The following is a 57,671-nucleotide window of genomic DNA, read 5'->3' on the forward strand; positions in this document are numbered from 1 at the left end:
CTATTTGATCCATGTGTGTCGGGTTTCCCAGCGCAATGACCCGAAACGTATTATCGTGGTTTGGCATACTAGACGGTCTTAAAATTACGTCGATATAGGTTTTTTAAAAAAGTATCCAGTATCTTCGAACGATTCAGTTTAACATTTGTTCGATAATGAGATTACGCACCTCTATCTTGGGTTTTTTAACTTTTTTTATACTTCATATTTGTTATCCTCAGGAAACAAAGGAAAAGATTCGCTATATCGAAGTAGAAAGTTATACGGAATATTATAAAGGGGGCGTAGTCAAAAAGAAAGGCACTAAAAATGCTTCTGGGCAGCTTATTGGTGATTTTAAATCGTATTATCCTTCGGGGAAAATTTCAGCAGAAGTTCGTTATGTTAAAGGGGTGCCCCATGGGCAGTGTACGCACTATGCCGAGAATGGGGCAATAAGTGCCGAAGGAAGTTATGTTAAGGGTAATAAAGACGGACTATGGACTTATAAGAACTATATGCAATTGAATGGGGTGCAATACCATTTCGCTGTGAATTATAAGAACGGACATCTTCATGGAGAGACAATTCTGTATAGGGGAAAACAGAAGAATCGTGTAGTCAACGCTTCTTATGGTAAACTGGCCGTTAATTCAAAATGGGAGATGTATTATGATAATGGTAATTTAGGGGCTTTTGGGGGTGTTGATGGTAAGCATCAATTTACCCTAGATACGGTTTATGATGCTGATGGTCAGGTAAGTGCTACACTTAAAAACGATGGTCAAACAGTTAATTCCCTATTGAAAGTAATGGGTGATTTTTTCAGCTCCATTCCTATTCAAGAGAATAGAATCAAAACCAAACTTGCATACAATAGAGTCGTTTTTAAACAGGAGCCCCATATGGAATATTACCCCAGCGGCAAGGTTCATAAAAAAGGATTTGTCAATGCGAATAACCAATTTGTGGACACTTTAGAGGTTTTCAGCACTGCCGGAACCTTGATTATGAAGGCGGTATATGATGATGGGGTACCTGACGGACAATGCGTTCATTATAAGGAAGATGGCTCGGTGAGTATGGAAGGGCAATACTTGAAAGGTAAAAAGGATGGACTATGGAAGTATCACAACTACGCCATGGACAAGGATAATAATGTTCCCTTTCATTTTTCGGTCATGTATCAAAACGGAGTGTTACACGGTCAAACCATTATATATCGTGGAGAACACAAAAGCCAAGTATTTGAAGCTTATATGGGGAACCCTGGTATTCGTAAAAAATGGGAAACCTATTATTCGAACGGTGAGTTAGCTGCTTATGGCTATATCAATGAAGACCATCAATTTACGTTGCACGGTGTATATGACGAAAAAGGAAAATTTAGTCGGGCGTCTGGTAGCGAGACAGAATCGAATTTCGCGCTTTTAAAAACCATGCGACAGGTTTTTAACTCGATTCCGAAATGATAGCGGCAGGGGTAAAGTAACGAAAACTGGTTTTAGGTTTGGGTACAGAATAATTATGTCCTAAAATTAATCCGGATAACAGTTGTTTTTCAACTCAGTTCTTTGTTAGGTACTGTGCTTTATGAAGATATAATATAATGCAATCGGAATTAAAATGAATACAAAATATCGGCCTAGAGTGTCGAATTGATAACGTAGGAATACCCAAGATTGGAACAAATAGGAGTATTTTATCCCAGGGTAATCTTTAATATGATTTTTTTGAAAAACCTCATAATCAAGAGAGGAATGGTTTATATTATATTTTCTTAATACTGAATTGTACTCAGTTGAAATTTCCTCTAAATCTTCTAAACTAACATTTTCTGATTTAATTTTTAATAGACATAACTTGTCATATATGATAGCTATTTCTCTTCCACAATCATGAAACCTATTAGAAAGATGTTTGTATCCCATATTATTTAAAATAATAGAGATTACAATAACAATAATTGAAAGACCAATAGTTGATAAGGTTATATTTATGTCTGAAAGTATTTTAGGCCTATTAGGAACGAATACTAAAAGGTTAATGCAAATTATATATACTGAAACTAAACTGATAGTTATTGTCGACCATTTTTCATGTCTTTCATATCTTTTTGCAGCTATAAATCTACTTCCTTTAGTTTCCCACAACTTTTTATACCATCTATTTAACTCGTTTTCCATAATTGAATAATAAGGGGTTACTTAAAAGAACAGTAGGACAATTTTTCCTTTCGGAAATCTAAACACATTTCTGTGATAATTGTACAAATACTTGAATAAATCAAGTTCCACAATGTGGAAGTAACCCCAATATTTAATATTTATAACCTAAATCTTTTTCTAGTTTCTTTATAGTCTTATTCGTGAATTTTTCAAAGTAATTTTCAATTTCCTCATTTGTATAGGGTATTTCTGACCCAATTTGACCTCTGAAAATCAAGAACTCTCTTTTTTCTCTAATTGTGCTTATCTCATCATAATTTGCAATATAATTTTTATTACTATCAAATCTTATTACATGATAACTTCGTACTAACCTTTTTAATGTTTTTGGCGGTTTGTTGTCAAAGGTTATTAAATCTTCGAAAAAACTTGCAATAATTTTATCTAATTTGAATAATAAAGATTTGTCATTAATCTCAGCAAAGTAAAATAACCATCCATACTTTTTGTTTTTAGAAATAATGCCAGTAATCATCTCATTAAGTTCTTCTAAAAAAACTTCTTTAAATCGATCTTTATCATCTTTAAGCCATTTAGGTCTATCATGTTTATTTGATAAACCATTTTTGAGCCATGTAAATTTTCCCGCAATCCTTCGTATAAAAAGCTGAACATTCTTTTCTGCAATCGAAACTTTCTTGTCTGATATGGAATAGCTAAGAAAGATAAATCCATCTGAAACATCACCGAATTCAGTTTTTGATTTATTTAGATCTAAATTTATATGTTTGATCTGTTTTTCTATATTTTTAAATCTGTACTTAGATATGGGATCATCATTTAATATAAGAATATCATCTACGTATCTTGAATAGAAATATTTCCTTTTACTTAATATTTTATCCACTTCCTCCATATAGATTTGAGCTAGTACATTTGAAATAGAAAGACCTTGTGGAACCCCCTTTTTCGTTTCATATAAATGATAATTTGATTTACTTGTATTTTGAGGTATTGTAGGTGTTTCAATTGCATTTTCGATTAATCCCAAAACAAAATCATCCACGCCTTTATCTTTCAATTTTTGAAGAAGTAATTTTCTATTTATTGTATCATAATACTTCGTTATATCAATTTTCAGGAAGTATTTTTTCTTCTTATTTATAGAAAGGTATTTTTTTATATCACGTATAAAGGAATTTGGTAATTTCTTATTTATACTATCAGGAAATAAGTCATGCAAATGTTCTTTGATAGCAAATAATATAATCCGATCTCTTACCGTTGGGATTGAAATAATCCTTGGATGTTTATTTCTACCTTTTAATTTTAGTACTTCGACGTAAGGACTGAAAGTATAAGATTCTTCATAAATCTTTCTTTCAGTAGCATTCAATAATTCTTTTTTACGATTCATAAATCCAATCGCATTTAATTTATCTATACCTTTTGTCTTTGTGTCATCAAAATTCTCTTTGAATATATCTTCAAGTTTTTCTTTTTTAAAAATATCTGTCTTACCCATATTTTGATTTAAAACCATGTGCCTAACTTTTTTATATAGCTGTATTTTACAGCGATATACGCCCAAATTAATTAATGCCAATAAACCGTATGTTTTTTGTAGGGTGCAATCAACGATTTGTAATTAATTTCCTGCCTTATTCCACAGCCTTTTTAAACGCTGCCGTACCGCCTACAACGGGCAAGTCGATTGTTGTGGCCTCCAAATCAACCGTAAGTTTGGTACCCGGTTCGGGCCATAGTGTAAATTCACGATCGCTAGAGAAGATCATGAGTCCGATCTGCTGTCCCTTGGGTATGATCTGGTCATCAGGCATCAGGTCAAACGAGAATTCATAAAATTTGCCGGGCTGTAGGGGCTCGCTTTCGGTCATAGACTTATAGTTCTGCGGGTCGGCCCACCCCCGCGTTATGATATTGTCGGTAATTTTTGAATTCTTTCCGTCGTTCCACGGTAAAGACACCAACCATACCGAAAGATTGGCCGCCGGTTTGCTACTTGATAGTTTGATGGTAACTTTAGCGGTTCCTGAAATATGAAGATCTTCGGTCAGGGTAGGGGTCGTATAGAGTAGGCGATGGTCGGTGTTTTCTGCTTGCGCTAAGATAGCTCCTGAAAAGGAGTAGTTGTCTTCCAGGGTTTCAGTTCCGGGGTACGTTGCTTTCTCGACTTGCAATCCGCCGTGTGCAACACCACCGGGGTGCAGGTGTAATCGAACCATTGTTGCATCAGGATTTGGATATTCCGCATAAGCTGTGGGTTGGTCTTGGGCATCAGCTTCACGAACGATCCAGGCTTTGGCATCGTTTTCTACGCCATTTTCTACGCCGTGTAAAAAATGGGTAAACCAGCGGTTCATCAATTTCATCGGTGGTGGCCCGCCGTGCCCGTTTTGGTGGTAGTAGATTTGTGCAGGTAGACCTTTTTCTCTGGCCGCTTTATAAATACGGTAGCTGTGTTCGGGCATTACGTTCCAGTCATTAAAACCGTGGGCCATCAGCAGGGCGGCCTTCATGGGTTCCATATCGTTGAGATAATCACGGCCGGCCCAGAAATCGTTGTAATCCCCCGTAATACGGTCCATGCCATTTTTCATTTCGGTATCACGAACGGCTGCATTGTTGAAAGCGCGTTTCGATTCATCACCACTATGTATAAAATCGTAAAGCACATCAATATCTTCTCCCAAATATCCACCGGGAGATCTGACCAATCCGTTAGATCGGTAATAATGATAATAAGAGGTATTGGGGGCGATGGGAATAATAGCTTCCAACCCTTTTACGCCCGTTGTGGCGGCCGCCAAGGGAATGGTTCCGTTATACGAAGTACCGGTCATGCCTACTTTTCCTGTAGACCAATCGGCCTTGACCCTTTCATTGCCATATGGCGAGGTATATCCTTTAGCGCGTCCGCATAGCCAGTCGATTACGGCTTTTGGCGCCAATGATTCATTGTCGCCGCCAACGGTGGGCGATCCTTGGGAGAGTCCGGTTCCCGGGGAGGAAGAATGCACCACAATATAACCTCTTGGAACCCATTGTTTGATGTGTGAATTTGAAATGATCGGTCGTTTTCCCGTTCGGGTTACTTCGGGGTGCAAACGTTCTTTGGCAACTGCGCCCAATTCGTGCTTTACATCCCAAAAAAGGCCGTCGACATTGGGGGCCACTCCTGCAAAATACGGACTCGAAACATACACTATGGGCAGTTTGAGCTTTTCACTATCGGTTTGAAACGGTCGCGTTACCGACACATGCATTCTGTCGGGTTTTTTATCGCCATCGGTATCAAAAGTGGTTTCTACCCAAAGGTCATGCCTGATCCATTTCGACGGATCATTGAATGCTTCAACAATTTGAGCTTCCCCGTTCTCAAAAACCGGAACGGCCTTGGTATCGGTTTGAGAATATGCTAAAAATACGCTGGTAAAAGAAAGAACAAATAAAAGGGTAAGGGTACGATATTTTTTCATTGAATAAAGATTTGCTTATAGGAATCGATACAAGCCGTAAAGTTAAGTATTTAAAGTAAAATCAATTCTCGTGAATAGTGGCGCGAATTGAGGTTGAATTTAAATTTAGGTATTGAAAAGACAAGGAAATAAAGGCAATGTGATTTTCAAAAGAGACCAACATCGATTGAGTTTGTTAATTTCCCTATCTTCGCACTATGCTTTCCAAAAAGACAAAATACGGATTAAAGGCACTTACGTATTTGGCGTCGAGGTCAGAGAACTGCCCTGTGCAAATATCGGAGATTGCGAAACACGAAAACATTTCCCAAAAGTTCTTGGAGAGTATTTTGCTATCCTTGAGAAAGACAGGGATCTTGGGTTCAAAAAAAGGAAAAGGCGGCGGATACTACTTAATTAAAAAACCGGCCGATATTCTCATGACCGATGTGATGCGTATTTTAGAAGGGCCAATTGCGATGGTGCCTTGTGTTAGTCTTAACTTCTACGAAAAATGTGACGATTGCCCCGATGAGGCCACCTGTTCGGTCAATAAGCTTATGCTGATGGTGCGCGACGCCAATCTAGGGGTGTATCGAAGCCATACCTTGGCAGATATATTGGTGCAATCGAAGGAGGCTTAAAAAAGGTTGTAGACTATTCTTAAAATATTTCCAAATCGTTAGAAGATTCTTAAAAATGGATGATATTTTCAATTAATCTACTAAAACTATAGGGTAGATTTAAGTTTTAAGGTTTTTTAACGTCTAACTTTCAGTGAATAGTACTATTTTTGAATATCCTATTAAGTCTATAGGGTATTAGAAATACACATTTAAATGATAGCCGATCAATTGATTTTAGATAGTAAAACCAGCAAAAGTAGCTATAAGGACGATAAGGAATCAGAAAGCCCCAAACGGAGTATTGTAAAATCCATCAGCTGGCGAATTATAGGAACGTTGGATACCATACTTATTTCTTGGATAGTCACTGGAACCTTATCAGTGGCTTTTTCTATAGGGGTTGTGGAGCTTTTTACAAAGATGATATTGTATTTTTTCCATGAGCGTATTTGGAACAAAATCAAATGGGGGAAATAATAGATATAAAGAAAGAGTATGGCATTTACACAGCAACAAATAGATGAATTGAACGCGAAGTTTGCAGAAGCAACGCCCAAAGAAATTATTTCATGGGCAATTGCCAATGCAAAAAAAGCAGTGGTCACTACGAATTTTAGACCTTATGAGGTGGCTATTCTTAGCGCGGTGGTCGAAGTAGAAAAAGAGATTCCGGTGATATGGTGCGATACGGGCTACAATACACCGAATACCTACAAGCATGCAGAGCAGCTTATTGCCGATTTAGGGCTGAACGTGAAGCTTTATGTGCCGCAACAGACTTCTTCGCACAGGGATGTCGTTATGGGTATTCCCGGTATTGATGATCCCAAACATGCCGAATTTACCGAACAGGTCAAATTGGAGCCTTTTAGAAGGGCGATGAAAGAACATGCGCCTGATGTCTGGTTCACCAACCTGAGAAAAGGGCAGACAGCGTTACGCGATTCGTTAGATGTTTTAAGTCTTAGTAAAGATGGCGTTTTAAAAGTGAGTCCGTTCTATCATTATAGTGATGTGCAGTTAGATGCTTATTTAGAAAAGCGAAATTTACCCAACGAGCACAAGTATTTTGATCCTACAAAAGTTTTGGAGAATAGGGAATGTGGGTTACATACCTAATTCAGAAAAGGAGATTAAAGAAATAGCATCTTAAATTTAGAAAAAAAATACGATTTGGAAACAACAATTATAGATACCCCAACTAAAACAGAAGGTTTGCCTAAACTTAAAATCAACGCACTGGAGAGCGAGGCCATATACATCTTTAGAGAGGTGGCCGCGCAATTTGAGAAACCTGTTCTATTATTTTCAGGAGGAAAAGATTCAATAACCTTGGTTCGATTGGCCCAAAAGGCTTTTTATCCGGCCAAGATTCCTTTTCCTTTAATGCATATCGACACCGGGCATAACTTTCCTGAGACGATTGAGTTCCGGGATCGTTTGGTAAAAGAATTGGGCCTTGAGCTTATTGTTAGAAATGTACAAGACTCTATTGATGAGGGAAAGGTAGTGGAAGAATCGGGGAAATATGCGAGCCGGAATATGCTGCAGACCACCACACTTTTAGATGCTATCGAAGAGTTCAAGTTCGATGCCTGTATTGGCGGTGCCCGAAGGGATGAAGAGAAAGCAAGGGCCAAAGAGCGTATCTTTTCGGTTCGTGATGATTTCGGACAATGGGATGAAAAAAATCAACGTCCGGAACTTTTCGATATGTTGAACGGCGAAATCGAAATGGGGCAGAATGTTCGGGTTTTCCCTATTAGTAACTGGACGGAATTAGACGTTTGGAGCTATATCGAGAAAGAGGATATCGAAATACCTTCCATCTATTTTGCGCATAAGCGTAATGTCTTTTTACGTGATGGAATGATTTGGTCCGCTGAAGATGAGGTTGTTTTTAGAGCGGAAGACGAATTGGTAGAAGAACATACGGTACGTTTTCGAACCGTAGGCGATATGTCATGTACCGCTGCCGTTTTTTCGCACGCCGATACGATCGATAAAGTGGTAGCTGAGATTCGTGAATCAAAAATTTCGGAGCGTGGGGCTCGAATCGATGACAAACGATCCGAAGCCGCGATGGAAAAAAGAAAACAACAAGGCTATTTTTAACGGTCGATGGTTGGTGTTGTTCAGTGATGGTAACATCGTTGACAACAAAGGTGTAGTTAACGAATGAAAATATAGGCAGAAAGTTTTAGCGAAATCGAATAACGATCGGCCGACAACAAAATATAAAATGGAAGTACTTAAAATAGCAACAGCGGGAAGTGTAGATGATGGAAAGAGCACTCTGATAGGAAGGCTTTTATACGATACCAAATCATTGACCGATGATAAATTGGAAGCTATCGAAAAGACGAGCAAGAAAAAGGGGTATGATTATCTTGATTTTTCTTTGGCGACAGATGGTTTAGTGGCAGAGCGGGAGCAAGGAATTACTATCGACGTCGCTCATATTTATTTTTCAACGGCATCAAAGAGTTATATCATAGCAGATACGCCTGGGCATGTCGAGTATACGCGTAACATGGTTACCGGTGCTTCGACTTCGCAAGCAGCAATTATATTGATCGATGCTAGAAAAGGAGTGATAGAGCAGACCAATAGGCATTTTTTCATCAACAACCTTTTACGTATCAAAGATGTCATCGTCGCTATCAATAAAATGGATCTCATCGATTTTTCTGAGGAAAAATACAATGCCATCAAAGCCGATTTTGAGAAATTGATGAGCAAGCGCGATTATCAAGACCAGAAAATTACTTTTATTCCTGTTAGTGCGTTAAAAGGTGATAACGTTGTGAACAGTTCTGAAAACATGACATGGTACCAAGGGCAAACGCTTTTAGAGCATTTGGAGGAGTTGGATAGAAAAGATATTTTCAATGTAGGTACACCAAGATTCCCTGTGCAATATGTGATTCGACCAAAAACCGAAGAATTCCATGATTTCCGAGGGTTTGCCGGTAAAGTGTACGGCGGTGAATTGAGTGTAGGCGACGAAGTTGTCGTATTGCCCTCGATGACCCGATCTAAAATAAAGGATATTTATTTTTACGACAAGAAATATAAAAAGGCGACCCGACGTTCTTCGGTGACCATTACTTTAGAAGATGAAGTCAATGTCAGTCGAGGCGATATGTTGGTAAAAGTAGACGATTTACCTACCATCGATAAGCAATTTACGGCCACTATTTCTTGGATGGACTCCCAGAAGTTGACTGCAGGCAGTAAATATGTGCTACAGCACGGTGTGAATAAGGTTTTGGCCAAAGTGGATCGTATTCATCATAAAATACAACCTGACTACTCTGGAATCGATGCAGAGACAGATGCTTTGGGAATGAACGACATCGCTCAAGTTTCCTTTAAGTTGAACAAGCCGATTTTTTTCGATGCTTTCAAAAACCACCGTACGAACGGTTCTTTTATTTTAATTGACTCCCAAACCAATGCAACGTCAGGGGTAGGGTTTATCAACTAAATAGAACACATCGTAAAAAAGTGGCCTAAGAAATATAAATTAAATATTACCTATTAAGTCTATAGGTGTAATAGTGAAATAGAATAATTCATCAGACGTTTTGTGCCAAGGCGTTTAGAATCTTAAACATATGCAAAGTTTTAGAACTGAAATAGAAAACCCAATTGTAGCAAAAGACATCTTGGCTTTAGAAGCTAAAATTCATGAGTTCAAGGAAGGGAAGTTAGACGAAGAAAAATTCCGTAGCCTGCGTTTGGCAAGGGGGATTTATGGGCAAAGACAACCCGGTGTTCAAATGATTCGTATTAAATTGCCTTACGGCAAAGTGACCTCCAATCAATTGAGAAGAATTTGTGGGGTGTCAGACGAATATTCTACAGGTCGCTTGCATATCACCACAAGACAAGATATTCAGATTCACTATGTTGATGTAAACCGTACACCAGAGCTATGGTCACAGTTGGAAAAAGACGATGTCACCATTCGTGAGGCTTGCGGTAATACGGTTAGAAATGTTACGGCGAGTGAAACCGCAGGTATCGACATCAACGAACCATTTGATGTTTCACCCTATGCCCACGCACTGTTCCAGTATTTTTTGAGAAACCCGATCAGTCAAGAAATGGGCAGAAAGTTTAAAGTGTCTTTTTCTGCGAGTGACGAAGATACGGGACTCTCCTATATGCACGACCTAGGTTTTATTGCAAAAATCGAAAATGGTGTTCGTGGTTTTAAAGTACTGCTGGGAGGCGGGTTGGGTTCACAGCCCCGACATGCCGATACATTGTTTTCTTTCCTGCCATCCGATAAGATTATTCCTTTGATGGATGGTGTTGTTCGTGTTTTTGACAGGTTTGGGGAACGAAAAAGTAGGGCAAAGGCCCGTATGAAGTTTTTAATGAAAGACATTGGTCTTGACGGGTTTAAAGCGTTGTTGGAGGAAGAGCAAAAGGCGGTGCCTTATACAACTTACCCGATTGATGCAGAGGCTTATCCAAAAATAGAAATAGGGGATGCAGTAGCACCGGAAGTTGAAATCAAAGATCAGCAAACTTTCGAAAAGTGGAAGTCTACGAATTTGGTGCCCCAAAAGCAAGCAGGGTTTGTAGCCATCGGAATTAAAGTTTTATTAGGTGATTTTTATACCGATAAAGCGCGGTTGTTGGCCGATTTAGTTGAAAAATATGCGGCAGGTGAGGTGCGAATGACTCTGCGACAAAATATACTGGTACCCTATGTAAAAGAAGAATTGATACCATTTTTCTATACCGAATTGGAAAAAATGGGCTTTGTCGAGATTGGATACAATACGGCATTGGATATTACGGCATGCCCTGGAACCGACACTTGTAACCTTGGAATCGCGAGTAGTACGGGTATCGCGGAAGAATTGGAACGGATTATAAAAAAGGAGTATCCACATTATATTGCCAATCCTGATGTAGCTATAAAAATTAGTGGATGTATGAACGCCTGTGGGCAACATAACATGGCCAACATTGGTTTTCAAGGGATGAGTATTCGTACCAAAGATAAATTGGTTGCCCCGGCACTTCAAGTGCTTTTGGGCGGAGGTAATATCGGGGATGGTAATGGACGATTTGCCGATAAAGTGGTCAAAGTGCCTAGCAAACGTGGCCCGGAAGCGTTACGATTGATATTGGATGATTTTGACAAGAACGGAAATGGGCAATCTTATGCCGATTACTATGCCGATAAGGGTCAAATGTATTTTTATGACTTTCTTACCCATTTGTCCGATGCCGATAACCTGTCCCCTGAAGATTTTATCGATTGGGGTACGACCGAGCGTTATAAAAAGGCAATCGGGGTTGGTGAATGTGCGGGTGTCGTTATTGATTTGATCGCTACCCTATTGTTCGAAAGTGAAGAGAAAATTGAAAATGCCCGGGAAACTTTTGAAGAAGGTAAGTGGGCCGCGAGTATCTATCATTCCTATTCTTCAATGGTCAATTCGGCAAAAGCAATATTGACCGCTGAAAAAGTGAAGACCAATACGCATATAGGTATCATCAAAGATTTTGATGAAAAATTTGTTGCGGCGGGCAAAATAGACTTAGGCTCTTCATTCGAAGAATTGGCACTGCAACTGAACAAAAATGAACCTACAGAGGCATTTGCAAAACGCTATATGGGGAATGCACAAACCGTATTGGAAAAAATCGAGGCGTATAGAAAACAAGAGTTGATAGAGGCGTAATATGGCATATCGAGACATACATACCGAGAAATTTGAACCAAAGGTGGCCACGGGTAATAGCGCTCGGTTGACCGTTATTGGTGCTGGTCCGGGTGATGTAGAGTTGATTACCCTAAAAGCGATCAAGACCTTGCGAACGGCGAATGTGGTTTTGTACGATGCTTTGGTCGATGACCAATTGTTAGAATATGCACCTCAGGCAGAACATATTTTTGTAGGCAAACGAAAGGGATGCTATTCCCACCGCCAAGAGCAAATTAATGAATTGATCGTTAACAGGGCCAAAAGTCATGGGCATGTTGTTCGTTTAAAAGGAGGTGATCCTTTCGTATTTGGTCGCGGTTCCGAAGAAATGCAATATGCAGCGGGTCATGGGTTGGAAGTTGCCATGATACCTGGTATTTCCTCCTGTATTTCTGTTCCTGCCTCGCAGCACATCCCGGTGACGAAAAGGGGGGCGGCAGAAAGTTTTTGGGTCATTACAGGTACCACTAAAGACCATAAACTATCGCAAGATGTGGGGTTGGCGGCAAAATCCAATGCCACCGTTGTGATTCTCATGGGAATGTCAAAATTACCACAGATAGTCGAGCTTTTCAAAAAGGTGGGAAAGGGAGAAATCCCCATAGCCATTATTCAGAACGGTACCCTCGAGAATGAAAAAGTAGGTGTAGGAACCATAGCATCGATAACCGAGCAAGTTGAAGAACTACAATTGTCCAATCCGGCTATAATTGTTATCGGTGAAGTCGTGCGTCATCGTGCTTATATGCAAGATTTAAAAAAATTGCACATGTTCGAAAACATTTCAGAAAACGAATAGTGCCATTTTGCTTGAAGACAGCCAATATGTTATGACAGAAAGAAACAACTTATACCCTATATTTCTTAAAACCGCACAATTGAATGTATTGATTGTTGGTGGAGGGAACGTGGCGGAAGAGAAACTTACTTTCTTGACAAAATCCAGTCCTGATGCAAAAGTGACCATAGTATCACCCATGTTTCGTGAGGGCACTTCGGCACTGGCCCAACAGTATAATGTTACGTTGATAAGTGATACGTACGATAAAAAACACTTAAATGGCCATCACTTGGTCATAGCGACTACTGATAACCCCAAAGTGAACGTACAGGTGTACGAAGATTGCAGGGCGTTGGATAAATTGGTCAATGTAGCGGATAATCCGCCTTATTGCGATTTTTATATGGGCGGTATTGTAACTAAGGGAAATGTAAAAGTAGCGATTTCCACCAACGGAAAATCGCCCACAACGGCAAAGAGGTTACGGCAGTTTTTTGAGGAAGTCATTCCCGAAGATATCGATGAGATGGTGCAGAATTTAAATGAGTACAGAAAAACAATAAAAGGTGATTTCGAACAAAAAGTGGATAAAATGAACGAAATAACCCAAGAATTGGTCGAAAAAAATAAAAAAGGTAAAAATGATTAAAACAGACATACTTGTAATAGGAGCTGGCCCAACAGGATTATTTACGGTCTTTGAGGCAGGATTATTAAAGCTAAAAACACATCTAATCGATGCGTTACCGCAACCCGGTGGACAATGTTCCGAGATTTATCCGAAAAAGCCCATTTATGACATTCCTGCTTTTCCTGAAATTTTGGCGGGTGACCTGGTTACCAACCTGATGGAACAAATCAAACCTTTTGAACCAGGTTTCACTTTAGGGGAACGGGCTGAAACACTTGATAAATTGGAAGACGGATCTTTCATCGTTACAACAAATAAGGGAACGAAACATCATGCACCCGTAGTAGTAATTGCAGGTGGGCTGGGTTCTTTTGAACCTAGAAAACCTCCTATTGAGAATATTACCGACTTTGAAGATAAAGGAGTAGCCTACATGATCAAAGATCCAGAGGTCTACCGTAATAAAAAAGTAGTCATTGCTGGTGGAGGTGACTCTGCCCTGGATTGGGCGATTTTTTTAGCCGATGTAGCTTCCGAAGTTTCTTTGGTTCACCGGCGCAACGAATTTCGAGGTGCTTTAGATTCTGTTGAAAAAGCATCAGAACTGGCCAAAGCAGGTAAAATCAAATTGTTTACCGAAGCCGAAGTTAAAAAATTATATGGTGACGAACATCTAGAGGCTGTTGTCGTAAAACACAACGATGCCAGTAAAGGGGAAACCTATGTAGAGGTCGATAATTTTATACCGCTTTTCGGACTCTCTCCAAAACTCGGCCCTATTGGAAATTGGGGATTGGAAATCGAACGAAATGCAATAAAGGTCAATAACGCTAAAGATTATCAGACTAATATTCCTGGAGTATTTGCCATTGGAGATGTCAATACCTATGAGGGGAAGTTGAAACTGATATTATCAGGTTTTCACGAAGCTGCCGTTATGTGCCAATTTGCGTATCAACTGATCAATCCAGGTAAAAGATATGTCATGAAGTATACCACCGTAGGCGGGGTAGAAGGATTTGACGGAAGCAAAAAAGAGGCTAAAAAAGAAGTGGTACAAAGTATATCTTAAACGAAATGCCAACTTATCGGGTTCTAAACCCGATAGGTTGGTATCGTTACAAAAACCCCACACTTTCCTTGCTTTTGAGCAGGCTGTACTGTTACTTTGCATTTGAACTCAAATTTGGAAGGGTTCGTTAGTTCATTAAAAAACTGTAAGTTATCAAGAAAGGCGGAGGGATTAGACCCTATGAAGCCTTAGCAACCCTTTGCCAAAAGAAGGTGCTACATTCTACCCCGTGCCGAAAGCATTCGGTATCCTGGCAGATAACAAAAAGAGACAGATTTGTCTGTCCTTATTCCTTACTTGATATTTTACCGAAAAAAAAAGCCCGTTTTGGATCTTATGTATTTATGAGGACTAAAATTGAATATAGGGACGGATAACATGAAAGATATTAAAGAGATATTACAAGAACGCATTTTGGTACTTGATGGCGCTATGGGTACGATGCTGCAGCGCTATAAGTTTACAGAAGCCGATTTTCGCGGTGAGCGGTTCAAAGATTGGAAATCTCCTTTGCAGGGAAATAACGATTTATTGTCTTTGACCCAACCGGGAGCTATTGCCGATGTACACCGCAAATACTTTGAAGCGGGTGCCGATATTGTAGAGACAAATACTTTTTCGGGCACTACGATCGCCATGGCAGATTACCATATGGAAGCGTTGGTCTATGAGCTAAACTTTGAGTCGGCCAGAATTGCTAAAATGGTGGCTGAAGAATTTACCGCCAAAGAATCCCACAAACCCAGATTTGTTGCGGGCAGTATAGGACCGACAAATAAAACAGCTAGCATGTCTCCCGATGTTAACGACCCGGGTTTTAGAGCTATTTCATTTGATGAGTTACGTATCGCGTATAAACAGCAGGTTGAGGCTTTGTTAGATGGGGGTGCCGATATTTTATTGGTGGAAACCATATTTGATACGTTGAATGCCAAAGCGGCATTGTTTGCGATTGAAGAGGTTAAAGAAGAGCGCAACATTGATGTGCCAATAATGGTCAGTGGTACGATTACCGATGCTTCGGGCAGAACTTTGTCAGGGCAAACGGCCGAAGCCTTTCTAATTTCCATTTCACATATTCCGATTTTATCAGTAGGGTTCAACTGTGCCTTGGGTGCCGATCAATTGGTTCCGCATTTAGAGGTCTTGTCTGGCAAGAGCGATTATGCTGTTTCAGCCCATCCCAATGCCGGATTGCCGAATGCTTTTGGGGAATACGATGAAACTCCAGAGCAAATGGCAGAGCAAATCAAAGAATATGTCGAAAAGGGTTTGGTAAATATTGTTGGCGGTTGTTGTGGTACCACGCCAGAGCATATAACGGCCATTGCCAAATTGGTCGAAAAGTATGACCCTAGGTCATTAATGGTTGCTGGTTAGTGGTTTTTAGTTGATAGTATGAAATATGTTGAATTAGAAGTTGGGAAAGAGTTTCGTTCGCTAGTCTACAGTGTTTGCAAAGCGACCATGCAATTACCAATAGACTCGGTCTATAAGCTAACAAGTTGGTTGAGACGATGTGCGCTTGCTGTTCCATCGCATATTTCAAGAGTTGGTTCTATTTATGAATCGGGAGCACTATTGTATTTAGCATTGGACCAAAAATATGTAATGCAAACTAATTTCGATTGGTTACGGAGTCAAATTAAAAATTATAAAAAGTTAATAAACGGATTTATCAACTATTGTAAAAGTAGTAACAAATGATAGAGGGTAATTCAAAAATACCATCAACGAACAACGATCAGCAATCAGCTAGATATTTAAAACTGTCAGGTCTAGAACCTTTGATTGTAACGCCCGAAAGTAACTTTGTCAACGTTGGGGAACGCACCAATGTGGCAGGTTCAAAGAAGTTTTTGCGCCTAATCAAAGAAGAGAAGTTTGAGGAGGCCCTTGACGTGGCCCGCGACCAAGTAGAAAATGGAGCCCAGATTATCGACATCAATATGGATGACGGACTTATCGATGGCAAAGAGGCCATGGTCAAGTTTCTTAATCTGGTGATTGCCGAACCTGATATTGCACGTGTGCCTATTATGATCGATAGTTCGAAGTGGGAAATCATTGAGGCCGGATTGCAAGTAGTGCAGGGTAAATGTGTGGTGAATTCGATCAGTTTAAAAGAGGGTGAGGCAGCGTTTGTACATCATGCAAAGTTGATTAAGCGGTACGGGGCAGCGGTTATTGTCATGGCGTTCGATGAGGTGGGTCAAGCCGATAATTATGACCGACGTATAGAGATTTCGAAACGGTCATATGATGTTTTGGTCAACAAAGTAGGTTTTCCTCCAGAGGATATCATTTTTGACTTGAATATTTTTCCTGTGGCAACAGGTATGGACGAGCACAAACTCAATGCCTTGGATTTCATTCGTGCCACCAAATGGGTAAGGGAGAACCTGCCTTATTGCAGCGTAAGTGGAGGGGTGAGTAACGTTTCGTTTAGTTTTCGTGGCAATAACCCGGTGCGAGAGGCGATGCACTCGGTTTTTTTATACCATGCCATTAAAGCGGGCATGAATATAGGTATTGTGAACCCAACGATGTTGGAGGTCTATGATGATATTCCAAAAGATTTATTGGAAATGGTCGAAGACGTTATTTTAAATCGAAGAGACGATGCCACAGAGCGATTACTTGATTTTGCCGAGAGTGTTATCGGCAAGACCAAAGAGAGCAAAATAGATCTTTCATGGCGCGAAGAACCTTTGCAAAATAGAATTACCCGTGCCTTGGTCAAGGGTATTGACCAGTATATCGTTGAAGATGTTGAAGAGGCACGGCTCAGCGTTGATAAGCCCATTGAGGTGATAGAAGGGAATTTGATGACCGGTATGAACGTGGTTGGCGACCTTTTTGGAAGCGGTAAAATGTTTTTGCCCCAAGTTGTGAAGTCGGCAAGGGTAATGAAAAAAGCCGTTGCTTATTTGTTGCCTTTTATAGAGGAAGAGAAATTAAAGAATCCTCAAATTGGCGATGATCAAGGAAATGGCAAGATATTGATGGCTACCGTTAAAGGAGATGTTCATGATATCGGAAAAAATATTGTGAGTGTCGTATTGGCGTGCAACAATTATGAGATTGTAGATTTAGGTGTTATGGTGCCACCGGAAAAAATTATCGCAGAGGCCCTAGAGCACAATGTCGATGCGATCGGACTCAGTGGATTGATCACGCCGTCACTTGATGAAATGGTGCACTTGGCAAAAGAAATGGAACGACAAAACTTTAAGGTTCCGTTGTTGATCGGTGGGGCAACGACAAGTAAGGCGCACACCGCTGTGAAAATCGACCCGCAATATAAAAATGCCGTGGTGCATGTAAATGATGCTTCAAGAGCAGTTACAGTTGTTGGCGATTTGTTGCAGAAAGAAACTTCTTCGGCGTATAAAGCTTCTATTAAGACGGATTATGAGGAATTTAGAAAACAGTTTGCAAAACGCGGAAAGCATAAAGAATATCGAAAACTGTCGGAGGCGAGGGAGAATAAATTCAAAATAGATTGGGATATCGCCCAAATAATAAAACCGAACGAATTAGGTATTCAGGTTTTAGAAGATTTTGAATTGCGTAAACTAGAAGATTTTATTGATTGGACGCCCTTTTTTAGAAGTTGGGAGTTGCACGGTAAATATCCACAAATTTTGACAGATGAAGTGGTGGGCGAACAGGCGACGGAACTTTTTAAGGATGCCCAGAAAATGTTGCAACAAGTTTTCGATGAAAAATGGTTAAAGGCAAAAGCGGTTTTCGGTCTTTTTCAGGCAAATACCATCAATGATGATGATATTGAGGTGGTATCTGGTGAAAACACCATTGTTTTTCGAACATTGCGTCAGCAGTTGAAAAAACGCGAGGGTGTGCCCAATACGGCCCTCTCCGATTTTATAGCGCCCAAAGAAACGGGGCTAGTCGATTATATGGGAAGTTTCTGTGTCAGTACAGGCTTTGGAACCGATGCGATTTCAGAAAAATATAGAAAAGACCTCGATGATTACAATTCGATTATGATAAAGGCATTGGCCGACCGATTGGCCGAAGCCTTTGCCGAGTATTTACATAAACAAGTGCGGACAGAACATTGGGGCTATGCCAAAAAAGAAGAATTGACAAATGAAGATTTGATCAAGGAAGCCTATAAAGGTATTCGGCCCGCACCGGGCTATCCGGCTTGTCCCGATCATTTGGAAAAACTGACCATTTGGGAACTCTTGGGAGTTAAGGAAAAAATTGGCGTTGAATTGACCGACAGTCTGGCCATGTGGCCCGCAGCCTCGGTTTCGGGTTATTATTTCGGAAATCCTGAGGCACGGTATTTTGGTCTGGGCAAAATAAAGGAAGACCAGGTAAAGGATTTTGCCGAAAGAAAAGATATTCCCTTTGAGGAAGCTGCCAAATGGTTGGCACCGAATATTGCCGATGATTAAAGGGCAGATGAATAAAATCCAGACGAGATTACGTTAGGGATAGAAGCGGCATCTTTTTACTGTAGTTTTGCACGAAAAATGTAGCGTACGAAATAAATGACAGTAAAAAATAGAGCGGATAGCCCGTCAAAACGTCAAAAAAAAGAAAAATAAACAGATACTGATAGAAGTTCAGCATAGATGAAGGTAACCGACCATATTACGAAAGCCAACGGAAAAACATTGTTTTCCTTTGAAATTATTCCACCGGTAAAAGGCAGGAACATTCAAGAATTATACGATAACATCGACCCGTTGATGGAATTCAACCCTCCTTTTATTGATGTGACTACCTCACGGGAAGAGTATGTCTATATCGACCGCGACGGATTGTTGGATAAAAGAGTTACGCGCATGCGCCCAGGTACCGTAGGTATATGTGCATCGATCAAGCATAAATACGATGTCGATACCGTGCCCCATGTCTTGTGTGGTGGTTTTACTCGGGAAGAAACGGAATATGTGTTGGTCGATTGTCATTATTTAGGCATCGAAAATGTTATGGCACTCCGGGGAGATGCAATGAAAGAAGAAAAATATTTTCAACCCACCAAAGGGGGGCATTCTTATGCCTGCGATCTGGTAAAGCAAATTCAAGACCTGAACTGCGGTCATTATTTACATGAAACGGTTGAGCGGGAGAACTGTGGCGACTTCTGCATCGGGGTGGCGGGCTACCCCGAAAAGCATTTAGAGGCACCGTCTTTACAATCAGACTTAAAGCGCTTAAAGGAAAAGGTAGATGCCGGAGCCGACTATGTCGTGACCCAAATGTTCTTTGACAACCAAAAATATTTTGAATTCGTAGAAGCGGCAAAAAATATGGGTATTGATGTGCCTATCATTCCCGGGATCAAACCGATTGCCGTAAAACGGCATTTGCAATTGCTGCCCCAAGTTTTTCGTATCGATTTGCCCCAAGATCTGATTGATGCTGTTGATGATTGTGCTACCAATAAAGAAGTGCGACAAGTGGGTATCGAATGGAGTATACAGCAATCGAAGGAGTTGAAGGCGGCGGGAGTTCCCGTTCTCCATTATTATTCGATGGGCAAATCGGACAATATTCATGCAATCGCTAAAGAATTGTTTTAATTGTCATAGGTCAAGTGAATGGGGGCAAGTTTTTTGGTCGACCCCGAGTGATCAATTCATAACTAAATTAGCTACTTTTGCCCCCCATGAACCCAAGGTTGTTTCCTTTTTTTCTGTTTTTGGCATCTTTCTGTTTTTCCCAGGAGATAAGTTACCCTAAAAAGCATACGCTTGATGTGAGCCAGTTCTATGGTTCGATACTTTTACACAATTCTGATATTTCGCATTTGATCAATGCCCATCCTGCGGGTGTCATTTTAGGCTATAACCGTAAAACCTATGGTTCTAAGCCGTGGCATCGGTTGTACAATTATCCCGATATGGGTTATTCCTTTATTTACCAGAATATGAATAATGGTACCTTAGGGGATAATTATGGCCTCTTCGCCCATTTTAATTTCTATTTTCTTCAGAGGAATCTTCAATTTCGAATCGGTCAAGGTGTTAGCTACAACACCGATCCGTATGATAAAAACACCAATTTTAGAAATAATGCTTACGGGTCCCATCTTTTGAGTTCCACCTTTCTAATGCTTAATTATCACAAAGAGAACATTTTTAAGGGACTTGGTTTTAAGGCTGGTATTTCGATAATTCATTATTCGAATGCCAATTTTAAGGCGCCCAATACTTCAACCAATACCTTTGCCCTTAACGCTGGGCTGGTCTATGACCTCGATGGAGGTGAGACTACTGACTTTATGAACAATCCCAAACCCGAAAAGTTGATAGAGCCGATTCGGTATAATCTGGTATTTCGGGCTGGTCTTAATGAGAGCGATGTCGTTAATTCAGGGCAATACGGTTTTATAGTGCTTTCTGCATATGCCGATAAAAGGGTGGGGCGAAGAAGTGCATTACAGTTGGGCGCCGATGCGTTTTTTTCCAATTTTTTAAAGGAATTGATCCGCTACCAATCGATTTCCTTTCCCGAAAATGGAGTTTCGGCAGATGACGATTATAAACGTGTCGGTTTGTTCGTCGGTCATGAATTATTTATCAATAAATTGAGCATTGGTACCCAATTGGGTTACTATATTTATTATCCTTTCGATTTTGAAGGAAAGATGTATAACCGAGTGAGCTTAAAGCGGTATTTCGGAAAAAAAGTATTTGCGGCCGTGAGTTTGAAGTCTCATGGGGCTGCCGCAGAAGCCGTCGAATTTGGTGTTGGCGTACGTTTGTAAGACCGAAATTAAATGTTGAAAGTAAAAAAAATAACGATGCCGGAATTTGGAACATGGAGTTTGAAGCTTGTAGTGATCGAAAATCGCTACAAACTCGTTACCTCCAAAATAATACTCGGGTGTTTAAGTCTTTTGCTATGGAGCTGCAATTCTGAGAATGCCCCAGATTGTTTTCAAAATGCCGGAGATACTGTTCGTAAGGAAATAGCGGTGCCAGAGTTTACCCAAATTACGGTTTTTGAAAAGGTAGCCCTTGTCTTAAAAGAAGGAACCGAGCAAAAGGTTGAGATTGAAAGTGGTGAGTTTCTTATCGCGGCAGTAAGTGCCGAAGTGCAAGAAGGTCGATTGGTACTGCGCAATGATAATGGATGCAATCTATTTCGTGAGTATAACCTGACGAAAATATATGTGACTTCACCTAATATTACCGAAATACGTAGTAGTAGTGGGTTGCCTGTCACTAGTGAAGGAGTACTTGGTTACTCCTCTTTGATGCTGATTTCAGAAAGCTATATTAACGCCGAATCGGAAACTACCGATGGTGAATTTGATTTACAACTTGCTGTTGAAAACCTCAATATTGTAGTAAATGGAATTACTTATTTTAAGTTATCGGGAACCACTGATAATTTAAACATTACGATTGCCGCCGGTGATTCTCGAATAGCGGCTGAACGTTTAGTAGCTCAAAACATCAGTTTAAACCATCGAGGCACCAATGACGTGCTCATCAATCCGCAAGTATCTTTGAGCGGTGTGATAAGGGGTACCGGTGATGTGATCAGCATTAATCGCCCACCTGAAATTAATGTAGAGGAGCTTTTCAATGGGCGGTTGATTTTCAAGTGACGTCTTCATGAAGAGCCTATGGAAAGTTAAGCCTGCCTAATGATGGCGACGATGAAGTGATCTGTTATATTGTGTGGATGGGGCAGAGGCTTAAAGTTGGTCAAAATGTGCTGGAGAATAAATTTAACCGATTGCGGTGCTATTTTGGTGATATCGTATTCGCGAGGTGCCAATTAAAAATTTAATTACTCCGAATATTATTAGCGACGAAGCGATCTGTATTTTTAAAGCGGAATGACTGTATATAAGTCAATATCCATGGAGCACAAATTAGGCAGATGGCCCTGTCAGGCATTGCCTTTGACAGTTTGACCCACAAGATGACATAAATGAACCCTATCCAAAAATACCTTAAAAACTTGTTTGCTGCCGAGCGTTTGTTAGGTAATGACGCCAAATTGATAGGGTTGACGAAGGCAGATGCCGTTTTGACTACGCTGGTCAATGAAAAAAAGGTGCCGGGAATTTCTATTTCGGTGTTGCAAGAAGGTGATGTGGTACTTCAAAAAGGCTATGGATATGCCGATTTTGAAGAGAAGATTCCGGTGCATCCTGAAAAAACCCTTTTTCGAATAGCGAGTGTCTCTAAGCCAATTGCAGCCACTGCATTGGCGCAAATGGTAGCCGATGGGCAGATTGATTTAGATGCCTCATTTTATAATTATGTACCGTATTATCCGAAGAAAGCGCACGATTTTACACTCCGCCAGCTGGCATGTCATACGGCAGGTATTCGGGGCTATCGGGGCATAGAATATGGTTTGAACAAACCCTACTCCATAAAGGAAAGTATTTCGGTTTTTAAAGACGACGACCTGCTTTTTAAACCAGGGACTAGTTACTTTTATACGAGCTACGGTTGGGTTTTGATTTCTTTGGCAATGCAGGAGGTTAGCGGAATTCCTTTCGAAGACTACGTACACAAAAAAGTATTGGCTACTCTGGGAATGAAAAGTACATTTGATCCGAAGGCCGTACTGAATGCTGACGTTCTACATAGGGTGACAAAATTCTACTCTAAAAACCGTAAAGGTTTTCGAACTGCTATTCCCGTCAACAACTTTTTTAAATTGGCCGGTGGTGGCTATCTTTCGACAGCGGCAGATATTGCCAAATTAGGTCAGGCCTATTTGGAGGGTAAGATTTTAACCCACGATGTACTGTCTCAATTTTTGACCTCGAAGACGATTAAGGGCGTTCCGACCTATTACGGACTTGGTTGGCAAGTAAGCCAAGATAAAAAGGGTAGACGTTTTTACGGTCATGTTGGTAATGGGGTAGGAGGATATTCGAACTTCTTTGTATATCCAGAACAGCAAATGGTGCTTGTCATTTTGGTAAATTGTACTTCTCCCAATATTCAAGTGGAATTGGATGAGGTGATCGATGCTCTGATAGTTTCCCGTACTGAAGAGTCTTAAAAGAGTTTACGTTGGGAGAATGTGATGATCTTTCAAAGACTAGCTCGTGATTTACCCTTTTATTTCAAAGCCGATATGGGCCAAAGAATGCTTTGATGGAGTTAATATTTCATCGCGTGATTCGTAATTTTAAAATAAATAAAAAATTGCAGTGCTATGGAAAAAATAAAAACTACACTTTTTTTCTTTTGTATGGTCTTATCGCTGACTAGTTTATCTGCACAGGAAATTACATCGTTCCATAGTATGTGGGGCGCACATTTCTATCAAGATAAAGAGAAATTGAGTTGGAAAGAAATCAATACTATTATGACGGAGAGCCAAGCTTCTGAAATGTACTGGCAAAAATCAAAGAAGCAAATGTTTGGTGGACTTATTGCCGGTACGGCCAATCTAGGATCGGCGATTTGGTATCTCGTCAACGAGCATGATGACAAAGACACTACGGCCCCAATTGTAAGTTTTGCGGGTACGGCTGTTATTGGTTCTATATTTTATCACTTGGCCATGAAGAATAAAAAGCAAGCCATTCTTGAGTACAATGATAGTCTTGACAAGTCGACATCGTTAAGGTTGGAGCCTACCAGCAACGAAAACGGAATAGGTTTGGCCTTGAAATTTTAGAGCTGAAAAACTTAGGCATCAATACGAACCTGAAATTTATTTTTCAGGCTTGTTTTTATAAGTGTATTAAGCTCAGCTGCTCAAGCTGGACAAATTAGTAGTACCTGCCGATCATAGGGTGTTCTACGATGGTCTGTTTGAGTTCAAAAGGGTCTATAGGTCCCATTTTTCGGAATACGATTTTTCCGCCAGGTTCGACTAGGGCCGTATACGGTAAGGCTCCGTTCCATTCGGGATCTACCGCTTCAATCAGCGCATATTTATCTTCTTCCGAAAAAATATAGTTGTCAAGTGCCGACGATTTTTTCTGCAAGAAGGCCAATGCTTTTTCCTTGGCGTCTAAACGATCGGCACTGACCGAAACAAATTCAAAATCGCGTAACGAGAACATTCGGTGGATATCCACAAATTCAGGATATTCCAACACACAGGGTCCGCACCAAGTGGCCCAAATATTAATTAGGCGTAGTTTGTCAGAATCATTTTTCAGCAATTCTTTCAGCCCATTTACATCAATTTCGTTGAGCGTCACTGTTTTTTCCTGCCATTCTTTATTGATTTTCTTTGCATATTGATTCTTCCATGCCCATTTAACCGAACATCCGAAGGTTTTTGTAGTATTCAAAACCACAGGTTCTTTCTTTAAGGTAGCTTCGATAGCCGCTCGAAGGTCTTCCGCATTGCCTGTACCCGGTTTTTCCGAATCGTCAAGACGGCCGACATAGGTGAGTGTTCTTTCGTTATTGAACACAAAGGCGTGTGGTGTCGCTACCGGACCATATTGCAAAGACGCTGTATGCGTATCACCGTCGTAGAGGTATGGAAAATTATAACCTTTATCTTTTGCGCGAACGATCATGTCTTCGAATGAGTCGCCTAAATCGCTATAACCGAGTTCGTTCAATAAAATGCCATTAATAGAATTGGGTGAAATGGCCACCACCTGAACGCTTTTGCCCTTATAATCTTCTGTCAAGGTAATCATACGTTCTTCGTAAGCTTGGGCCGTTGGGCAATGATTGCATGTGAAGATGATAACCAAAACTTTTGAGCTATTGAAATCACTTAATTTATGGAATTTTCCATCAGTACCCGGAAGGTTAAAGTCTGGTGCCTTTTCTCCGATTTTCAAGGTCGTAACCTTTTGTTCGGGCACCTCTTGTGGATTGGCCTTAAAAAATGCGGTAGCTTCTTTTGGCGAAGTTTCTATAGCTTTGTTCTGTTCCTTTTGCGGCTTACAAGAAAAACTAAGAATACATAAGGTGGTTACGAAGAAATAGCAGCGTATGGTATTCATTTTTAGGAGCTTAAAACTTCTAAAAAATAACGAAAAAATCTAAAGAGAACAACTATTTTGTCAATTCAGTGAATAGGCTTTCAAGGTTTTTATTTTTTCGGCTTAGCTGCAACGTCTTCAATTTGTTGTCATGTGCAAAATCGAATACAGCAGCGCGCATGTCATTGGCGGTGTTGAACGTAATCTCATAGACAAATCCTCCTGTGTTTTTTACGCTGATAACATGGGGCAGTTGTTTCAAAAAAGCCTCTTCGACCCTATAATCGAATTCTACTTCTATTAACTGCTCTTCTGTATCCCGAAGTGCTTCCAGTTTTTTATCGGCAACGATAACACCTTTGTTAATAATGATTACCCGATCGCAAACAGCTTCTACTTCCTTCATGATATGGGTTGAAAGCATAATGGTCTTTTGCTTTCCTATTTCTTTGATAAGCTTTCGGATGTCTAACAATTGGTTAGGGTCAAGTCCGGTAGTAGGTTCGTCTAAAATCAAAACTTCGGGGTCGTGCAATAGGGCCGCCGCAAGCCCGACTCGTTGGCGATAACCTTTAGAGAGTTGTCCTATTTTTTTATGTGCTTCAGGGGTTAGTCCGGTTTGCTCGATTACGGATTGAACATTTCCTTTTTCACACTGGTATACTTCCGCATTAAAAAGAAGGTATTCTTTGACATACATGTCTAAATATAACGGATTGTGTTCTGGTAAGTAACCCACACATTGCTGTACCTTTTTTTTGTTTGACCGAACATCAAACGAATTAACGGTGGCATCTCCTTCATCGGCAAGACTTGAAGTCGTTAGTATTTTCATCATGGTACTCTTACCTGCCCCGTTGGGGCCCAAGAAACCAACGATTTCTCCTTTTTTGATTTCAAAGCAGACATCATTAAGCGCCTTTTGTGTGCCAAATGATTTGGAAATATGTTGCACCGATATGGACATGAATACATTTTTTTTCAAAAATAAACAAAAACGGAAGACGGCTCTAATTCATTATTCGCAACAAATCAGAATATTATAAAAAAATCGACAGTGATTTCTTTGATAGCCTAAAAAATCAAAAAAAGATTCCCTTAAAACTTGATTTTTAAATTTAATTAGTACATTAGCCGAATATTTACGGAACAATGACAAAAAGATATTTCTGGAACGGTTTTTATTTTTACTTCTTTTTTAAGGGAGGTATGGGACTGTTGTAGTATATTCTAAAAATATAAACAAGTTGAAGTCCCATGAAGAATGGGGCTTTTTTTTTGTTCAATTTTGTGTTTTTTGCGTTCGATAGAAGAATCGGTAATTAGAAGTTGGTCAACAACAAACCTCCCGGCCATTGGTTCGGGGTCAGTTAAAGTATATGAGTTTAAAAGTAGCTATCCAAGGCGTTAAGGGGTCGAACCACCATCAGGTGGCAAATGAGTATTTTTCGGAAGATGTCGATCTTGTAGAATGTATGTCTTTTGATGAATTGGTCGATAGTCTGCTCACTAAGGATGCTGATGTAGGCGTAATGGCTATTGAGAACTCGATTGCGGGTTCGATAATTCCCAATTATGCGCTGGTGAACCACAATAACCTTCATATCGTAGGGGAGCATTACTTGAATATACATCATAATTTAATGGTTCTCAAAGGCCAAAAGATGGAGGATATAAAGGAAATACATTCACATCCAATGGCTTTGTTGCAATGTAAAGACTTTCTGAAGGTTTATCCGCATATTAAGCTGGTAGAAGCGGTCGATACGGCTGAAACGGCGGCGCGAATTCAAGAACGCGGCTTGAAGGATATTGCTGCAATAGCCCCGAAAGTGGCGGCTAAATTGTACGATCTTGAAATTATCGCCTCTGAAATACAGACCATTTCGAACAATGCAACACGGTTTATTATCGTGAGAACAAAGAATAAAGTTTTGCCACTCTCTCAGATTAATAAGGCATCACTTCGATTTTTGACCGATCATAAAAGGGGTAGTTTGGCAACAGTGCTAAATGTAATGAGTGATTGTAATTTGAATTTGACAAAAATACAATCATTACCGGTCATAGAAGAACCTTGGAAGTATTCCTTTTTTGTGGATGTAACTTTCGAAAAATATAAGCATTTTGCAAAGGCAAAGTCTTTGTTGGAAATTATGTCAGAAGATTTCAAAATATTGGGAGAATATAAAAACGCCAGAACATGATACGTACGGCCGATCGTTTACATACAGTAGAGGAATACTACTTTTCAAAGAAATTGAGGGAAGTTAGGGGGCTTATGGCCGCAGGGCGTCCTATTATCAACATGGGTATCGGTAGCCCTGACCTGGCACCGTCAAAAGAAATTATTGAAAGTGTTCAGAACGCGGTTTTTGATGATGGCGCGCACCAATACCAAAGTTATCAAGGGTTGCCGCAATTGCGGGCTGCCATTTCTGAATTTTATGCAGAAAAGTTCGAGGTAGCGGTCAGTCCTGAAAACGAGATTTTACCTTTAATGGGATCGAAGGAAGGCATCATGCATATTAGTATGGCTTTTTTAAATCAAGACGATGAGGTTTTGATTCCCAATCCGGGTTATCCGACATACACCTCTGTTACAAAGCTGGTCGGTGCCAAGGCACTATATTACAATTTGACTGTAGAGAATAATTGGTTTCCCGATTTGGAAGCTCTAGGGGAACAAGACTTGTCGAAGGTCAAGTTGATGTGGATTAATTATCCGCATATGCCTACGGGGGCAATCGCAAGTCGAGAGCAATTTAAGCAACTGGTAGCCTTCGCCAAACAAAATGATATCTTATTGGTCAACGACAATCCGTATAGTTTTGTATTGAACAATAATCCAACAAGTATTTTGGCAATTGATGGCGCAAAAGATTTCGCCTTGGAGCTGAATTCATTGAGCAAGACCTTTAATATGTCTGGATGGCGGGTAGGTATGGTACTCGGAAGTGCAGAACACATCGATGCTGTTTTAAAGGTTAAGAGCAATATGGATTCGGGTATGTTTTACGGAATTCAAAAAGGGGCCATTGCGGCTTTAAAAAGTGGAACGGGTTGGTTTGATGAATTAAATAAAGTCTATAGGGCGCGCCAAGAACTGATTTTTAAATTGGCAGATAAATTGGGTTGTACCTATGATAAGGATTCTGTCGGTATGTTCGTTTGGGCGAAATTACCAAAAGGAAGCCTCCCGGCAGAGGAGTTTATCAACGAAATTTTATACGACAAAGACATATTCTTGACTCCCGGAACTATTTTTGGAAGTATGGGGGAAGGGTACATTCGATTCTCTTTATGCGTAAAAGAAGAGAAGATACAGGAGGCTATAAGTAGATTTAAGTAGTTGCGGTATTAGTGCAAATAATAAAAAGAAAGTAAGAAGCGTGAGCATCTGAAATTTAGCATAAACAAAATGAACATATTTATCATCGGTATCGGATTGATCGGCGGCTCAATGGCCAAAGACATTAAGCGACTGGGATTAGAGGGTAAAATCTTCGGAATTGATGCAAACGCATCTCATTTGGAGGAAGCCTTGACCTTGAATATCATCGATATAAAATCAAGTTATGCAGAGTTGCATTTGGCAGATATTGTAATTGTCAGTACCCCGGTTGACGTTTTGGCAGCCGAACTTTCTAAAATATTGGATGCCGTCTCCGATGATTGTGTGGTATTCGACGTGGGTTCAACTAAGGCAATGGTATGCAAAATTGTTGAAGACCATCCGAAAAGACGTAATTTTTTGGCGTGCCATCCTATTGCCGGAACCGAATTTTCAGGTCCTTCGGCGGCAATCGATCAGCTGTATGTTGGCAAGACCAATATTATTTGTGAAGTTGAAAAAACGGCCTTTAAATTGCAGGAAAGAGCTTTAGAACTTTTTCAGCAAATGGGTATGCGCATTCGATATATGAACCCAGAGGCACATGATAAGCACATAGCCTATGTATCTCATTTGTCACATATAAGCGCATTTATGTTGGGAAAGACGGTTATCGAGAAAGAAAAGAATGAAAGGGATATTTTTGACATGGCAGGCAGTGGGTTTGAAAGCACAGTGCGATTGGCAAAAAGTTCTCCTGCAATGTGGACACCTATTTTCGAACAGAATAAAAGCAATGTGATCAAGACCCTGAACGAGTACATTCAGAACCTTCAAGAGTTTAAACAATTGCTTGAAGATGGAGATTATGAGGGTATTTTTAATGAAATGAACGATACGAATAGAATAAAGGAAATATTAAAAGGGATGCCCCATAATAAAAAAGAATTGACAGGGTAAGAAAGTGTAGGCTCTGATAAAGAGTATCAAAAATAATAAGTATAAATCGCATTAAAGTAGCAATATCAAAAAGTAAAATTAACAAGTAATGGAGAATTCAAAAGAAATGAGATCATGGTTAGATAATATGGGGTTGGATCACCCTTTGGTGATAGCAGGGCCATGTAGTGCTGAAACCGAAGAACAGGTGTTGGGAATAGCCCACAGTTTGAAAGATACCGACGTAAATTACTACCGCGCCGGAATCTGGAAACCACGCACGCGTCCTGGAAACTTCGAAGGTGTAGGTGCCTTGGGTTTAAAATGGTTGCAGAAAGTAAAAGAGGAAACCGGATTAAAAACGGCTACCGAAGTTGCCAATCGTGCCCACGTCGAATTAGCTTTGGAGCATGATATTGATTTATTATGGATTGGTGCCCGTTCTACCGTAAGTCCATTTATTGTTCAAGAAATTGCCGATGCTTTGGAAGGAACCGATAAAGTGGTTCTAATTAAAAACCCTGTAAATCCTGACTTGTCTTTATGGTTAGGTGCTGTCGAACGTTTGCATACGGCAAACATCAAAAACTTAGGAGTCATTCATAGAGGGTTCTCTACTTACGAAAAGACCAAATACAGAAATATTCCAGAGTGGCAGTTGGCCATTGATCTTCAGACAAAGTTTCCTGACCTTCCTATAATCAATGATCCATCGCATATTACCGGAAAGCGTGATATGATTTTTGATGTTTCACAGACGGCATTGGACCTAAATTTTGATGGATTGATGATTGAGACACATCATGATCCTGACAATGCGTGGAGTGACGCCGCTCAGCAAGTTACCCCAAATCGATTGGTTCAGATCATGAAAGATTTGAGAATTCGAAAGGAGACCGATAGCGAAGCGGAATATAACAGTAAACTGAGCAACCTAAGAACTCAGATAGATATCTTCGATCACCAGTTGATTGAAACCCTAGGGAAGCGAATGAAGATTTCTGACAGTATTGGTGCTTTGAAAAAGCAAAAAAACGTTGCGGTCTTACAGTCAACACGATGGAACCAAATTTTGGGCGCCATGATTTTGGAAGGAGAGTCGAAAGGATTGAGCGAAGAATTCGTATTAAAAATGTTCAAGGCCATTCACCAAGAATCTATAAATCACCAAGAAAAGATTATTAACGCATAATCTTCTTGGTAACTCGTTTGTCACGTTGCGTGCAGTCGAAGTATTTTAAAACCATTCGACTGCACCAATGTTGACATTAATCAATCTTTCTTAAATACGTATCTGGTAATAAATATACCTTGGCCATCATTTTGGCCGGCATCCGCTTCAACGGCACTGGTAACAAAGGCCAGTTCCCATCCCTCTGCGGCCAATGCAGAAAGTTTAGATGAGATTACGGCATCGTTAGCGGCGATATTCTGAAAGCGTATACCTGCGATATTATAAAAATTAAGAAGTTTCGTTTCTTCAAAATTCTTTACTCGAATTTCACTGCGTTTAGATTTATTACGGGTATTGTCTTCATCGGTTTGCTCTGAAGTAAAATCCTCAAAATCTTTGTCTTCTTGGGCATCAATGATTCTAGACCGTCCCATACCACTGGGTACAATAGATTCTACACTTGTAATTACTTTGAATTGCTGCGCATTGCTCTCTAGAAATGCACATAAAAACAGACTTAAAATAATAGAAAGCTTTTTCATTTTTTTAAATGTTTGTTGGATGATTTTATTTTGAGCGTTTGAAAAACGTGTTCGATTTTCAAAAATAAAACTATTTATAAAAAGGACGGGTTTTAAATTTCCCTGAAACTCATTGAAATAGTTCAAGCGACAACGGAAAAGAATCACTGCCATTACGTTAAAAAACCGTTATTTTGCAATATGCGGGGAACTGTTTATAAATCAACAGGTAGTTGGTACACGGTAAAGGTTGATGACGGGCGTTTTTTTGAATGCAGGATCAAGGGAAAGTTTAGGCTCAAGGGGATTAAGAGTACTAACCCAGTGGCTGTGGGAGATATTGTTAAATTCGAAATCGAACGGTTAGGCGATGATGCTATAGGTGTAATCTCTCAAATCGAAGACCGAAAGAATTATATCATTCGCAAATCGGTAAACTTGTCAAAGCAAACTCATATCATTGCGGCTAATTTAGATCAGGTTTTTCTGATTGTGACTTTGAACAATCCGAAAACTTATACCTTGTTTATAGATCGGTTTTTAGCCACTGCCGAGGCTTACGAAGTACCTGCCGTTTTGCTTTTTAACAAGATTGATAGTTATGATATCGACGAGTTGGCCGAAGTGAAATATTTGGCTGCAATGTATCGTGATATCGGGTACAGATGTGTTGGTATATCAGCAAAAACGGGAAAGAATGTTGATGAGGTAAAGCAGTTGATGAATGATAAAACGAGTATGTTCGCAGGCCATTCGGGAGTGGGAAAGTCGACTTTAATCAATCTAATCGAACCACAATTGGAAATAAAGACGGCCGAAATATCGGAACAACATCTTCAAGGGCAACATACAACAACCTTTGCCGAAATGCACGATTTAAGTTTTGGAGCCCGGATTATCGATACTCCTGGGATCAAGGGATTTGGTATTGTCGATATGGAACCCTCGGAAATAGGTGATTATTTTCCCGAATTCTTTATTTTGAAAGGTGATTGTAAATTTAATAATTGTTTACACTTAGACGAGCCAAAATGTGCGGTCAAAGTAGCTTTAGAAAATAATGAAGTGTCGTGGAGCCGGTATAAAAGTTATGTACAGATGGTTACGGGTGATGACGATACCTATAGGATTGATAACTACGGAGAAGAGAAATAAATGCGAGCGGTCATACAGAGGGTTTCCAGGGCAAGTGTCACGGTTGATGGAAAAATAGTTTCTGAAATTACCAAGGGGCTTTTAATTCTTTTGGGTGTTGAAGATGCCGACGATTTACAAGATATTGAATGGCTATCGCGGAAGGTCGTCAATCTTAGAATATTTAACGATGCCGAAGGCGTTATGAACAGATCACTTCTTCAAGAGCAAGGCAATGCCTTGGTAGTCAGTCAGTTTACCTTACATGCAGCTACAAAAAAGGGAAACCGACCCTCGTATATTAAAGCAGCAAAGCCTGATGTTGCGGTGCCTATGTATCAGAATTTTGTCAAACAACTTGAAAATGACCTCGGTAAAAAAGTCGGGACTGGTATTTTTGGTGCCGATATGAAAGTTGATTTGTTAAACGATGGTCCGGTAACGATTATTATTGATACAAAGAACAAAGAATAACACTCTTTGTCGAATTTTTATTTTTTTTAGTAAGAAATTTAGGTGATTTGTCATTGTAAGTTTTTCCCAAATCTGACAAATGCGCCTACTTAGTTATCTATTCTTCCTGCTCTTTTTGCACGTTTCTAGTGCTCAGAATGCTGATTTTCAGTCTATTATTTTGAATAAGGGTCTGACCGAAAATGCCAATGCGTTGGTGCGCCTGGATGAAACCGACATAAGGTTACTTTCGAGTGATAGAATGACGGTCAAAAGCAGAACGGTGACAACCGTCTTTCGAAACGCCGGGAAAGAAGCCATAAAGAACTATGTGTACTACGATTCGGAAATTAAACTAGAAGAATTCGAGGCCATTATTTATGATGCGTCGGGGAATCAGATCGATAAAATAAGAAAGAAAGATTTTAAAGATGTCAGTGCAGTATCGAGTATTTCGTTATATGAGGATTCAAGAATTAAATATTTTGAATATATACCCCTTAGTTATCCGTATACCATAGATTTCTCTTACAGTTATCAGACTTCGAATACGGCATTTATTCCAAAATGGACTCCTGTAGACGATTACTTGGTAGGAGTTGAAAAGAGTGCATATCGATTTGAGTATCCGGAAGGAACCAACGTCAGAAAGCTTGAAAAAAACTTTGATGGTTATGCTATTTCAAATAAATCTTCAGGCAATGTTTTGATTTATGAGGCTATCGATATTCCGGTCTTAAAAAAGGAAATGATAAGTCCGTCTTTCAACGAGACGCAGCCCCAGTTGCTACTTGCACTCGATGAATTCCATTTAGAGGGCATCGATGGGGAAGCCAGTGATTGGAAATCTTTTGGTAAATGGCGGTATGATAGAATGCTGGCAAATAAAGATGTGCTTTCGTCGGCCACAGTAGCCAAAATCGAAGGTTTACTACAGGGAATCACAGACCCGGTCAAAAAAGCCAAAATTGTTTATAAATATGTGCAAGATAACACGCGCTACATAAGTGTTCAGTTGGGAATTGGAGGATGGATGCCTATCGCTGCAGAAGAGGTCGACCGTGTAAAATATGGTGATTGCAAAGGTCTTACAAATTATACACGTGCACTTCTTAAATCACAGGGTATTGAATCGTATTATACCGTTGTTTGGGCAGGTGATGAGAAACGTAATATAGAAAAGGATTTTGCCTCGATGCAAGGCAATCATATCATATTGAATTTACCGAATGATGGTGATGATATCTGGCTTGAATGTACTAGTCAAAAGATACCTTTTGGGTTCTTGGGCGATTTCACAGATGACCGTGATGTTTTGGTAATTACTCCGGAGGGAGGAACTATTAAGCACACATCAGCTTATCTTGATTCGGATAATAAAAAAGTGACTCAGGCCGATATCATTATATCTGGGCAAGGTGGTCTTAGTGCTGATGTCAACATATCAACTCAAGGGATGCAATACGACAAGCGCTCTTCCTTAACAATGCTGACCGATGAAGAAAGAGATAAATACTATAAACAGTACTGGAGCAATATCAATGGATTAAAAATTAACAAAATCAAATTGGAAAATGATAAAGATGCCATTGCCTATGCCGAGAATGTGAGATTAGAAGCACAGTCATACGCAAGTTGGGTTGCAGACGATATGCTAATCCAACTTAACCCTTTTGATGCCAATACCTTTGTGCCCGATAGATACCGAAAAAGAAAACAAGATTTTGAAGTTTCAAGAGGATATTTAGATGAGAATACCTATAAGATAACATTACCAGAGTCTTATAAAGTGGATGTTCTGCCCGAACCAAAAATTATAGATACAAAATTCGGAACCTATAGCATGCAAGTAGAGAAACAGGGCTCCAATGGCCTGCAGTATACGAGGAAGCTTTTAATACGACGCGGCCGATATTCTAAGGAAGAATACAATGCATACCGTGACTTTAGAAGAACGATTTCGAAAACTGACAATTTAAAAATCATTTTATCTAAAAAAATAATATGACAATTATGAAAAGTAAATATTTGACGGCCGTACTTGTTTTAATAGTGATGCAATTGCAGGCGCAGGAAATTAAATTTGGAAAGGTTTCAATGAATGAATTGACGGAAAAATACAACCCCAAAGATTCATTGGCTGATGCAACTTATCTATACCAGTATAGAAAAACACATTTTGTCTATAATAAAGATAAAGGATTTGAGCTTGTTACCGAATTTCATAATCGACTTAAAATCTTCAGTAAAGAGGGATTCGATTACGCCACGAGAAAAATAAACCTCTACAAAGAAGGCGGCGCCAAAGAACAAGTTTTAGGATTAAAAGGAGTTACCTATAATTTACAAGAAGGAAAAATAGTAGAATCAAAATTAAGGAAAGACGGTGAATTTGAAATCGAATTGTCTAAATATTACGACCAAAAATCTTTTACGATGCCCAATGTAAAAGAGGGTTCGGTACTAGAATATCAATATTCCGTAGTTTCCCCTTTTATTTCCAATATTGATGAATTCATTTTACAGGAAGATATACCCATAAAAAAGACAGTGGCAATCATGGAATCGCCCGAATACTTTATTTTTAGATTGAATACGAAAGGTTTTTTGCCAATAAGGTCAGATAAACGTACAGTAACCGATCAAATATCTTTTCTGAATAAAACAAGATCAGGGGGGCAAGGGTTTTCATCTAGAAATACTAATTTTAGTACTAGTGTGATCAGTTTTAATAAAGAAATTACGACCTATGAACTAACAGATGTGCCAGCTTTGAAAACAGAACCTTTTGTAAACAATATCAACAACTATCGTTCGTCCATTAAATATGAATTATCGTACACAAAGTTCCCGAATAGCGGACTTAAGTATTTTGCCACGACATGGGAAGATGTAGTTAAAAAGATATACGACCACCCCAATTTTGGAACAGAATTGAATAAAAAGGGTTATTACGATGATGACCTAAAAACAATTATTTCCGGGGTGTCTAATCCTATAGAACGAATAACTTTGATTTTTGATTTCGTCAAGTCACAGATCAAGTGGAACGGGGTCTATGGCAAGTACACTATCGACGGTGTGAAAAAAGCGTATAAAGATCGTACCGGTAATGTCGCAGAGCTCAATCTAATTCTTACTTCAATGTTAAGAAATGCGGGGTTGAAGGCCAACCCCGTACTTGTAAGTACAAGGTCTCATGGCATTCCGTTGTTCCCGACCCGTGAGGGATACAATTACGTGGTTTCAGGTGTAGAGACATCTAATGGTATGGTTTTGTTAGATGCTACGAGCCCATTCAATGCTCCAAATATGATTCCGGTGCGGGCATTGAATTGGGAAGGGAGACTTATTTCTGAAAATGGAACGTCAAGAAATATCAGTTTAATTCCTTCAAAAAAATCGACTGATACTGCCATGATCAGGGTGGCTATTAATGATGATGGTTCAGTCGATGGCGAATTCAGACAGCAGTATAGGGGTCATTATGCCATGATTTTTAGGGGCAAGTATAACAAAGGTACCCAAGATGCCTTTCTGGAACAAGAGGAAAAGCTAAACGACAATATCGAAATATCTGATTATAAACTGACCAACAATTCTGAAATAGATAAGCCTATAGTTCAATTTTATAATTTCTATAAGGAAGATGTTATTGATGTTGTTGGCAACAAGTTATATTTTTCACCGATGCTTCATTTGGCAGCGGAAGAAAATCCATTTAAGCTTGAGAAAAGAGAGTTTCCTGTTGATTTTGGTTTTCCTTGGGAAGATAAGTTTATAATCAAAATTAAAATACCGGAAGGATATCAAGTAGAGACTATGCCCCAAGCTAAAATAATTAGTTTGCCGGAAAATTTAGGGTCGTTCAAATACGCAATAAAAAATAATTCCCAAGAAATAGATTTAACTGCAAGCGTTGCTATCAATTCTGGTATAATTCCGCCTAATTATTATGAAACCCTGAAAGAATTTTATCGACAATTGGTAGAAAAAGAAACAGAAAAGGTAGTTTTATCTAAAATTACTGAGAATGAGTATACAGAAAGCGCAGCAGGAAGTAGATGAATGGATAAAGGCCCATGGCGTTCGTTATTTTAATGAACTGACCAACATGGCACAGCTTACCGAAGAGGTAGGTGAGGTAGCCCGTATTATTGCGAGACGTTATGGTGAGCAGAGCGAAAAGGAATCAGACAAAGAAAAAGATTTAGGGGAAGAACTGGCCGATGTACTTTTTGTGGTACTTTGTTTGGCCAATCAGACAGGTGTGGATCTTGACAAGGCCTTTTATGATAAATTAAAGCTTAAAACCGAACGTGATCACGATCGACATCATAGTAATAAAAAGCTTAAATAATTTATCTTTGTGCTTCGTTCGCTTTGAGTTTGATATTAGGTGCCAACATTTGATGTTTGAGCTCCTCAATTCTGCTCATCGCCTAAAAATATAGAGAACATTGAAACTACACCTTTCCGCTCCTCCCAGTAATTTTTTAAATTCAAAAATTCAGATTACAGGCTCAAAAAGTGAATCGAATCGACTATTGCTTTTGCAGGCCTTGTATCCGAATATTTCCATTGAGAATCTCTCCAATTCCGATGATGCCCAAGTGATGCAAAAGGGACTGAAGGTACAAAACGGAGTGGTCGACATACACCATGCGGGCACTGCAATGCGCTTTTTAACCGGATATTTTGCCTCTCAAGAAGGGAAAGAGGTGGTTCTGACCGGTTCGAAACGCATGACGGAAAGACCGGTTAAAATCCTCGTTGAGGCTTTGCGCAGTTTGGGGTGCGATATCACCTACCAAAAAGACGAAGGTTATCCTCCTATTACGATAAAAGGGAGAAAAATTACTAAAAGCAAGGTGAGCCTTCCGGCCGATGTAAGTAGTCAATATATATCTTCCTTACTACTCATCGCCGCCAGTTTACAAAAAGGACTCGAACTCGAATTGGTCGGTAAAATTACCTCGGTGCCTTACATTCAAATGACGTTAGGGTTGTTAAATGGGGTAGGCATAGAAACAACTTTCGAAGGCAATAGCATTAAGATAGCTCCAAAGTCGAACATAGATGCTACTAATTTGGTTGTAGAATCCGATTGGAGCTCTGCATCCTATTTTTATAGTATCGTAGCCTTGGCTGAAGTAGGTACCGAAATTACCTTGTCAGCATACAAAAAAGACAGTCTACAAGGCGATAGTGTGCTTTCTGAAATTTACACACAATTTGGGGTAGCGACTACTTTTGAAAACAACACGATTGTTCTGCGAAAAATAGAAAATGAACAATTGTCGACCATTACCTGCGCACTACAAGATGCTCCTGATATAGCGCAAACGATTGCCGTAACCTGTTTTGGGTTAGGTATAGGTTGCCATCTCACAGGTTTGCATACCTTAAAAATTAAGGAAACCGATCGGTTAGAGGCCTTGCATGAAGAATTGTCGAAATTGGGCGCTGTTATATCGGTGACCGATAATGCACTTACATTGAAAGCGGGCACTACGATAAAGCCCGACGTGGCGATAGATACTTATAACGATCACAGAATGGCAATGGCTTTTGCTCCTTTGGCTTTGAAAACATCAATTATTATCAATGATGCCGAAGTGGTTTCGAAATCGTATCCTGATTTTTGGAATGACTTGAGAAAGTTGCAAATTCAGATTGAAAAATTATAATTAGCATTTAATCATCGTTTTACTTGACAACGCCTATTCTAGGATTGTATATTTGCAGCCGCAAAAATTGCGAACCGAAATGCATTGCATGACATAGAATTTCAGAATTCCTTAGCAAATCGAGGTTTTATCTGTGGAATTCATGTTTTTCATTCAAAACAATAATAATAACATATGAAATTATCGCACTTTAGTTTTGAACTGCCCGACAATCTATTGGCTGAATACCCGGCTGAAAACAGGGATGAGTCCAAATTAATGGTTGTCCATAGAGAGACGGGAAAAATAGAACACAAAATGTTCAAAGACCTGATCAATTATTTTGATGAGGGAGACGTTATGGTGCTGAACAATACCAAGGTGTTTCCGGCAAGACTTTATGGAAATAAAGAAAAAACCGGTGCACGTATCGAAGTTTTTTTGTTGCGTGAATTAAACGAAGAACAGCGTCTTTGGGATGTTCTTGTTGATCCTGCACGAAAAATACGAATCGGTAACAAACTCTATTTTGGTGATGATGAGACCTTGGTAGCGGAAGTTATCGACAATACCACTTCTAGGGGGCGTACACTTCGGTTTTTATATGATGGTTCATATATAGATTTTAGAAGGAAACTTCGGGATTTAGGCCAGACCCCATTGCCAAAATACATCAAGCGCGGTGTAGAACCGGAAGATGAAGAGCGGTATCAAACAATTTATGCCAAACACGAAGGTGCCGTAGCGGCACCGACTGCCGGATTGCACTTTTCAAAACATTTGTTGAAACGTCTAGAAATAAAAGGTGTCGATTTTGCTGAAGTTACACTACATGTTGGGCTAGGTACCTTTAACCCGGTAGAGGTAGAAGACCTTTCAAAGCATAAGATGGATAGTGAGGAATTGATCATTGATGAAAGAGCTACCGAAGTTGTGAATAACGCAAAAGCAAACAAAAAGAAGGTTTGTGCAGTGGGTACGACAGCCATGAGAGGGTTGGAAAGCGCTGTTTCATCAGGCCATACATTGAATACTTTTGATGGGTGGACGAATAAATTTATTTTTCCTCCTTATGATTTTAGTATCGCCAATTGCATGGTAACTAATTTTCATTTGCCTAAATCAACGTTGTTGATGATGGTATCGGCATTTATGGGACATGACTTGATGAAAAAAGCGTACAAAGAGGCCATTTTAGAGGGTTATCGCTTTTATTCCTATGGTGACGCCATGTTGATTATATAATATTCAAGGAGTCTACGGTTTCGTTGGGAGCCCTGAAATGACTATATTAAAATCCTGCTTAAACAATTTTAATTTTAAGCGGGATTTTTTGATTTTTTATCTTTAATACAATGGCTGAGCAGCTAAAGAAAAAAGACATACGGGCACTGACAAAGGAACAATTGAGAACATTTTTTGTTTCTCAAGGAAATAAAGCATTTCGAGGAAACCAAGTCTACGAATGGCTCTGGAACAAATCGGCCCACTCTTTCGAGGTTATGACCAATCTTTCGAAAGAAACCCGTGATATGCTTGAAGCCAATTTTGTAATCAACCATATTAAAGTAGATCAAATGCAGCGTAGTAACGATGGCACCATAAAAAATGCCGTTCGTCTACATGATGATTTGGTCGTAGAATCGGTTTTGATCCCTACCAGTAGTAGAACTACAGCTTGTGTTTCAAGTCAGGTAGGTTGTAGTCTAGATTGTAAGTTCTGCGCCACATCACGATTGAAACGAATGCGTAACTTGAATCCTGATGAGATCTATGATCAAGTTGTAGCCATTGACAACGAAAGTCGATTGTATTTTGATAGGCCTCTGAGCAATATTGTTTTTATGGGTATGGGCGAACCATTGATGAACTACAATAATGTGCTAAAGGCCATTGAAAAGATTACTTCCCCGGAAGGTCTGGGTATGTCACCTAAACGCATTACGGTTTCTACTTCGGGAGTGCCAAAGATGATTAAAAAAATGGCTAATGATGGGGTAAAGTTCAAATTGGCGGTTTCCTTACATTCTGCAATTGATGAAATCCGTACATCGATTATGCCGTTTAATGCAACATTCACGTTAGCTGACCTGCGCGAGGCCCTTGTCTATTGGTATACCAAGACGAACAGTCGCATTACGTACGAATATGTAGTCTGGGAAGGAATTAACGATAGTCAAAAAGATGTTGATGCCCTGGTCGATTTTTGCCGATTTGCGCCGTCAAAGGTAAATTTGATCGAATATAACCCAATAGACGATGGTGAGTTCAGACAGGCATCTAATAAGGCTATTGAGCGCTATGTTGCCAGTTTGGAAAAAAAGGGTATTGTAGTGACCGTTCGACGCTCGCGCGGTAAAGATATCGATGCGGCCTGTGGGCAGTTGGCCAACAAACAGTAAGTAAGTGTATAATTTCCTGACGGGAATAAAATGTTGGGTGGGGAATACTGCATGTTGAGAGTTGATTACTGCCCCATTTTACTTATTTTTAGCGCTTCAAATTTGATAGGCCTAAGCTGTAAAACGTACTTCTTGAAAATTGTATCCCAAATAAAGGAACCCATTGAAAAGGAAATGGAACTTTTTGAAGCAAAGTTTCGTGATTCCATGTCTTCGAAGGTTGCTTTACTAAATAGAATCACCTATTATATTGTAAACCGAAAGGGAAAGCAAATGCGGCCAATGTTTGTATTTTTGGCCGCCAAATTGTTGAATGACGGTGTGGTCAACGAGCGCACGTATCGGGGTGCAGCGGTGATCGAATTGATTCATACGGCTACTTTGGTTCACGACGATGTGGTCGATGAAAGTTATAAACGAAGGGGGTTTTTCTCAATAAATGCCCTATGGAAAAATAAAATCGCAGTTCTTGTAGGGGATTACCTTTTGTCAAAAGGGCTGTTGTTGTCGATTGATAATTCTGATTTTGACCTCTTACGTATTATTTCCGTTGCCGTACGGGAAATGAGCGAAGGGGAGCTTCTGCAAATTGAAAAGGCCCGACGATTAGATATTACTGAATCGGTCTATTACGATATCATCCGTCAAAAGACCGCTACATTGATTGCAGCTTGTTGTAGCCTTGGCGCCTGTTCGGTGCGACCCGATTCTGAACATGTAGAGACTTTTCGAAAATTCGGGGAATTTTGTGGAATGGCCTTTCAAATAAAAGACGACCTTTTCGATTATGGAGGATATAAAATTGGCAAACCGACAGGCATTGATATTAAGGAGCAAAAAATGACTTTACCATTAATCTACGTACTCAATAATTGTAGTGCCGAAGAGAAAAAATGGCTCATCAATTCGGTGAAAAATCATAATAAGAATAAAAAAAGAGTAAAGGAGGTCATAGCCTTTGTAAAGGAAAGGGGAGGGTTGGAATATGCCGTTACAAAAATGTTGGCTTTTAAGGAAGAGGCATTGTTCCTCTTAAGTGCCTACCCCGAATCAGACTATAAAAATTCACTTGAATTGATGGTCAACTATGTTGTCGATCGAAAGAAGTAAGGTAAGTATTTCACACATTTTCATTAAAAAAATAACCCGTTCAGGCAACCTTTTCATAGAACGATGCGTCTATCTTTATAGAAGGTAATATCAAAAGGCTTGAAAATTATTCCATTCTACAAAAACGAAAAACAGCTGGTCAAAAAATCAGCATCGGGCAACCGAGATGCGCAACAGCGTTTGTATGAGAAGTATGCACCGAAAATGTTGGGGGTTTGTAGAAGGTATATTACAGACCTGCAGTTTGCCGAGGATGCTATGGTCAATGGCTTTGTAAAGGCTTTTAAAAAGTTGGACACTTTTCGAAATGAAGGCAGCTTCGAAGGCTGGTTACGCAGAATTATGGTCAGGGAATGTATTTCCCATTTACGTAAGCGGCAGTTCGTGGTGTATGATGACAGTCTTTTTGAACGGGCAACTTTGCAGATTACAAACACTACCTCTGAATTTGATGCCGAGTATATACAGCGTTTGATCGATGCTTTGCCCGAGGGGTATCGAGCGGTATTCGTAATGTATGCTGTAGAAGGGTATAAACACCAAGACATTGCAGAAATATTGAATATTTCTGAAAGTACTTCTAAATCGCAACTTTATAAAGCCCGTAAATGGCTACAAGAACGATTAAAGCAACAAAATATAGTAGGTTATGGCACCGAGTAAATTTGAAAACCATATTAAAAAAAGTCTGCAAGAGCGAGAGATCCGTCCTTCTGCGAATGCTTGGAATAGTATTTCGGGGAAACTGGAGGTTTCTGAAAAACCTAGGTCAAAAAGTTACTATTGGTACGGTATTGCAGCAAGTGCGATTGGCCTTCTGTTAGTTTCTGCTTGGTATTTTAATGGGGAAAAGATGATAGATATACCTCAAACTGTAGTAGAGGAAAATCGAGAGGGTCCTGCGCTGCAGGAAAAACAACAAGTGCCTAAAGTTGTTTTAGGGAAAAAAATAACAATCGAAAATACCAACATTGAAAAAATAATAGAACCGAAGAACACAAATCGGGTTGTTGCACTTCCTGAAATCGAGAGCGCTGTAAAAAAGGCGATTGCCGTGGTGGCTAAGCCGAGTATTCCGCAGGAAAAGGTAGTAATAGTTCCTAGAGCTTCGAACGGATTGATCGATTCAAAAATAGCCGAGATTGCTGCTCAAGTCGGTACACTGGAAAAAAAGAATGGGGTAGTGACCGATGAAGAAATCGATGCCTTGCTGCTCGAGGCCCAACAAGAAATACTAGAAAACAAAATTTTCAGAAAAGATAGCTCAGTTGATCCAATGGCGCTTTTGGCCGATGTGGAAAATGAATTGGATAAATCTTTTCGGGATGAAATTTTCGATGCCCTCAAAAATGGCCTCCTTAAGGTAAGAACTGCTGTGGCCGATCGTAACAAATAGAATTCATCAATCATTAATCAAACTCCTGAATATCGCTTCGCCTCTTTGGTACTAACGAGGTGGTGCGGCGATACACGGGGGTAATAAATCAAAATCATATGAAAACGATTACATTGTATTTAGTACTACTATTAATTTCATTGCTTACCCAAAATCTGTTGGCACAAGATGATGAAACCCTGAAGTACAAGGTAGAAGAACTGGAAATGAAAAAAGCAGCGGTTGCCCAAGTAGAACGTGAGGCCTTGAGAAAGGAAGTTGAAATAATAAATGAAAGCCTTCGTAAAGGCGAGATTTCACAAGAAAAGGCACAAGAACGAAAAAAGGAAGCAGCAGAAAAGCACGCTAAAAATATTGAGAACAAGGTAGCGATTTTACAGAATACCATCGAATTATTGAAGCGTAAAGGGGCAGTAGACCTCAATACGGAGACTAGCAGTATCGAAATTGCATTCGGGGGTGACGATAATGAAGGCGATGTACTCTTTGGAATAAAATACAATTCGGGAAACCAAAAGAAACCCGTTTATGACAAGAGAACCTACGGGGAGCCAATAATCGCTTTTGGCCTGAACAATGCAATTATCGACGAACAATCATTGGAAGATTCACCCTATAAAATTGGCGGAAGTCGTTTTTTCGAAATCGGTTGGGCCTGGCGTACGCGGGTTTTCGAGAACACCAATTTTTTACGTTTGCATTATGGCCTTTCATTTCAGTTGAATGGCTTGAAACCTATTGATAACCAATACTTCGTAGTTAATAACGGCCAGACCGAATTACAAGAGTTCAATCTAGAGCTTAAAAAGTCAAAACTTAGAATGGACAATCTTGTGGTTCCGGTACATTTTGAATTCGGGCCTTCTAAATTCACGAAGACCGATGAACAGATACGATATTCCATTCATGATAAATTCCGTTTTGGTATAGGAGGATATGGGGGGGTAAATTTATCGACAAGACAAAAACTGAAATATGAATTGGAAGGAGATGAGGTAAAAGATAAATTGAAAAGAAGTTATAACACTAGTAATTTCGTTTACGGGCTAAGTGGTTATATAGGCTTTGATAGTGTTCTACTATATGCAAAATATGATTTAAATCCGATTTTTAAGAATGCTACGGTCGAACAACATAATGTGTCTTTGGGTATACGGTTTGATTTGAATTAGTTTTCATCCGTTGCGCGTAGCATGGCATCATTGAATTCTTCTTTGTAATACACCTTTTTGCAGTGCGAGCATTCTGCAATAATTTCATTGGAGATTTTAAAGATTCGAATCCAAAAGAGATGAAACCAATTAGAAGTTTCAGAAACGGTAAGTGTTCCAGTTTGTTCGCAAAAAGGACAACTTATCGAATCAAGTTCTTTGTTTTCTGTTTTTCCAGGGCGGGTTCCAAAGAAGAGGATCATGTTTGCTGTTATTTGTGCAGCGGCTAGTTTGTATAAAGTTATACAAGCCGCTAAAAATATGCTAGACTGTTTAGTTAAAATAATCCTAAACGGCAGCTGTCGCTTGAGTGGTATGGGTTTAAGTTTTATCTTACTTTAAAACTAAAGCAATGAAAAAGAGACTTTTATTTATACTAAGTGCGGCAGTCTTTATAGGCTGTAAAGATGAAGTTAAAATCTCAGAAGAGGCCAAGGAAGATATAGCCGATAGTGAGCCCAGTACAGTACAGACGGCTATTGGTTCGGTTGAGTTGGTTGCACCATTTTCATCGGAATCGGTAACCAAAGAAAGTGAAGTGATCGGTTGGGGCGACAAAACACCTGTAGCACCTGCTGGTTTTACGGTTACAAAGTTTGCAGACGAACTTAAACACCCGAGGTGGACGTACATTGCGCCCAACAACGATATATTTGTTGCAGAGTCGGACACCGAGAAAAGTGCGGATCAGATTACCCTATTTCGGGATACAAATAATGATGGAGAGGTTGACGAGCGCCATATTTTTGCTGAAGGCTTGAATCAAAACTTTGGGATGTTGGTTTTGGACGGATTCTTCTATGTGGCGAATACAGATGGCCTTTATCGTTACCCCTATAATGAGGGACAAAATAAGCTTGAAGGGGAGGGCGATAAAATTGTTGAACTTTCCGCTAGCGGATACAATAACCATTGGACACGTAATATCATTACCAATGAAGAGGGTAGTAAGATATACATATCGGTAGGGTCTGCCAGCAACGTCGGCGAGCAAGGAATGGAAATAGAAGAGCGAAGAGCCAATATTTTAGAAGTTAACCCTGATGGCAGCGGAGAGATTATTTATGCCGATGGATTACGGAATCCGGTAGGCATGGACTGGAATCCTGTTACGGGTGAACTTTGGACTGCGGTAAATGAACGAGATAAATTAGGTAATGACCTAGTGCCCGATTATATTACCAGTGTAAAAAAAAATGGTTGGTATGGCTGGCCGTATAGCTATTACGGTCAAGTAAATGATCCGCGATGGAAAGACGACCCGCACCAAGATTTGGTAGCTAAAGCAATTGTACCCGATGTTCCGGTAGGAAGCCACACCGCATCATTAGGCCTTACGTTTTACACGGCTGAGCAGTTTCCTTCCAAATATAGGAACGGGGCGTTCGTAGGCCAGCATGGTTCTTGGAATCGCGCAATTTTTTCGGGGTACAAAGTTGCCTTTGTTCCCTTCGAAAATGGTGAACCCCAAACCCCGGAAGATTTCTTGACCGGTTTCATTGCCGATGAAGAAGCGGGTGAAGTATATGGTCGCCCAGTATGTGTTGTAGTTGCAACTGATGGATCGCTCTTGGTCAATGATGACGATAGTGGCACTATATGGCGTGTGGCTGCCGAATAAAACTATATTTGATTTTAGAATGCGAAATAGTGTCTTATCTTTAGACACTATTTTCTTTTTTACGAGACACTTTGATTTCAAAATCTACCATTGATAAAGTATATGAAACTTCCCGTTTAGAGGAGGTCATCGGCGATTTTGTTCAGTTGAAAAAATCAGGGACCAATTTTAAAGGGTTGAGTCCCTTTACCGATGAGCGTACCCCAAGCTTTATGGTATCGCCGGTCAAGCAAATTTGGAAAGATTTTAGTAGTGGAAAAGGGGGCAATGTGGTGGCTTTTTTAATGGAACATGAGCATTTTACCTATCCTGAAGCCATAAAATATCTAGCAAAAAAGTACAGCATTGAGATTGAGGAAACCGAGCGAACCGATGAGCAAAAGGAAGAGGCAAACGAGCGTGAGAGTATGTACTTGGTCTCCGAGTTCGCCCAAAAACACTTTTCCGAGATGTTATGGAACAGCGAATTGGGAAAGGCAATCGGGCTAAGCTATTTCAAAGAACGGGGGTTTACCGATGAAACTATCAAGAAATTCGGATTGGGGTATTGCCTAGACCAATGGGATGGCTTTACCTTGGCCGCCCTAGATAAAGGTTATCAATTAAACTACTTGGAAAAAACAGGACTTACCATTGTCAAGGAAGATAGCAATAACCCGAATAATCCAAAGAAATTTGACCGTTTCAAAGCGAGGGTGATGTTTCCTATTCATTCCATGAGCGGTAGGGTTTTAGGTTTCGGTGGACGTATTTTGAAGAACGATAAAAAGGCGGCCAAATACTTGAATTCACCCGAAAGCGATATTTACCACAAGAGCAAAGTGCTCTATGGAATTTATTTTGCCAAGCAAGCTATTGCAAAAGAAGATAATTGCTATTTGGTCGAAGGGTATACCGATGTCATCCAATTCTATCAAAGAGGTATCGAAAATGTCGTGGCCTCTAGTGGCACCGCACTTACACCAGAGCAGATTCGACTCATCAATAGGCTTACTAAAAATATTACGGTGCTTTTCGATGGTGATGCTGCCGGACTTCGTGCTTCTTTACGCGGAATCGATTTGATTTTGGAGCAGGGCATGAACGTTAAGGTTTGTTCGTTTCCTGAAGGTGAGGATCCTGATAGTTATGCCAAAAAATACGAACTCGAAGAAGTTAAAACCTATTTAGAAGAAAACAGCAAGGATTTTATTCAGTTCAAAGCGAACCTTTTGGCGAAAGAAGCGGCAAACGACCCTATAAAAAGGGCGGAAACGGTACGCGATATCGTCAATAGTATTGCCAAGGTCCCCGATGCCATTAAAAAGGAGATTTATATTCAAGAGTGTGCTCAAATAATGAATGTTTCTGAAGGGGTGTTGTTCACCACCTTGGCACAGATCAGTAAAAAGGAACGCACCGATACTTCGAAAAGAGAACGTCAGGCGCAGAAGGAGAATACTTTTGCCGTGGTGAAGAATGAAGAGCGTGTCGAAAAAGTAGACGTTCAGTATGAGCTTGAAAGAAAAATTATTGAAATGTTGCTATTATACGGCAATGAGTTGGAAGAATTCGAAGATTTGGTCTTAAAGGAAAACGAAGAAGGCGACCTTATTCTCGAACCCGAATCTTTAGAATCTAAGGTTTATGAAAAAATTTACCTAGACTTGCAAGAAGATGAAATAGAGCTGACGAACGTTCGATTTAGAAATATCTACTATAAGTTGATTGAAGAATTGAATGAAAAGGAAGAGTTTTCAATTAGCACTTTTTTATCGGAATTAGATCAAGACCTCGTCGCTGAAATTTCATCGATAATGATGGAAGAAGAAAAATATACCCTCCATAATTGGGAGCGAAAGGATATTTATCCAAAGGATAAAAAAAAGGGAGTAGCCCAATTGGTGAGCGAAACTATATTGACGTTGCGTTGTTTTTTAATTAAAAAACGGATGTTCGCTTTACAAAATGAAACAAGGGAAAGCGTAGCGGATAACCGGGAAACTTTGGAAGAAATTATGAATTACCTGCAACTTAATAAACTTCTAAATAAGAAATTGAACCGGGTACTCTAATGGTATAAATAAAAAACCCAACGCTTTTGACGTTGGGTCTTCATTTTTTTGGGAAGATATTTAGTATAACTCTAGTGCCTTAGCCTGTTGCAACAGATCAACCATATTGTCAACATTCAATTTTTTCATCAAACGCGCCTTATAGGTACTGACCGTTTTTTCATTAAGATTCAACCCTATGGCTACATCTTTATTTCGTTTACCACTGGCTAATAATTTTAGCACTTCAACTTCTCGGGTAGAAAGTTTTCTAAAGAATCTACGAGGTTTTTGTGTGCCTTCATCAAAAGCTAAACGCTGAGCTAACTCATTGGTAATAAACATACTACCTTCGTTTACCTTTCGAATGGCCGAGATGATGTAATCAATATCGGAGGCTTTTGATAGATAACCAAAAGCACCTGCCCTGATGGTACTAAGTGCATAGACGTCCTCAGATTGTCCACTATACATCAAGACTTTGACCTCAGGAAAATCTTTTTTAATTTTTCTTAAGGTGGCGATACCGTTAATTTCTGGAATGTCCATTTCCAATAAAACAACATCTGGTGTAACCTCTTCCAGTCTTTCTAAAAGTTCGGAAGTTGTTGCAACATCATCGACAACCTCGAAACCTGAAGCAGAGTTTAATACTTGTCTCACCCCCATTCGTATAATCGGATGGTTGTCCGCAATTAATACTTTAATCATTTTGATAAGTTTAGCAAGATAAGAATACCAATCATGAGTAGTGTAAAAATACTCACACGTAATGTAAGGTTTAAATATCTAATTTCGTAGACAAAAATGGCTTTTTTTTATTAAAAATCAAGATTATTGATAATTTATTCGTTTTATCTACTTGATTCTTAGTTGAGTGGTTTATTTTAACATTTCAGGGATTTCACAAACCGGAATCGGAACCATCTTATGGCGGTTGGCAGAATTAAGCTTCTTATATATGTCGAATACTTCTTTTTCGCGACCGATAAAATCGGAAACGGACTTCCCTTCATCGCTCATTTTCATGGCCCACTCCAACTCGGGGTATGAAGCACCTATCTGGTCTTCGTCTGTTCTATCATCGCCCCAAAGTCCATCTGTGGGGGCGGCTTCTATCACTTCTGAATTAATGCCCAAAAAGCGGGCGATTTCGTACACTTCCGTTTTTAGAAGATCGGCAATCGGACTAAGGTCAACACCTCCATCACCGTATTTGGTGTAAAACCCTACACCAAAATCCTCTACTTTATTGCCGGTTCCGGCTACCAAGTAGCCTTCAAGGGCGGCAAAATAGTATAATGTGGTCATGCGCAGCCGTGCCCGGGCATTGGCAAGCGTCAAAAATCGAGACTCTTCGCTGTCTACTTTTGGCAGTTCAGCAATAAAACTGTCAAAAATTGGGGTAAGGTTTACCTGCTGCCTTTTTACGTTGTCGAAATTTTGTTGTAACCAGTCAATATGATTTGAAGCGCGATCGACCTGATTGGTCGCCTGATGTATGGGCATTTCGAGACAGAGTAATTCTAGGCCTGTCTTGGCACATAGGGTTGATGTAACCGCTGAATCGATACCTCCTGAGATACCAATAGTAAATCCCTTTAGGCCAGCATTGCTAGCATAATCTTTTAACCAGTTCACAATATGGTCTATTACTTTTTCGGTCTGCATGGGATATCGTATTAAATGGAAATCAATTAACTTTGCCCCTAAAAATAAAAAGCACGCGCTTAAAAGGAAAGCAAACGGGAAATTACTTTATATGGGAAAGCGAATTTTTATGATTTTATTGGTTTCTAGCCTCTTTTGGGCATGTAATGACAAGGAAAAAGTGTCTGAAGAAATTGAAAGAATCGAGATTGATTTAGAAATTGCTCGGTTCGACCGAGAGTTTGCAAAGTCTGAACCTTTAGATATTCCCGTTTTAAAAAAAGCCTTCCCTTATCTTTTTCCGGCAAGGTATACCGATAGTGTATGGGTTGCAAAATTACAAGACACACTTCAAATTGAATTGTTGGAGGAGGTCGATCAAGTGTTCTCAGATTTCCAAACTGAAGCTAACGACCTCGAACTTCTATTCAAACATATAAAATACTATTTTCCTCAATATAAAGTCCCTAGAGTGATAACGGTAACCAGTGATGTTGATTATCAAAACCGTATTATAATGACCGACAGTCTTTTGTTGATAGGGTTGGATAATTATTTGGGACCCGAACATCGGTTTTATGAGGGGCGTCAGCGGTATATCGCCAAAGGATTTGATAAAGCATATTTGATTAGTGATGTGGCCAATGCGTTTGCCAAACAGGTCGTTCCGAGACCTCGTGATCGTACTTTTTTGGCGCAGATGATATATTATGGTAAAGAATTGTATTTGAAAGATAAACTAATGCCTCTAGCCTCCGATGCTCAAAAGATAGTATATTCAGAAGATGAACTGGCTTGGGCCCAGGCTAATGAAGAGCCTGTCTGGCGTAATTTCATTGAACAAGAACATTTATACAGCACGAATGCAAAATTGGGCCCCCGATTTTTGGATCCAGCACCTTTTTCAAAATTCGGACTTGAACTCGACAATGAATCCCCAGGGCGTATCGGTCGTTATGTAGGATGGCAAATTGTGAGGTCGTTCATGGAAAAAAATGAAATAGAATTACCACAGCTTTTAAACCTTTCAGCAGCTGAAATTTTCAAAAAAAGTAACTACAAACCAAAAAAATAATGGCAAAGTTCCATACATCAGAAATAACATTAAAGGTAGAATTAGACGAGAATCGAGTACCTGAAGAATTGACTTGGTCGGCACAAGATGGTGGCATCGACAATGAAAGGGCCAAAGCCATGCTACTCTCGGTCTGGGATAGCGAGAATCAAGAATCGTTAAAAATCGATTTATGGACAAAAGATATGCCGGTCGATGAAATGAAAATTTTTTTTCATCAAACACTTGTTTCGCTCTCCGATACTTTTATGAAAGCAACCCAAGACGAAAAAATGACGGCTACCATGAAAGATTTCTGTGACTATTTTGCAGAGAAGTTAGAACTAAAGAAATAAAGTTTTTTTGGAGTTGGTAACCTCCCGCTTAATATAAAATGTCGTAAGTGTTTATCGATAACCCATCGCTATAGGCTTTACTTTCGGTCAGTTTAAGCGGAATAGTATTTTTGAAAGTACCGAATAGGGGAGTTCCATCACCTAAAATAAGAGGGTTCACTTTTAGTTTTAGTTCATCGATGAGCTTATTATTCAACAACCAACCTGCAAACTGGCCTCCACCACAGAGGTAAATATCGGTTTCTGAGGTTTCTTTCAATGCTTTTATGATGTTGAGGTCCAAATTGCAAAGGGTAAGTTGGTCGCTTTGGTTTTCGAATTTCAATGCTTTGGAAAAGATATAATGCTGCATATGCGGGTAGGCGGGTTGGCCTGGCTTTAAGCCATACTGATAGCCGAATTCATAGGTTTTGCGGCCCATGATTACGGTTTTAAAGTCTTTCAAATCTTCAAGATATGTATTTACGCCATCTCCAGCAGTAACAAAGCCGCTAATGTCTTCATTCCGTCCGGCGATAAAGCCATCGATGGAGGTTGCTACATAGTAGATTATTTTTTTCATGAGGTTACTTTTATGACTAACATATTGGTTTTATTCCTTTTTTACCAGAGCGTATCTGTGCTCGTCCCAAAAGTTATTATTCTTGAAAACCGCTTTTTGGGCAATCCCCTCTTTTTGAAACCCGTTCTTTTCTAAAACTCGCATTGAACCCACATTGTATTCAAAGGCACTTGCAAAGACCCGGTTTAGTTTTAACTCTTCAAATGCATAGCGAACAAGCAATTCAACCGCCCTTGTGGCAATGCTTCTGTCCCAAAAAGGTTCACCGATCCAATAGCCGACCTCCGCAGATTTGTGATACACGTCCTTTTGAAATTTTAAGCCGACACAGCCGCAAAATTCTCTTTCGTATTCAATAGCGAATACCTTTTCTGTTTCGTCTTTACTTTGCAGTTTAATAAACGCTTCCGCATGTTCTTCGGTATACGGGTAGGGGAAACGGTCACTGACATTTTCCCAAATCTTTTTGTTGTTGGCGAGTTGGGTCAATTGGTTTTTGTCGGCGGGTTCTAACCCCCTAAGCGTTATTTTTCCATTTTCCTGCATAAAATTCTTCTATAATTTTAAAGAGTACCTCGGAACAAATTGAATTTCGATTATATATTGCGACCGGAATAAGTTCATCATTGGGCACAATCCAAGGGTATGTGTTAGAATCACTTTATTAAAATCTACGGGTATGTCAATAGGAAAACGAATCTCTATCTCCGTGCATTATTAATTTGTACATTCATTAGTACTCAAGTAAGGAAGTGAAAAATTCATACCATCGTAGCTTTTTGACATATCGCTCCATTACGTTATTTACTTCTACATCTTGTGCCCATAAACTTTGTAATTATACAATGGATAATAATAGCAGGCCAAAATGTTTTCATTTTAGCGGATTTAACGAATTGTATTATAATGAGGGGGGCTCTGTCTGATTTACAATATACTACTTTTCGTAAATTCGATAACCCATTCGATTTAAAAAGTATAGGTCACCCCAATATTCCACGAAAATCCGGGATTCGGCGAAATAGCAGTAACCACAGGTTGGTTGATTTGGGATGATAAAAAAAACGGAAATCTTTTATGGCCAATTCCGGCAACGCCGGAAACAAAAAGGCTATCCGTATCACCATCTAAATTCAAGTAAAAAATTTGTGGAAAAAAGCTGTAATACAGTTTTTCTGATAGACGTAGTTTTGTAATGTTTCCAACCAATGATATAAAGTGCATTTGTTTCAACGAACCTTTATCAATACCTCGGCCTACGAAAACGGCCGATCCTAGACTGAATTTTTCTGAAAGCTTATACGTTGGTACAAACTCAAAGACCACATAGCGCTCCGCTTTCGCGATGGTCTTTAGACCATTCTCAATGACTTCTGTATAACGATGCGAAATGCTCCAATTTGCCGACACCATTACATCAAAGTTCTTTTTGGCGTAGATTCGATACCGAAAACAACTATTCATAAACCATGGGTTACCTTCAGTGGAATAGGCAACCTCGGGATCAAAACTGAACCTGTTCTTCCGCAGCGAAAAGAAACCCATGATTGCGGGCTTACCCAACGAAAAGGCTGGTACCCGTGAAATACCGTTGGTATTCAAACCAATATTGCCAGAAAATTTGAAACCGTTACCGTCCTCTACTGGCACTTTCACAGCACTATCTGCTTGGCCATGTGTCACGAGCGAACAGCATAGCCAAAGCATAATTGGATACAATCGTATAAAACGTATGGTACGATTGCTCATTTTCTTCGGTTGTTATTTATTCCTTCGTAGTATATTCACTATTACTCTTCTAGTTGGCCATTTTTTTACCAACATGGGTAATCACTTCGTCGAATTCTTTTGATGGACTAAAATCGATTAGTTTTACATCTTCTTCTACTATGGCCGTATGTCCGGCAGGCCAATAGAAAACTTCCCCGGCACTTACGGTCTCTTCTTTTCCGTCGTCATATTTGACCAATATCTTTCCTTCGGTAATATAACCCCAATGGGGGCAATGACAGCTATCATTGTTTAACCCCTGTAATAAAGGAGTGAAATCGGTTCCTTTTGGCAATTCGTTAAAGCATACGGTCATACCACCATAGTTGGGCAACGCACGCATTATAGTACCGGGAGCTTCCATGGTAACTGGAATGTCTTTTTTGTCGATTTTCATACTATTTGAATTTTAAATTGTTTTTAAGGGAAGTCTTCACGACCATCGGTTTTCACCCTTAATCAAAGGTATATGGTGTTCATGAACCATTTTCCCATCGTCTGTATTCACTGATAATAGTGTTATAAGTAACTCATTAGTTGAACGGTTTTTGTCCTATTCCGACGACCAATTCACAAGGTCCGGAAAACCCATTATCGGTTTCAAATTTTGACAGTTCATCCTCGATCTCTTGCCAAGCAGCTGCTTTTTCTTCAGCCGATAATCCTCCTAACATCTGGTGTAATGCTGCAAACGATTCATACTCAAAGCGCACACAATCTTTTGCCGTCTCCATCAACACTGGGGCATCTACAAATTTAGATTCCACGTTAATAAATCCTGCTTGCTTAAATGCGTTATCCAATACACCTTTGTTTCCAAGACTAAAAGGTCCGGGTTGGCCTGCTAAGGGAGGAGGAAGTTGGGCACGTCTTCTAATGATAGAAACCGGAGTGGAAAAAAACTTGTTCTTATCTACGGTAGAATAGACGATCGCCGCCACAAAGCCACCTGGTTTAAGGACACGTAGCATTTCTTTTAGCGCTTTTTGCTGGTCGGGAAAAAAGATCAGCCCTACTCGTGAAATAACGGTATCGAAAGAATTATCGGGTAGGGTTAAATTTTCACCATCCATTTCTTTGGTTTCTATGTTACCCAACCCATGGTCCTGTGCAAGTTCTAAGGCAAATTCAAGTATTTTCGGAGCCAAATCAGTTGCTAACACATATCCGTTAGGCCCAACCCTCTTGGCAGCGGTTATGGATTGCTCACCTGCACCGGCAGCGATATCCAAAACCCGCTGGCCTTCTTTTACCTGCGCCATATCAAGCATTAGGTCGGTTGCGGGACCAAGCCAACTTTTTAAGGTAGGATGCCAACGGTGCCACGCTTCTGCTGCGGTTTGCCATTGCTCTCTCGTAGTTGTTTTATAATGTTTAGGCTCGAAAACTTTTTCCATAATTTTTTTATTTAATTGGTTAATAGCTTACTACTTTTGTGTCGAATTTTTTATAGGAGGAATCGTTTTGTTACCTATTCAAAATATGCAAATCTCAAATTCAAAGAAAGAGATTTTGGCTAAGGCCAACGAAATCAGCCTAAGAGATGTTTGGTCAAAAGCCTCCTTACATTGGTTATTCTTTCACTTCTTCGTTTAGAGGCGCCATATGCTCATGGGTAATTTTCCAACCTTTATCGGTTTTGATAAAAAGTAGGGTGCCCTGCATTTTAAAGTGATACGCTTCTTCCCCAATTTTGAATTTAAAATTGGAATGGAAGGTAGCGTTTGCCACATCGCCGCCGTAAACATTGATGCTCAGATTATTCCAATCCCATTTTTCTACTTCGGTTATAGCGCCTAGAAAGTTGCGTTCAAATTCCTCGTTCTCCTTTGAACCTTGTCTTTTTCCTCCCAGTTCGAACTCGGTAAATTTTGGGCCATACGCATGGAAGGAAATTAATTTATCGATTTTATTCTTTCGGATGCTTTTTTCAATTTCATCCAAAACTTTTTTGACTTCCTTTTTAGCATCGGGATATTCTTGGTTTAATGCTGAATCACCCTGACCCTTTGCGAATACTGCGGTTAACAAAAGGATTATTACGATACTTCGTGTATTTTTCATTTTCACGTATTTAATGAATTGTTTAAATTTTAGTCTTGATATTTAATCGGTAGCTGACCGTAATCCAAACTTTAAATTTTTGCTTCCAAAATCAAATTAAAAGGCGTTTCCGTAGCTCTGCGAAATCGGGAAAACCCACCTGCAGTCGCAACATCCCGCAAACGTTTCTCTCCTGCTTGTGCTCCCAAAGCCAACCCTACTTCTTGATTTAAGGAACAGGGCGTGCAAAGGGTTGTTGAAAAGGCATAAAACGCCCTCCCGACAGGATTAAGGTTTTCTTCTAGGGCATCATGCGCAAAAGGTTCTACAATCATACAGGTACCGTCGGGTTTTAAGGCTTGCTTTACATGCCCACAGGCACCGATGGGATCGCCCATATCGTGTAGGCAGTCAAAGAAGGCGATAAAGTCATAGTTTTCCCCGGGGAATGTTTTGGCGGTCGATACTTCAAAGGAAACATTATTTATGCCTTCCTCTTTCGCTTTTTGCCTAGCGTGTTCAATGGATTTGTCATGGTAATCGTACCCGATAAAGGTAGAGTTGGGATAGGCCTTTGCCATGATAATGGTGGAAGTTGCATGTCCGCAACCGATATCGGCCACTTTGGCACCGCTTTTCAATTTGGCCTCGACACCCTCTAGCGAAGGAATCCAGGAGGAAATCAAATTAGCTTCATACGACGGACTAAAAAACTTTTCGGTACCGCAGAACAGACAGGTGTTGTGGTCGCCCCAAGCAACACCTTCGCCGGTTTGAAAGGCTGTTTCCATTTTGGGCGCATCGTGGTAGACCGATGTAATGGCATAAAAGGCCCCGGTCATAAATACCGGACTCTCAGGGTTGCCGAAAACTGCCGCCTGTTCCGGGGTCATAGAAAAGCTTTTGCCATTCGCATCATAGCTCACATAGCCTGAAGCCGCTTGCGCGGACAGCCATTCGCGCACGTATCTTTCGGAAGTATCGGTTTCATCGGCCAATTCGGTAGAATTCATCGGCCCCGATTGCGCCAGGCACTTGTAAAGCCCGAGTTTGTCACCCAACATGACTAAAGGGCCGTTGGCCGCAGCGCCCATTTCCGTTACTACTTTTCCTAATAGTTCATTTAATTTTTCTTCGTTTAGTTCCATAATTTGTAATTTTTAAATGGATAATTAATCGTTGCTATACCTGGGAACTAAAGCGTTTTAGAATTCGGAGGGTTATAGTCAAATCATATTATCCTGTTATCTTTGACCTACATGGTCAAAATTGATTTTGGTAAAGATGGAAACAAACTACAAGTATCACATAACAAGCATGTTGCATCCTTGTTAAGTCTTGGTCCAACTATTGAAATTATGGTGCAGAGGCTTTCAATCATGTTGAATCACTCCGTACCTCTCAGGTATACTCAAGTCCTTGAAGGTGTTCCAGTGTTGGATGACCGATCTAAATATAAAAGTTTTGAAAAAGCCAATTACTGTATAAATCAGCCATTATATGGAAAATCGTTCGGTCAATAAATAATTTTCGGTAAGTACGTTGGTATCTTTCCTGAAAGAGGAGGGAGGTAGATTGGCCTTTTCGCGAAAGGCCCTGGAGAGATGTGCGGTATCATAATATCCGGCTTTGAACGCAATTTCATTGAGACTTGCCTGAGGGTATCTTTGTATCAAGCGTACGGCATGTTCAATCTGCCAAATTTTCGAATAGGCCTGTGCCGAAAGTCCTACCTTGAGAAGAAAATTTCGGTTCAATGTACGTTCACTCATGCAAAACCGGGAAGACAGTTCACGGATTCCAACACATCCATTTCTATTCTTTATAAAATTTACGGCGTGATAGAT

At 39.9% G+C, this 57,671-nt stretch carries 55 protein-coding genes and 1 riboswitch (1 of these 56 cut by a window edge); of the genes, 38 read left to right on the forward strand and 17 right to left on the reverse strand.

The genetic code is table 11. The annotated features are described in order from the left end of the window. Positions 1 to 155 precede the first annotated feature (155 nt). Positions 156 to 1,451: a hypothetical protein gene (locus AACZ88_RS14925; protein WP_339711769.1), complete on the forward strand. Its 1,296-nt coding sequence runs from the start codon at positions 156 to 158 to the stop codon at positions 1,449 to 1,451. 105 nt (positions 1,452 to 1,556) lie between these two features. Here AACZ88_RS14925 and AACZ88_RS14930 read toward each other — a convergent pair whose 3' ends face one another. From AACZ88_RS14930 to AACZ88_RS14940, 3 genes are all read right to left on the reverse strand, one after another. After that, the gene (locus AACZ88_RS14930; protein ID WP_339711771.1) at positions 1,557 to 2,165 is read right to left on the reverse strand and encodes an SLATT domain-containing protein; all 609 of its coding nucleotides are present in this window, start codon (positions 2,163 to 2,165) and stop codon (positions 1,557 to 1,559) included. Between the two features lie 133 nt (positions 2,166 to 2,298). After that, on the reverse strand, positions 2,299 to 3,690 hold the full coding sequence (locus AACZ88_RS14935; RefSeq protein WP_339711773.1) for a reverse transcriptase domain-containing protein: 1,392 nt from the start codon (positions 3,688 to 3,690) through the stop codon (positions 2,299 to 2,301). A gap of 118 nt (positions 3,691 to 3,808) precedes the next feature. Next, on the reverse strand, positions 3,809 to 5,647 hold the full coding sequence (locus tag AACZ88_RS14940) for a Xaa-Pro dipeptidyl-peptidase (RefSeq protein ID WP_339711775.1): 1,839 nt from the start codon (positions 5,645 to 5,647) through the stop codon (positions 3,809 to 3,811). 197 nt (positions 5,648 to 5,844) lie between these two features. Between AACZ88_RS14940 and AACZ88_RS14945 the strand changes: the two genes are divergently transcribed. From AACZ88_RS14945 to AACZ88_RS15025, 17 genes are all read left to right on the forward strand, one after another. Beyond that, positions 5,845 to 6,270, forward strand: coding sequence for an Rrf2 family transcriptional regulator (locus AACZ88_RS14945; protein ID WP_339711777.1), 426 nt, complete (start codon positions 5,845 to 5,847; stop codon positions 6,268 to 6,270). Positions 6,271 to 6,465: 195 nt separating this feature from the next. Continuing rightward, positions 6,466 to 6,729 (forward strand): DUF2061 domain-containing protein, encoded by a 264-nt coding sequence (locus AACZ88_RS14950; RefSeq protein WP_339711779.1) that lies wholly within the window; start codon positions 6,466 to 6,468, stop codon positions 6,727 to 6,729. An 18-nt stretch (positions 6,730 to 6,747) separates the two neighbouring features. After that, positions 6,748 to 7,371 (forward strand): phosphoadenosine phosphosulfate reductase family protein, encoded by a 624-nt coding sequence (locus tag AACZ88_RS14955; RefSeq protein WP_339711781.1) that lies wholly within the window; start codon positions 6,748 to 6,750, stop codon positions 7,369 to 7,371. Positions 7,372 to 7,425: 54 nt separating this feature from the next. Next, positions 7,426 to 8,367: a sulfate adenylyltransferase subunit CysD gene (gene cysD / locus AACZ88_RS14960; protein WP_339711783.1), complete on the forward strand. Its 942-nt coding sequence runs from the start codon at positions 7,426 to 7,428 to the stop codon at positions 8,365 to 8,367. A 127-nt stretch (positions 8,368 to 8,494) separates the two neighbouring features. After that, positions 8,495 to 9,742 (forward strand): GTP-binding protein, encoded by a 1,248-nt coding sequence (locus AACZ88_RS14965; RefSeq protein WP_339711785.1) that lies wholly within the window; start codon positions 8,495 to 8,497, stop codon positions 9,740 to 9,742. Positions 9,743 to 9,872: 130 nt separating this feature from the next. Continuing rightward, complete coding sequence (locus AACZ88_RS14970; RefSeq protein WP_339711787.1) at positions 9,873 to 11,963, forward strand: HEPN domain-containing protein; 2,091 nt, start codon at positions 9,873 to 9,875, stop codon at positions 11,961 to 11,963. A gap of 1 nt (position 11,964) precedes the next feature. Then, positions 11,965 to 12,786, forward strand: coding sequence for a uroporphyrinogen-III C-methyltransferase (cobA, locus tag AACZ88_RS14975; protein WP_339711789.1), 822 nt, complete (start codon positions 11,965 to 11,967; stop codon positions 12,784 to 12,786). Positions 12,787 to 12,817: 31 nt separating this feature from the next. After that, the gene (locus AACZ88_RS14980) at positions 12,818 to 13,417 is read left to right on the forward strand and encodes a bifunctional precorrin-2 dehydrogenase/sirohydrochlorin ferrochelatase (protein WP_339711791.1); all 600 of its coding nucleotides are present in this window, start codon (positions 12,818 to 12,820) and stop codon (positions 13,415 to 13,417) included. Continuing rightward, the gene (locus AACZ88_RS14985) at positions 13,410 to 14,471 is read left to right on the forward strand and encodes an NAD(P)/FAD-dependent oxidoreductase (protein ID WP_339711793.1); all 1,062 of its coding nucleotides are present in this window, start codon (positions 13,410 to 13,412) and stop codon (positions 14,469 to 14,471) included. Before AACZ88_RS14980 ends, AACZ88_RS14985 begins: the two co-directional genes overlap by 8 nt. Before the next feature lie 147 nt (positions 14,472 to 14,618). Beyond that, positions 14,619 to 14,735, forward strand: a riboswitch (SAM riboswitch). A gap of 114 nt (positions 14,736 to 14,849) precedes the next feature. Then, the gene (locus tag AACZ88_RS14990) at positions 14,850 to 15,851 is read left to right on the forward strand and encodes a homocysteine S-methyltransferase family protein (RefSeq protein ID WP_339711795.1); all 1,002 of its coding nucleotides are present in this window, start codon (positions 14,850 to 14,852) and stop codon (positions 15,849 to 15,851) included. A gap of 18 nt (positions 15,852 to 15,869) precedes the next feature. Further along, positions 15,870 to 16,178 carry a four helix bundle protein gene (locus AACZ88_RS14995; RefSeq protein WP_339711797.1) on the forward strand — a complete coding sequence of 103 codons (309 nt, stop codon included), beginning with the start codon at positions 15,870 to 15,872 and terminating at the stop codon, positions 16,176 to 16,178. Then, positions 16,175 to 18,901, forward strand: a complete 2,727-nt coding sequence (gene metH / locus AACZ88_RS15000) for a methionine synthase (protein WP_339711798.1) — start codon at positions 16,175 to 16,177, stop codon at positions 18,899 to 18,901. The genes AACZ88_RS14995 and metH overlap by 4 nt, the downstream gene beginning before the upstream one ends. 180 nt (positions 18,902 to 19,081) lie before the next feature. Beyond that, positions 19,082 to 20,035: a methylenetetrahydrofolate reductase [NAD(P)H] gene (gene metF / locus AACZ88_RS15005; RefSeq protein WP_339711799.1), complete on the forward strand. Its 954-nt coding sequence runs from the start codon at positions 19,082 to 19,084 to the stop codon at positions 20,033 to 20,035. 86 nt (positions 20,036 to 20,121) lie between these two features. Further along, positions 20,122 to 21,222 (forward strand): acyloxyacyl hydrolase, encoded by a 1,101-nt coding sequence (locus AACZ88_RS15010; protein ID WP_339711801.1) that lies wholly within the window; start codon positions 20,122 to 20,124, stop codon positions 21,220 to 21,222. A gap of 36 nt (positions 21,223 to 21,258) precedes the next feature. Beyond that, complete coding sequence (locus AACZ88_RS15015; RefSeq protein WP_339711802.1) at positions 21,259 to 22,071, forward strand: head GIN domain-containing protein; 813 nt, start codon at positions 21,259 to 21,261, stop codon at positions 22,069 to 22,071. 329 nt (positions 22,072 to 22,400) lie between these two features. Next, positions 22,401 to 23,492, forward strand: a complete 1,092-nt coding sequence (locus tag AACZ88_RS15020; protein WP_339711804.1) for a serine hydrolase domain-containing protein — start codon at positions 22,401 to 22,403, stop codon at positions 23,490 to 23,492. Between the two features lie 156 nt (positions 23,493 to 23,648). Then, complete coding sequence (locus AACZ88_RS15025) at positions 23,649 to 24,116, forward strand: hypothetical protein (RefSeq protein WP_339711806.1); 468 nt, start codon at positions 23,649 to 23,651, stop codon at positions 24,114 to 24,116. A gap of 94 nt (positions 24,117 to 24,210) precedes the next feature. Here AACZ88_RS15025 and AACZ88_RS15030 read toward each other — a convergent pair whose 3' ends face one another. Further along, positions 24,211 to 25,413 (reverse strand): redoxin domain-containing protein, encoded by a 1,203-nt coding sequence (locus AACZ88_RS15030; RefSeq protein ID WP_339711808.1) that lies wholly within the window; start codon positions 25,411 to 25,413, stop codon positions 24,211 to 24,213. Between the two features lie 52 nt (positions 25,414 to 25,465). Beyond that, the gene (gldA, locus tag AACZ88_RS15035) at positions 25,466 to 26,359 is read right to left on the reverse strand and encodes a gliding motility-associated ABC transporter ATP-binding subunit GldA (protein ID WP_339711809.1); all 894 of its coding nucleotides are present in this window, start codon (positions 26,357 to 26,359) and stop codon (positions 25,466 to 25,468) included. Between the two features lie 412 nt (positions 26,360 to 26,771). Here gldA and AACZ88_RS15040 point away from each other — a divergent pair, with 412 nt between their 5' ends. The 4 genes from AACZ88_RS15040 (at position 26,772) to AACZ88_RS15055 (ending at position 30,857) form a co-directional block, all read left to right on the forward strand. Continuing rightward, complete coding sequence (locus AACZ88_RS15040; RefSeq protein WP_339711811.1) at positions 26,772 to 27,599, forward strand: prephenate dehydratase; 828 nt, start codon at positions 26,772 to 26,774, stop codon at positions 27,597 to 27,599. Then, positions 27,596 to 28,744 carry an aminotransferase class I/II-fold pyridoxal phosphate-dependent enzyme gene (locus AACZ88_RS15045; RefSeq protein WP_339711813.1) on the forward strand — a complete coding sequence of 383 codons (1,149 nt, stop codon included), beginning with the start codon at positions 27,596 to 27,598 and terminating at the stop codon, positions 28,742 to 28,744. The genes AACZ88_RS15040 and AACZ88_RS15045 overlap by 4 nt, the downstream gene beginning before the upstream one ends. A gap of 69 nt (positions 28,745 to 28,813) precedes the next feature. Further along, a complete protein-coding gene (locus AACZ88_RS15050; RefSeq protein ID WP_339711815.1) occupies positions 28,814 to 29,686 on the forward strand; it encodes a prephenate dehydrogenase in 873 nt (290 codons plus the stop codon). Between the two features lie 88 nt (positions 29,687 to 29,774). Beyond that, a complete protein-coding gene (locus AACZ88_RS15055) occupies positions 29,775 to 30,857 on the forward strand; it encodes a bifunctional 3-deoxy-7-phosphoheptulonate synthase/chorismate mutase type II (RefSeq protein ID WP_339711817.1) in 1,083 nt (360 codons plus the stop codon). Positions 30,858 to 30,937: 80 nt separating this feature from the next. Here AACZ88_RS15055 and AACZ88_RS15060 read toward each other — a convergent pair whose 3' ends face one another. Then, positions 30,938 to 31,381: a hypothetical protein gene (locus AACZ88_RS15060; RefSeq protein ID WP_339711819.1), complete on the reverse strand. Its 444-nt coding sequence runs from the start codon at positions 31,379 to 31,381 to the stop codon at positions 30,938 to 30,940. 180 nt (positions 31,382 to 31,561) lie between these two features. Between AACZ88_RS15060 and rsgA the strand changes: the two genes are divergently transcribed. From rsgA to AACZ88_RS15120, 12 genes are all read left to right on the forward strand, one after another. Next, complete coding sequence (rsgA, locus tag AACZ88_RS15065) at positions 31,562 to 32,515, forward strand: ribosome small subunit-dependent GTPase A (protein ID WP_339711821.1); 954 nt, start codon at positions 31,562 to 31,564, stop codon at positions 32,513 to 32,515. Continuing rightward, positions 32,516 to 32,968: a D-aminoacyl-tRNA deacylase gene (gene dtd, locus AACZ88_RS15070; protein WP_339711823.1), complete on the forward strand. Its 453-nt coding sequence runs from the start codon at positions 32,516 to 32,518 to the stop codon at positions 32,966 to 32,968. 79 nt (positions 32,969 to 33,047) lie between these two features. Further along, positions 33,048 to 34,955 (forward strand): DUF3857 domain-containing protein, encoded by a 1,908-nt coding sequence (locus AACZ88_RS15075; protein WP_339711825.1) that lies wholly within the window; start codon positions 33,048 to 33,050, stop codon positions 34,953 to 34,955. Positions 34,956 to 34,960: 5 nt separating this feature from the next. Continuing rightward, the gene (locus AACZ88_RS15080) at positions 34,961 to 37,015 is read left to right on the forward strand and encodes a transglutaminase (RefSeq protein ID WP_339711827.1); all 2,055 of its coding nucleotides are present in this window, start codon (positions 34,961 to 34,963) and stop codon (positions 37,013 to 37,015) included. Further along, complete coding sequence (locus tag AACZ88_RS15085; protein ID WP_339711829.1) at positions 36,981 to 37,307, forward strand: nucleotide pyrophosphohydrolase; 327 nt, start codon at positions 36,981 to 36,983, stop codon at positions 37,305 to 37,307. Before AACZ88_RS15080 ends, AACZ88_RS15085 begins: the two co-directional genes overlap by 35 nt. 100 nt (positions 37,308 to 37,407) lie before the next feature. Beyond that, complete coding sequence (gene aroA, locus AACZ88_RS15090; RefSeq protein ID WP_339711830.1) at positions 37,408 to 38,637, forward strand: 3-phosphoshikimate 1-carboxyvinyltransferase; 1,230 nt, start codon at positions 37,408 to 37,410, stop codon at positions 38,635 to 38,637. Between the two features lie 174 nt (positions 38,638 to 38,811). After that, positions 38,812 to 39,861, forward strand: a complete 1,050-nt coding sequence (queA, locus tag AACZ88_RS15095; RefSeq protein ID WP_339711831.1) for a tRNA preQ1(34) S-adenosylmethionine ribosyltransferase-isomerase QueA — start codon at positions 38,812 to 38,814, stop codon at positions 39,859 to 39,861. Between the two features lie 110 nt (positions 39,862 to 39,971). Next, entirely contained in the window at positions 39,972 to 41,018 is a 1,047-nt protein-coding gene (rlmN, locus tag AACZ88_RS15100; RefSeq protein WP_339711832.1) for a 23S rRNA (adenine(2503)-C(2))-methyltransferase RlmN, read from the forward strand. A gap of 132 nt (positions 41,019 to 41,150) precedes the next feature. Further along, positions 41,151 to 42,128, forward strand: a complete 978-nt coding sequence (locus AACZ88_RS15105) for a polyprenyl synthetase family protein (RefSeq protein ID WP_339711834.1) — start codon at positions 41,151 to 41,153, stop codon at positions 42,126 to 42,128. Between the two features lie 99 nt (positions 42,129 to 42,227). After that, on the forward strand, positions 42,228 to 42,791 hold the full coding sequence (locus AACZ88_RS15110) for an RNA polymerase sigma factor (protein WP_339711835.1): 564 nt from the start codon (positions 42,228 to 42,230) through the stop codon (positions 42,789 to 42,791). Next, on the forward strand, positions 42,778 to 43,524 hold the full coding sequence (locus AACZ88_RS15115) for a hypothetical protein (RefSeq protein ID WP_339711836.1): 747 nt from the start codon (positions 42,778 to 42,780) through the stop codon (positions 43,522 to 43,524). Before AACZ88_RS15110 ends, AACZ88_RS15115 begins: the two co-directional genes overlap by 14 nt. A gap of 98 nt (positions 43,525 to 43,622) precedes the next feature. Beyond that, positions 43,623 to 44,696, forward strand: coding sequence for a hypothetical protein (locus tag AACZ88_RS15120; RefSeq protein ID WP_339711837.1), 1,074 nt, complete (start codon positions 43,623 to 43,625; stop codon positions 44,694 to 44,696). On the opposite strand, the gene AACZ88_RS15125 is transcribed toward AACZ88_RS15120, so the two are convergent. Next, complete coding sequence (locus tag AACZ88_RS15125; RefSeq protein WP_339711838.1) at positions 44,693 to 44,938, reverse strand: zinc-ribbon domain-containing protein; 246 nt, start codon at positions 44,936 to 44,938, stop codon at positions 44,693 to 44,695. The two genes, AACZ88_RS15120 and AACZ88_RS15125, sit on opposite strands and share 4 nt — an antisense overlap. 149 nt (positions 44,939 to 45,087) lie before the next feature. On the opposite strand from AACZ88_RS15125, the gene AACZ88_RS15130 reads away from it, so the two are divergent. Both AACZ88_RS15130 and dnaG read left to right on the forward strand, forming a co-directional pair. Continuing rightward, complete coding sequence (locus AACZ88_RS15130; RefSeq protein ID WP_339711840.1) at positions 45,088 to 46,356, forward strand: sorbosone dehydrogenase family protein; 1,269 nt, start codon at positions 45,088 to 45,090, stop codon at positions 46,354 to 46,356. A gap of 71 nt (positions 46,357 to 46,427) precedes the next feature. Then, positions 46,428 to 48,410, forward strand: coding sequence for a DNA primase (dnaG, locus tag AACZ88_RS15135; RefSeq protein ID WP_339711841.1), 1,983 nt, complete (start codon positions 46,428 to 46,430; stop codon positions 48,408 to 48,410). A gap of 60 nt (positions 48,411 to 48,470) precedes the next feature. On the opposite strand, the gene AACZ88_RS15140 is transcribed toward dnaG, so the two are convergent. Both AACZ88_RS15140 and nadE read right to left on the reverse strand, forming a co-directional pair. Continuing rightward, entirely contained in the window at positions 48,471 to 49,100 is a 630-nt protein-coding gene (locus AACZ88_RS15140) for a response regulator transcription factor (protein ID WP_339711843.1), read from the reverse strand. Between the two features lie 171 nt (positions 49,101 to 49,271). Continuing rightward, positions 49,272 to 50,060: an NAD(+) synthase gene (gene nadE / locus AACZ88_RS15145; RefSeq protein WP_339711844.1), complete on the reverse strand. Its 789-nt coding sequence runs from the start codon at positions 50,058 to 50,060 to the stop codon at positions 49,272 to 49,274. 91 nt (positions 50,061 to 50,151) lie between these two features. Here nadE and gldB point away from each other — a divergent pair, with 91 nt between their 5' ends. Together gldB and gldC are read left to right on the forward strand one after the other, a co-directional pair. Continuing rightward, a complete protein-coding gene (gene gldB, locus AACZ88_RS15150) occupies positions 50,152 to 51,114 on the forward strand; it encodes a gliding motility lipoprotein GldB (protein ID WP_339711846.1) in 963 nt (320 codons plus the stop codon). Then, complete coding sequence (gldC, locus tag AACZ88_RS15155; RefSeq protein WP_339711848.1) at positions 51,114 to 51,449, forward strand: gliding motility protein GldC; 336 nt, start codon at positions 51,114 to 51,116, stop codon at positions 51,447 to 51,449. Before gldB ends, gldC begins: the two co-directional genes overlap by 1 nt. A gap of 28 nt (positions 51,450 to 51,477) precedes the next feature. Here the strand turns inward: gldC and AACZ88_RS15160 are convergent, their stop codons facing one another. The 8 genes from AACZ88_RS15160 to AACZ88_RS15195 all read right to left on the reverse strand — a co-directional run. After that, the gene (locus AACZ88_RS15160) at positions 51,478 to 52,011 is read right to left on the reverse strand and encodes a dihydrofolate reductase family protein (RefSeq protein ID WP_339711850.1); all 534 of its coding nucleotides are present in this window, start codon (positions 52,009 to 52,011) and stop codon (positions 51,478 to 51,480) included. 30 nt (positions 52,012 to 52,041) lie between these two features. After that, positions 52,042 to 52,557 (reverse strand): GNAT family protein, encoded by a 516-nt coding sequence (locus AACZ88_RS15165; RefSeq protein ID WP_339711851.1) that lies wholly within the window; start codon positions 52,555 to 52,557, stop codon positions 52,042 to 52,044. Between the two features lie 423 nt (positions 52,558 to 52,980). After that, positions 52,981 to 53,760, reverse strand: coding sequence for a hypothetical protein (locus AACZ88_RS15170; RefSeq protein WP_339711852.1), 780 nt, complete (start codon positions 53,758 to 53,760; stop codon positions 52,981 to 52,983). 49 nt (positions 53,761 to 53,809) lie between these two features. After that, the gene (locus tag AACZ88_RS15175) at positions 53,810 to 54,178 is read right to left on the reverse strand and encodes a hypothetical protein (RefSeq protein ID WP_339711853.1); all 369 of its coding nucleotides are present in this window, start codon (positions 54,176 to 54,178) and stop codon (positions 53,810 to 53,812) included. Positions 54,179 to 54,314: 136 nt separating this feature from the next. Further along, on the reverse strand, positions 54,315 to 55,178 hold the full coding sequence (locus AACZ88_RS15180) for a class I SAM-dependent methyltransferase (RefSeq protein ID WP_339711855.1): 864 nt from the start codon (positions 55,176 to 55,178) through the stop codon (positions 54,315 to 54,317). 175 nt (positions 55,179 to 55,353) lie between these two features. Next, on the reverse strand, positions 55,354 to 55,845 hold the full coding sequence (locus AACZ88_RS15185) for a nuclear transport factor 2 family protein (RefSeq protein ID WP_339711857.1): 492 nt from the start codon (positions 55,843 to 55,845) through the stop codon (positions 55,354 to 55,356). Between the two features lie 71 nt (positions 55,846 to 55,916). Further along, the gene (locus tag AACZ88_RS15190) at positions 55,917 to 56,972 is read right to left on the reverse strand and encodes a class I SAM-dependent methyltransferase (protein ID WP_339711859.1); all 1,056 of its coding nucleotides are present in this window, start codon (positions 56,970 to 56,972) and stop codon (positions 55,917 to 55,919) included. A 348-nt stretch (positions 56,973 to 57,320) separates the two neighbouring features. Continuing rightward, positions 57,321 to 57,671, reverse strand: partial view of a helix-turn-helix domain-containing protein gene (locus AACZ88_RS15195; protein ID WP_339711861.1) — the 3' portion only. It continues 525 nt past the right edge of the window; only the last 351 of its 876 coding nucleotides appear in the window; its start codon lies beyond the right edge, outside the window; the stop codon is at positions 57,321 to 57,323.

Origin of the sequence: uncultured Kriegella sp. (assembly GCF_963975415.1) — a bacterium.
GTDB lineage: Bacteria > Bacteroidota > Bacteroidia > Flavobacteriales > Flavobacteriaceae > Kriegella.

Coding starts and splice junctions, on each gene's coding strand:
- AACZ88_RS14925 (WP_339711769.1), top strand. CDS start 156: ATGAGATTACGCACCTCTATCTTGGGTTTTTTAACTTTTTTTATACTT.
- AACZ88_RS14930 (WP_339711771.1), bottom strand. CDS start 2,165: ATGGAAAACGAGTTAAATAGATGGTATAAAAAGTTGTGGGAAACTAAA.
- AACZ88_RS14935 (WP_339711773.1), bottom strand. CDS start 3,690: ATGGTTTTAAATCAAAATATGGGTAAGACAGATATTTTTAAAAAAGAA.
- AACZ88_RS14940 (WP_339711775.1), bottom strand. CDS start 5,647: ATGAAAAAATATCGTACCCTTACCCTTTTATTTGTTCTTTCTTTTACC.
- AACZ88_RS14945 (WP_339711777.1), top strand. CDS start 5,845: ATGCTTTCCAAAAAGACAAAATACGGATTAAAGGCACTTACGTATTTG.
- AACZ88_RS14950 (WP_339711779.1), top strand. CDS start 6,466: ATGATAGCCGATCAATTGATTTTAGATAGTAAAACCAGCAAAAGTAGC.
- AACZ88_RS14955 (WP_339711781.1), top strand. CDS start 6,748: ATGGCATTTACACAGCAACAAATAGATGAATTGAACGCGAAGTTTGCA.
- AACZ88_RS14965 (WP_339711785.1), top strand. CDS start 8,495: ATGGAAGTACTTAAAATAGCAACAGCGGGAAGTGTAGATGATGGAAAG.
- AACZ88_RS14970 (WP_339711787.1), top strand. CDS start 9,873: ATGCAAAGTTTTAGAACTGAAATAGAAAACCCAATTGTAGCAAAAGAC.
- cobA (WP_339711789.1), top strand. CDS start 11,965: ATGGCATATCGAGACATACATACCGAGAAATTTGAACCAAAGGTGGCC.
- AACZ88_RS14980 (WP_339711791.1), top strand. CDS start 12,818: ATGACAGAAAGAAACAACTTATACCCTATATTTCTTAAAACCGCACAA.
- AACZ88_RS14985 (WP_339711793.1), top strand. CDS start 13,410: ATGATTAAAACAGACATACTTGTAATAGGAGCTGGCCCAACAGGATTA.
- AACZ88_RS14990 (WP_339711795.1), top strand. CDS start 14,850: ATGAAAGATATTAAAGAGATATTACAAGAACGCATTTTGGTACTTGAT.
- AACZ88_RS14995 (WP_339711797.1), top strand. CDS start 15,870: ATGAAATATGTTGAATTAGAAGTTGGGAAAGAGTTTCGTTCGCTAGTC.
- metH (WP_339711798.1), top strand. CDS start 16,175: ATGATAGAGGGTAATTCAAAAATACCATCAACGAACAACGATCAGCAA.
- metF (WP_339711799.1), top strand. CDS start 19,082: ATGAAGGTAACCGACCATATTACGAAAGCCAACGGAAAAACATTGTTT.
- AACZ88_RS15010 (WP_339711801.1), top strand. CDS start 20,122: ATGAACCCAAGGTTGTTTCCTTTTTTTCTGTTTTTGGCATCTTTCTGT.
- AACZ88_RS15015 (WP_339711802.1), top strand. CDS start 21,259: ATGCCGGAATTTGGAACATGGAGTTTGAAGCTTGTAGTGATCGAAAAT.
- AACZ88_RS15020 (WP_339711804.1), top strand. CDS start 22,401: ATGAACCCTATCCAAAAATACCTTAAAAACTTGTTTGCTGCCGAGCGT.
- AACZ88_RS15025 (WP_339711806.1), top strand. CDS start 23,649: ATGGAAAAAATAAAAACTACACTTTTTTTCTTTTGTATGGTCTTATCG.
- AACZ88_RS15030 (WP_339711808.1), bottom strand. CDS start 25,413: ATGAATACCATACGCTGCTATTTCTTCGTAACCACCTTATGTATTCTT.
- gldA (WP_339711809.1), bottom strand. CDS start 26,359: ATGTCCATATCGGTGCAACATATTTCCAAATCATTTGGCACACAAAAG.
- AACZ88_RS15040 (WP_339711811.1), top strand. CDS start 26,772: ATGAGTTTAAAAGTAGCTATCCAAGGCGTTAAGGGGTCGAACCACCAT.
- AACZ88_RS15045 (WP_339711813.1), top strand. CDS start 27,596: ATGATACGTACGGCCGATCGTTTACATACAGTAGAGGAATACTACTTT.
- AACZ88_RS15050 (WP_339711815.1), top strand. CDS start 28,814: ATGAACATATTTATCATCGGTATCGGATTGATCGGCGGCTCAATGGCC.
- AACZ88_RS15055 (WP_339711817.1), top strand. CDS start 29,775: ATGGAGAATTCAAAAGAAATGAGATCATGGTTAGATAATATGGGGTTG.
- AACZ88_RS15060 (WP_339711819.1), bottom strand. CDS start 31,381: ATGAAAAAGCTTTCTATTATTTTAAGTCTGTTTTTATGTGCATTTCTA.
- rsgA (WP_339711821.1), top strand. CDS start 31,562: ATGCGGGGAACTGTTTATAAATCAACAGGTAGTTGGTACACGGTAAAG.
- dtd (WP_339711823.1), top strand. CDS start 32,516: ATGCGAGCGGTCATACAGAGGGTTTCCAGGGCAAGTGTCACGGTTGAT.
- AACZ88_RS15075 (WP_339711825.1), top strand. CDS start 33,048: ATGCGCCTACTTAGTTATCTATTCTTCCTGCTCTTTTTGCACGTTTCT.
- AACZ88_RS15080 (WP_339711827.1), top strand. CDS start 34,961: ATGAAAAGTAAATATTTGACGGCCGTACTTGTTTTAATAGTGATGCAA.
- AACZ88_RS15085 (WP_339711829.1), top strand. CDS start 36,981: ATGAGTATACAGAAAGCGCAGCAGGAAGTAGATGAATGGATAAAGGCC.
- queA (WP_339711831.1), top strand. CDS start 38,812: ATGAAATTATCGCACTTTAGTTTTGAACTGCCCGACAATCTATTGGCT.
- rlmN (WP_339711832.1), top strand. CDS start 39,972: ATGGCTGAGCAGCTAAAGAAAAAAGACATACGGGCACTGACAAAGGAA.
- AACZ88_RS15115 (WP_339711836.1), top strand. CDS start 42,778: ATGGCACCGAGTAAATTTGAAAACCATATTAAAAAAAGTCTGCAAGAG.
- AACZ88_RS15120 (WP_339711837.1), top strand. CDS start 43,623: ATGAAAACGATTACATTGTATTTAGTACTACTATTAATTTCATTGCTT.
- AACZ88_RS15125 (WP_339711838.1), bottom strand. CDS start 44,938: ATGATCCTCTTCTTTGGAACCCGCCCTGGAAAAACAGAAAACAAAGAA.
- AACZ88_RS15130 (WP_339711840.1), top strand. CDS start 45,088: ATGAAAAAGAGACTTTTATTTATACTAAGTGCGGCAGTCTTTATAGGC.
- AACZ88_RS15140 (WP_339711843.1), bottom strand. CDS start 49,100: ATGATTAAAGTATTAATTGCGGACAACCATCCGATTATACGAATGGGG.
- nadE (WP_339711844.1), bottom strand. CDS start 50,060: ATGCAGACCGAAAAAGTAATAGACCATATTGTGAACTGGTTAAAAGAT.
- gldB (WP_339711846.1), top strand. CDS start 50,152: ATGGGAAAGCGAATTTTTATGATTTTATTGGTTTCTAGCCTCTTTTGG.
- gldC (WP_339711848.1), top strand. CDS start 51,114: ATGGCAAAGTTCCATACATCAGAAATAACATTAAAGGTAGAATTAGAC.
- AACZ88_RS15160 (WP_339711850.1), bottom strand. CDS start 52,011: ATGAAAAAAATAATCTACTATGTAGCAACCTCCATCGATGGCTTTATC.
- AACZ88_RS15165 (WP_339711851.1), bottom strand. CDS start 52,557: ATGCAGGAAAATGGAAAAATAACGCTTAGGGGGTTAGAACCCGCCGAC.
- AACZ88_RS15170 (WP_339711852.1), bottom strand. CDS start 53,760: ATGAGCAATCGTACCATACGTTTTATACGATTGTATCCAATTATGCTT.
- AACZ88_RS15175 (WP_339711853.1), bottom strand. CDS start 54,178: ATGAAAATCGACAAAAAAGACATTCCAGTTACCATGGAAGCTCCCGGT.
- AACZ88_RS15180 (WP_339711855.1), bottom strand. CDS start 55,178: ATGGAAAAAGTTTTCGAGCCTAAACATTATAAAACAACTACGAGAGAG.
- AACZ88_RS15185 (WP_339711857.1), bottom strand. CDS start 55,845: ATGAAAAATACACGAAGTATCGTAATAATCCTTTTGTTAACCGCAGTA.
- AACZ88_RS15190 (WP_339711859.1), bottom strand. CDS start 56,972: ATGGAACTAAACGAAGAAAAATTAAATGAACTATTAGGAAAAGTAGTA.